60 protein-coding genes, 7 tRNA genes and 1 other RNA gene (2 of these 68 cut by a window edge) are annotated in these 53932 nt (G+C 65.4%); 29 read left to right on the top strand and 39 right to left on the bottom strand.

All coding sequences use genetic code 11. The features are described from left to right. The 7 genes from recR to ACNR9O_RS11480 all read right to left on the bottom strand — a co-directional run. Positions 1-398: the 5' portion of a recombination mediator RecR gene (gene recR, locus ACNR9O_RS11450; RefSeq protein ID WP_473680428.1), read on the bottom strand. The gene continues 196 nt to the left of window position 1, outside the view; only the first 398 of its 594 coding nucleotides appear in the window; it begins with the start codon at positions 396-398; its stop codon lies beyond the left edge, outside the window. A 49-nt stretch (positions 399-447) separates the two neighbouring features. Further along, positions 448-771 (bottom strand): YbaB/EbfC family nucleoid-associated protein, encoded by a 324-nt coding sequence (locus tag ACNR9O_RS11455; protein ID WP_473680426.1) that lies wholly within the window; start codon positions 769-771, stop codon positions 448-450. 18 nt (positions 772-789) lie between these two features. Next, complete coding sequence (dnaX, locus tag ACNR9O_RS11460; protein ID WP_473680425.1) at positions 790-2475, bottom strand: DNA polymerase III subunit gamma/tau; 1686 nt, start codon at positions 2473-2475, stop codon at positions 790-792. A 196-nt stretch (positions 2476-2671) separates the two neighbouring features. Continuing rightward, positions 2672-2768, bottom strand: an RNA gene (ffs, locus tag ACNR9O_RS11465) — signal recognition particle sRNA small type. 69 nt (positions 2769-2837) lie between these two features. Beyond that, positions 2838-2930, bottom strand: a tRNA-Ser gene (locus ACNR9O_RS11470). A 100-nt stretch (positions 2931-3030) separates the two neighbouring features. Next, entirely contained in the window at positions 3031-3789 is a 759-nt protein-coding gene (locus ACNR9O_RS11475) for an MBL fold metallo-hydrolase (protein WP_473680423.1), read from the bottom strand. 36 nt (positions 3790-3825) lie between these two features. Next, positions 3826-4569: a 3-deoxy-D-manno-octulosonic acid kinase gene (locus ACNR9O_RS11480; protein ID WP_473700729.1), complete on the bottom strand. Its 744-nt coding sequence runs from the start codon at positions 4567-4569 to the stop codon at positions 3826-3828. A 51-nt stretch (positions 4570-4620) separates the two neighbouring features. Between ACNR9O_RS11480 and ACNR9O_RS11485 the strand changes: the two genes are divergently transcribed. After that, entirely contained in the window at positions 4621-5661 is a 1041-nt protein-coding gene (locus ACNR9O_RS11485) for a glycosyltransferase family 9 protein (protein ID WP_473680422.1), read from the top strand. A gap of 25 nt (positions 5662-5686) precedes the next feature. On the opposite strand, the gene ACNR9O_RS11490 is transcribed toward ACNR9O_RS11485, so the two are convergent. Further along, positions 5687-6085 carry a DUF6165 family protein gene (locus tag ACNR9O_RS11490; protein ID WP_473680421.1) on the bottom strand — a complete coding sequence of 133 codons (399 nt, stop codon included), beginning with the start codon at positions 6083-6085 and terminating at the stop codon, positions 5687-5689. 134 nt (positions 6086-6219) lie between these two features. Between ACNR9O_RS11490 and ACNR9O_RS11495 the strand changes: the two genes are divergently transcribed. Next, positions 6220-6717 (top strand): outer membrane lipoprotein, encoded by a 498-nt coding sequence (locus tag ACNR9O_RS11495; protein WP_473680419.1) that lies wholly within the window; start codon positions 6220-6222, stop codon positions 6715-6717. Between the two features lie 51 nt (positions 6718-6768). On the opposite strand, the gene lpxK is transcribed toward ACNR9O_RS11495, so the two are convergent. The 14 genes from lpxK to ACNR9O_RS11565 form a co-directional block, all read right to left on the bottom strand. After that, on the bottom strand, positions 6769-7758 hold the full coding sequence (gene lpxK / locus ACNR9O_RS11500) for a tetraacyldisaccharide 4'-kinase (RefSeq protein WP_473680417.1): 990 nt from the start codon (positions 7756-7758) through the stop codon (positions 6769-6771). 7 nt (positions 7759-7765) lie between these two features. Beyond that, positions 7766-9538 (bottom strand): lipid A export permease/ATP-binding protein MsbA, encoded by a 1773-nt coding sequence (msbA, locus tag ACNR9O_RS11505; protein ID WP_473680415.1) that lies wholly within the window; start codon positions 9536-9538, stop codon positions 7766-7768. Next, positions 9535-9966, bottom strand: coding sequence for an ExbD/TolR family protein (locus ACNR9O_RS11510; protein ID WP_473680412.1), 432 nt, complete (start codon positions 9964-9966; stop codon positions 9535-9537). Before ACNR9O_RS11510 ends, msbA begins: the two co-directional genes overlap by 4 nt. A gap of 6 nt (positions 9967-9972) precedes the next feature. Continuing rightward, a complete protein-coding gene (locus ACNR9O_RS11515; protein WP_473680410.1) occupies positions 9973-10608 on the bottom strand; it encodes a MotA/TolQ/ExbB proton channel family protein in 636 nt (211 codons plus the stop codon). 129 nt (positions 10609-10737) lie between these two features. Further along, on the bottom strand, positions 10738-13065 hold the full coding sequence (locus ACNR9O_RS11520) for a DNA internalization-related competence protein ComEC/Rec2 (RefSeq protein WP_473680408.1): 2328 nt from the start codon (positions 13063-13065) through the stop codon (positions 10738-10740). A gap of 95 nt (positions 13066-13160) precedes the next feature. Further along, complete coding sequence (gene lolD, locus ACNR9O_RS11525; protein WP_473680406.1) at positions 13161-13853, bottom strand: lipoprotein-releasing ABC transporter ATP-binding protein LolD; 693 nt, start codon at positions 13851-13853, stop codon at positions 13161-13163. A 4-nt stretch (positions 13854-13857) separates the two neighbouring features. Then, positions 13858-15102, bottom strand: coding sequence for a lipoprotein-releasing ABC transporter permease subunit (locus ACNR9O_RS11530; protein ID WP_473680404.1), 1245 nt, complete (start codon positions 15100-15102; stop codon positions 13858-13860). 117 nt (positions 15103-15219) lie between these two features. Next, positions 15220-15645, bottom strand: a complete 426-nt coding sequence (locus ACNR9O_RS11535) for a protein YgfX (RefSeq protein WP_473680402.1) — start codon at positions 15643-15645, stop codon at positions 15220-15222. Continuing rightward, a complete protein-coding gene (locus ACNR9O_RS11540) occupies positions 15617-15865 on the bottom strand; it encodes an FAD assembly factor SdhE (protein WP_473680400.1) in 249 nt (82 codons plus the stop codon). The genes ACNR9O_RS11535 and ACNR9O_RS11540 overlap by 29 nt, the downstream gene beginning before the upstream one ends. A gap of 79 nt (positions 15866-15944) precedes the next feature. Beyond that, a complete protein-coding gene (locus ACNR9O_RS11545; protein ID WP_473680398.1) occupies positions 15945-16730 on the bottom strand; it encodes a succinate dehydrogenase iron-sulfur subunit in 786 nt (261 codons plus the stop codon). Positions 16731-16752: 22 nt separating this feature from the next. Beyond that, positions 16753-18540 carry a succinate dehydrogenase flavoprotein subunit gene (sdhA, locus tag ACNR9O_RS11550; RefSeq protein ID WP_473680396.1) on the bottom strand — a complete coding sequence of 596 codons (1788 nt, stop codon included), beginning with the start codon at positions 18538-18540 and terminating at the stop codon, positions 16753-16755. 5 nt (positions 18541-18545) lie between these two features. After that, the gene (gene sdhD / locus ACNR9O_RS11555) at positions 18546-18941 is read right to left on the bottom strand and encodes a succinate dehydrogenase, hydrophobic membrane anchor protein (protein WP_473680393.1); all 396 of its coding nucleotides are present in this window, start codon (positions 18939-18941) and stop codon (positions 18546-18548) included. Beyond that, positions 18938-19330 carry a succinate dehydrogenase, cytochrome b556 subunit gene (gene sdhC, locus ACNR9O_RS11560; protein WP_473680391.1) on the bottom strand — a complete coding sequence of 131 codons (393 nt, stop codon included), beginning with the start codon at positions 19328-19330 and terminating at the stop codon, positions 18938-18940. Before sdhC ends, sdhD begins: the two co-directional genes overlap by 4 nt. A gap of 81 nt (positions 19331-19411) precedes the next feature. Then, entirely contained in the window at positions 19412-19579 is a 168-nt protein-coding gene (locus tag ACNR9O_RS11565; protein WP_473680389.1) for a DUF1674 domain-containing protein, read from the bottom strand. A gap of 69 nt (positions 19580-19648) precedes the next feature. Here ACNR9O_RS11565 and ygfZ point away from each other — a divergent pair, with 69 nt between their 5' ends. Continuing rightward, positions 19649-20509 carry a CAF17-like 4Fe-4S cluster assembly/insertion protein YgfZ gene (gene ygfZ, locus ACNR9O_RS11570; protein WP_473680387.1) on the top strand — a complete coding sequence of 287 codons (861 nt, stop codon included), beginning with the start codon at positions 19649-19651 and terminating at the stop codon, positions 20507-20509. 467 nt (positions 20510-20976) lie between these two features. Continuing rightward, positions 20977-21411, top strand: a complete 435-nt coding sequence (locus ACNR9O_RS11575; protein ID WP_473680385.1) for a cell wall hydrolase — start codon at positions 20977-20979, stop codon at positions 21409-21411. Between the two features lie 71 nt (positions 21412-21482). On the opposite strand, the gene ACNR9O_RS11580 is transcribed toward ACNR9O_RS11575, so the two are convergent. Both ACNR9O_RS11580 and ACNR9O_RS11585 read right to left on the bottom strand, forming a co-directional pair. After that, positions 21483-21971, bottom strand: a complete 489-nt coding sequence (locus tag ACNR9O_RS11580) for an outer membrane lipoprotein (RefSeq protein ID WP_473680383.1) — start codon at positions 21969-21971, stop codon at positions 21483-21485. 22 nt (positions 21972-21993) lie between these two features. Beyond that, positions 21994-22578: a glycine zipper 2TM domain-containing protein gene (locus ACNR9O_RS11585; RefSeq protein ID WP_473680381.1), complete on the bottom strand. Its 585-nt coding sequence runs from the start codon at positions 22576-22578 to the stop codon at positions 21994-21996. 135 nt (positions 22579-22713) lie between these two features. Here ACNR9O_RS11585 and ACNR9O_RS11590 point away from each other — a divergent pair, with 135 nt between their 5' ends. The 22 genes from ACNR9O_RS11590 to ACNR9O_RS11695 all read left to right on the top strand — a co-directional run bounded on the left by ACNR9O_RS11590 (position 22714) and on the right by ACNR9O_RS11695 (position 40819). Further along, a complete protein-coding gene (locus ACNR9O_RS11590) occupies positions 22714-23481 on the top strand; it encodes a TatD family hydrolase (RefSeq protein WP_473680379.1) in 768 nt (255 codons plus the stop codon). Positions 23482-23549: 68 nt separating this feature from the next. Beyond that, positions 23550-24077, top strand: coding sequence for a MarR family winged helix-turn-helix transcriptional regulator (locus ACNR9O_RS11595; RefSeq protein WP_473680377.1), 528 nt, complete (start codon positions 23550-23552; stop codon positions 24075-24077). Next, positions 24074-25573, top strand: coding sequence for an efflux transporter outer membrane subunit (locus ACNR9O_RS11600; protein WP_473680376.1), 1500 nt, complete (start codon positions 24074-24076; stop codon positions 25571-25573). The genes ACNR9O_RS11595 and ACNR9O_RS11600 overlap by 4 nt, the downstream gene beginning before the upstream one ends. Then, positions 25560-26762: a hypothetical protein gene (locus ACNR9O_RS11605; RefSeq protein WP_473680374.1), complete on the top strand. Its 1203-nt coding sequence runs from the start codon at positions 25560-25562 to the stop codon at positions 26760-26762. Before ACNR9O_RS11600 ends, ACNR9O_RS11605 begins: the two co-directional genes overlap by 14 nt. 13 nt (positions 26763-26775) lie before the next feature. Then, positions 26776-28344 (top strand): DHA2 family efflux MFS transporter permease subunit, encoded by a 1569-nt coding sequence (locus tag ACNR9O_RS11610; protein ID WP_473680372.1) that lies wholly within the window; start codon positions 26776-26778, stop codon positions 28342-28344. 101 nt (positions 28345-28445) lie between these two features. Next, positions 28446-28928: a polyhydroxyalkanoate synthesis repressor PhaR gene (phaR, locus tag ACNR9O_RS11615; protein ID WP_473680370.1), complete on the top strand. Its 483-nt coding sequence runs from the start codon at positions 28446-28448 to the stop codon at positions 28926-28928. A gap of 109 nt (positions 28929-29037) precedes the next feature. Beyond that, entirely contained in the window at positions 29038-29781 is a 744-nt protein-coding gene (gene phbB / locus ACNR9O_RS11620; protein WP_473680368.1) for an acetoacetyl-CoA reductase, read from the top strand. Between the two features lie 76 nt (positions 29782-29857). Next, the gene (locus ACNR9O_RS11625) at positions 29858-31270 is read left to right on the top strand and encodes an FAD-dependent oxidoreductase (protein WP_473680366.1); all 1413 of its coding nucleotides are present in this window, start codon (positions 29858-29860) and stop codon (positions 31268-31270) included. Next, on the top strand, positions 31263-31706 hold the full coding sequence (locus ACNR9O_RS11630) for a DUF3293 domain-containing protein (protein WP_473680364.1): 444 nt from the start codon (positions 31263-31265) through the stop codon (positions 31704-31706). The genes ACNR9O_RS11625 and ACNR9O_RS11630 overlap by 8 nt, the downstream gene beginning before the upstream one ends. Next, positions 31703-32338, top strand: coding sequence for a cytochrome c biogenesis heme-transporting ATPase CcmA (gene ccmA / locus ACNR9O_RS11635; RefSeq protein WP_473680362.1), 636 nt, complete (start codon positions 31703-31705; stop codon positions 32336-32338). Before ACNR9O_RS11630 ends, ccmA begins: the two co-directional genes overlap by 4 nt. Continuing rightward, positions 32335-33021, top strand: coding sequence for a heme exporter protein CcmB (gene ccmB / locus ACNR9O_RS11640; protein ID WP_473680360.1), 687 nt, complete (start codon positions 32335-32337; stop codon positions 33019-33021). The genes ccmA and ccmB overlap by 4 nt, the downstream gene beginning before the upstream one ends. A 3-nt stretch (positions 33022-33024) precedes the next feature. After that, positions 33025-33783: a heme ABC transporter permease gene (locus ACNR9O_RS11645; RefSeq protein WP_473680358.1), complete on the top strand. Its 759-nt coding sequence runs from the start codon at positions 33025-33027 to the stop codon at positions 33781-33783. Continuing rightward, on the top strand, positions 33780-33968 hold the full coding sequence (gene ccmD / locus ACNR9O_RS11650; protein ID WP_473680356.1) for a heme exporter protein CcmD: 189 nt from the start codon (positions 33780-33782) through the stop codon (positions 33966-33968). The genes ACNR9O_RS11645 and ccmD overlap by 4 nt, the downstream gene beginning before the upstream one ends. Positions 33969-34005: 37 nt before the next feature. After that, positions 34006-34473 carry a cytochrome c maturation protein CcmE gene (gene ccmE / locus ACNR9O_RS11655; RefSeq protein WP_473680354.1) on the top strand — a complete coding sequence of 156 codons (468 nt, stop codon included), beginning with the start codon at positions 34006-34008 and terminating at the stop codon, positions 34471-34473. Then, the gene (locus ACNR9O_RS11660) at positions 34470-36449 is read left to right on the top strand and encodes a heme lyase CcmF/NrfE family subunit (protein ID WP_473680352.1); all 1980 of its coding nucleotides are present in this window, start codon (positions 34470-34472) and stop codon (positions 36447-36449) included. The genes ccmE and ACNR9O_RS11660 overlap by 4 nt, the downstream gene beginning before the upstream one ends. Further along, a complete protein-coding gene (locus ACNR9O_RS11665; protein ID WP_473680350.1) occupies positions 36446-36988 on the top strand; it encodes a DsbE family thiol:disulfide interchange protein in 543 nt (180 codons plus the stop codon). The genes ACNR9O_RS11660 and ACNR9O_RS11665 overlap by 4 nt, the downstream gene beginning before the upstream one ends. Further along, complete coding sequence (locus tag ACNR9O_RS11670; RefSeq protein ID WP_473680348.1) at positions 36985-37470, top strand: cytochrome c-type biogenesis protein; 486 nt, start codon at positions 36985-36987, stop codon at positions 37468-37470. Before ACNR9O_RS11665 ends, ACNR9O_RS11670 begins: the two co-directional genes overlap by 4 nt. After that, on the top strand, positions 37467-38513 hold the full coding sequence (locus ACNR9O_RS11675; RefSeq protein WP_473680346.1) for a tetratricopeptide repeat protein: 1047 nt from the start codon (positions 37467-37469) through the stop codon (positions 38511-38513). The genes ACNR9O_RS11670 and ACNR9O_RS11675 overlap by 4 nt, the downstream gene beginning before the upstream one ends. After that, on the top strand, positions 38513-39616 hold the full coding sequence (gene metX / locus ACNR9O_RS11680; protein ID WP_473680344.1) for a homoserine O-acetyltransferase MetX: 1104 nt from the start codon (positions 38513-38515) through the stop codon (positions 39614-39616). The genes ACNR9O_RS11675 and metX overlap by 1 nt, the downstream gene beginning before the upstream one ends. Before the next feature lie 74 nt (positions 39617-39690). Then, on the top strand, positions 39691-40272 hold the full coding sequence (locus ACNR9O_RS11685) for a cysteine dioxygenase family protein (RefSeq protein ID WP_473680342.1): 582 nt from the start codon (positions 39691-39693) through the stop codon (positions 40270-40272). A gap of 25 nt (positions 40273-40297) precedes the next feature. Continuing rightward, positions 40298-40383, top strand: a tRNA-Leu gene (locus ACNR9O_RS11690). Positions 40384-40567: 184 nt separating this feature from the next. Beyond that, positions 40568-40819, top strand: coding sequence for an Arm DNA-binding domain-containing protein (locus ACNR9O_RS11695; RefSeq protein ID WP_473680340.1), 252 nt, complete (start codon positions 40568-40570; stop codon positions 40817-40819). Between the two features lie 174 nt (positions 40820-40993). On the opposite strand, the gene ACNR9O_RS11700 is transcribed toward ACNR9O_RS11695, so the two are convergent. The 8 genes from ACNR9O_RS11700 to rlmE all read right to left on the bottom strand — a co-directional run bounded on the left by ACNR9O_RS11700 (position 40994) and on the right by rlmE (position 46547). After that, the gene (locus ACNR9O_RS11700) at positions 40994-42139 is read right to left on the bottom strand and encodes a hypothetical protein (protein WP_473680338.1); all 1146 of its coding nucleotides are present in this window, start codon (positions 42137-42139) and stop codon (positions 40994-40996) included. An 843-nt stretch (positions 42140-42982) separates the two neighbouring features. After that, positions 42983-43058 (bottom strand) — tRNA-Lys (locus ACNR9O_RS11705). A gap of 18 nt (positions 43059-43076) precedes the next feature. After that, positions 43077-43153: transfer RNA gene (locus tag ACNR9O_RS11710), tRNA-His, on the bottom strand. Between the two features lie 16 nt (positions 43154-43169). Further along, positions 43170-43246, bottom strand: a tRNA-Arg gene (locus ACNR9O_RS11715). A gap of 26 nt (positions 43247-43272) precedes the next feature. Next, a tRNA-Pro gene (locus ACNR9O_RS11720) sits at positions 43273-43349 on the bottom strand. Between the two features lie 175 nt (positions 43350-43524). Next, positions 43525-43601, bottom strand: a tRNA-Arg gene (locus tag ACNR9O_RS11725). A 349-nt stretch (positions 43602-43950) separates the two neighbouring features. Continuing rightward, entirely contained in the window at positions 43951-45900 is a 1950-nt protein-coding gene (gene ftsH / locus ACNR9O_RS11730) for an ATP-dependent zinc metalloprotease FtsH (RefSeq protein WP_473680336.1), read from the bottom strand. Beyond that, positions 45897-46547 (bottom strand): 23S rRNA (uridine(2552)-2'-O)-methyltransferase RlmE, encoded by a 651-nt coding sequence (rlmE, locus tag ACNR9O_RS11735; protein ID WP_473680334.1) that lies wholly within the window; start codon positions 46545-46547, stop codon positions 45897-45899. The genes ftsH and rlmE overlap by 4 nt, the downstream gene beginning before the upstream one ends. A gap of 85 nt (positions 46548-46632) precedes the next feature. On the opposite strand from rlmE, the gene yhbY reads away from it, so the two are divergent. Both yhbY and ACNR9O_RS11745 read left to right on the top strand, forming a co-directional pair. Next, the gene (yhbY, locus tag ACNR9O_RS11740) at positions 46633-46929 is read left to right on the top strand and encodes a ribosome assembly RNA-binding protein YhbY (RefSeq protein ID WP_473680332.1); all 297 of its coding nucleotides are present in this window, start codon (positions 46633-46635) and stop codon (positions 46927-46929) included. A 10-nt stretch (positions 46930-46939) separates the two neighbouring features. Next, entirely contained in the window at positions 46940-47317 is a 378-nt protein-coding gene (locus ACNR9O_RS11745) for an Mth938-like domain-containing protein (protein WP_473680330.1), read from the top strand. Positions 47318-47361: 44 nt separating this feature from the next. Here ACNR9O_RS11745 and ACNR9O_RS11750 read toward each other — a convergent pair whose 3' ends face one another. The 4 genes from ACNR9O_RS11750 to surE are packed head-to-tail and all read right to left on the bottom strand — an operon-like array spanning position 47362 to position 50569. Then, a complete protein-coding gene (locus tag ACNR9O_RS11750; protein WP_473680328.1) occupies positions 47362-48429 on the bottom strand; it encodes a peptidoglycan DD-metalloendopeptidase family protein in 1068 nt (355 codons plus the stop codon). A gap of 34 nt (positions 48430-48463) precedes the next feature. Beyond that, entirely contained in the window at positions 48464-49072 is a 609-nt protein-coding gene (locus ACNR9O_RS11755; RefSeq protein WP_473680326.1) for a YqaA family protein, read from the bottom strand. Positions 49073-49097: 25 nt separating this feature from the next. Then, positions 49098-49778: a protein-L-isoaspartate(D-aspartate) O-methyltransferase gene (locus ACNR9O_RS11760; RefSeq protein WP_473680324.1), complete on the bottom strand. Its 681-nt coding sequence runs from the start codon at positions 49776-49778 to the stop codon at positions 49098-49100. 2 nt (positions 49779-49780) lie between these two features. Then, entirely contained in the window at positions 49781-50569 is a 789-nt protein-coding gene (surE, locus tag ACNR9O_RS11765) for a 5'/3'-nucleotidase SurE (protein ID WP_473680322.1), read from the bottom strand. Between the two features lie 257 nt (positions 50570-50826). Here surE and ACNR9O_RS11770 point away from each other — a divergent pair, with 257 nt between their 5' ends. Then, positions 50827-51372 carry a Smr/MutS family protein gene (locus ACNR9O_RS11770; protein ID WP_473680320.1) on the top strand — a complete coding sequence of 182 codons (546 nt, stop codon included), beginning with the start codon at positions 50827-50829 and terminating at the stop codon, positions 51370-51372. Between the two features lie 9 nt (positions 51373-51381). Here the strand turns inward: ACNR9O_RS11770 and truD are convergent, their stop codons facing one another. The 3 genes in view from truD to ispF are tightly spaced (at most 52 nt apart) and all read right to left on the bottom strand, a layout consistent with a single transcriptional unit that may run on beyond the window. Continuing rightward, entirely contained in the window at positions 51382-52389 is a 1008-nt protein-coding gene (gene truD / locus ACNR9O_RS11775) for a tRNA pseudouridine(13) synthase TruD (RefSeq protein ID WP_473680318.1), read from the bottom strand. 52 nt (positions 52390-52441) lie between these two features. Next, positions 52442-53884: a magnesium transporter gene (gene mgtE, locus ACNR9O_RS11780; RefSeq protein ID WP_473680316.1), complete on the bottom strand. Its 1443-nt coding sequence runs from the start codon at positions 53882-53884 to the stop codon at positions 52442-52444. Next, positions 53881-53932, bottom strand: partial view of a 2-C-methyl-D-erythritol 2,4-cyclodiphosphate synthase gene (gene ispF, locus ACNR9O_RS11785; RefSeq protein WP_473700774.1) — the 3' portion only. The gene runs 422 nt beyond the window's last position; 52 of the gene's 474 nt are visible here — the last part of the coding sequence; the start codon falls outside the window, past its right edge; the stop codon is at positions 53881-53883. The genes mgtE and ispF overlap by 4 nt, the downstream gene beginning before the upstream one ends.

Consider the following 53932-nt stretch of genomic DNA (forward strand, 5'->3'; position numbering starts at 1 on the left):
TCGCCACTGCCCAGGCGCTCAGCCAGCAGATCCAGGCCCAGTTCTTCGGGGCCCAGGCCATCCAGCGGAGACAGGCGTCCCAGCAGGACGAAGTACTGCCCGCGATAACCGGTAGCCTGTTCGATGGCGGCCAGTTCCGTAGGCGACTCCACCACGCATAGCACCTGCTTGTCGCGGCTGCTGCTGGCGCAGATCGCGCAGATGGGATCCTCGCTGAAATTGCGGCAGCGCGTGCAGCTGCCCACGCGCTGCATGGCCTCTTCCAGTGCACGCGCAAGGCGCATGCCGCGCTCGCGATCGCGCTCCAGCAGATGGAAGGCCATGCGCTGCGCGCTCTTGCCGCCAACACCAGGCAGGCAGCGCAGCGCTTCGATGAGATCGGTGAGAAGTTTGCTCATACGTCATGCCAGGGCGAACCGGGGCCCTGCGCCACCGGTCGCCGGGACATCAGAAAGGCATCTTGAAACCGGGCGGCAGATTCATGCCGGAGGTCACACCGCCCAGCCTGGACTTGCTGGCCTCGGACACCTTGTTGACCGCGTCGTTGACGGCGGCCGCGACGAGGTCTTCGGCCATTTCCGGATCGTCCGCGAAGAGCTTGCGATCGATCTGCACGCGGCGGACTTCATGCGCGCCGCTCATCACCACGGTGACCAGGCCGCCACCCGAGCTGCCGGTGACTTCGAGCTTGGCGATTTCCTCCTGCGCGCGCTTCATTTCTTCCTGCATGCGCTGCGCCTGCTGCATCAGCTGGCCGAGTTGTCCTCTCATGATCCTGACTCCGGGTACTTAAGCGTTGGGTTCGAAAGGCTTGATGGATTGCGGCAGCACGCGCGCGCCGAACTCGCGCCGCAGCGACTGCACCAAAGGATCTTCCTCGATCGCCTGCTCCGCCGCCGACTGTGCTGCGGACCGCGCATTGGCCGCGCGCGCGGCGGGCGTCTCGACGCCACTGGACTGATCGCTCACGAAGCGCAGGCGAATGCGTTCGCCCAGCACCTGGCTGACGCGCTCCTCCATCTGCCCCACCATCGGTTCGACCGCCAGATGCATGTAGACCGGCTGCAGCGCGAGCACCAGAGTCTGGCCGTCGCGCTCGCGCAACGCCGCGTTCGCCGCAAGCTGCCCCATCGGTCCACGCAGCCCTGCCTGCGCAATCAGGCTGTCCCAGTGCGGCAGGCCGCGGGCATCGAGCGATACGCTCGCCTGCGCGGGTGCGGCGGATACCGGCGCCGGCTCGACGCGGGTGGGTGCCGACGGCTCCGAGGAGCGGGGCGCAGGGCGCTCTTTCGCCGGCTCCGCCATGGGCGGTGCCGAGCGCGTCGGCGGCACGGCCGCCGGACGTGCCGCCGCGGCAGGACGCTCCACGCGGGCCGGCTCGCCGCCCTCGGCCGGGCGGAACGCGAGCATGCGCAGCAGCGCCATCTCGAAACCGGTGCGGGCATCGGGCGCAAGCGCGAGATCGCGCCGGCCACCGATGGCGATCTGGTAATACAGCTGCACGTCTTCGGCGGCGAGCCGCTCGGCCAGCGAAGTCAGCGCGCTGTCGTCCGTGCTATCACCTTCGGGGCGGTAGCCAGGCACCAGCTGGATCAGCTGGATGCGGTGCAGCACGCTGGCGAGGTCATCCATCACGCCGCCGAAATCCGGCGAGAACGATGCGATGCGCGCGCATTCGGCCATCAGCTGGCCGCCGTCGCCCGCAGCCAGCGCCTCCAGCACGCCCAGCACCTGGCCGCGCGCCACGCTGCCGAGCATCGCGCGCACCTCGTCCACCTTCAGCGAGCCGCCGCCGTAGGCGATGGCCTGGTCGAGCAGCGACAGGCCGTCGCGCAGCGAACCGTCGGCCGCGCGGGAGAGCTCGGCGATGGCGGCATCCTCATAGGCGATGTTCTCGGCACCGAGGATGTGGCGCATCTGTCCGGAGATCTGTTCCGGCAGCAGGCGCTTGAGATTGAACTTCAGGCAGCGCGACAGCACCGTCACCGGCAGCTTCTGCGGGTCGGTGGTGGCAAGCAGGAATTTCACGTGCGGCGGCGGCTCTTCCAGCGTCTTCAGCAACGCGTTGAAGGCCGGCTTGGAAAGCATGTGCACCTCGTCCACCAGGTACACCTTGAAGCGGCCGCGGGCCGGCGCGTACTGCGCGTTCTCGATCACCTCGCGCACGTCGTCCACGCCGGTGTTGCTCGCCGCGTCGATCTCCAGCAGGTCGACGAAGCGGCCGGCGTCCACCGCCGTGCAGACCGAGCACTCGCCGCAGGGATCGGCCGATTCGCCACGTTCGCAATTGAGCGACTTGGCGAAGATGCGCGCGATGGTGGTCTTGCCCACGCCGCGTGTGCCGGTGAACAGGTAGGCATGGTGCATGCGCCCGGTATCGAGTGCATTGGTGAGCGCGCGCACCACGTGCTCCTGCCCGACCAGTTCGGCGAACTTGCGGGGGCGCCATTTGCGCGCGAGTACCTGATAGGACATGCGTTAGAGCCTGCTGGACGGCCGGCAGCCGGCACCGTGGACGGCGCGGGGATACCGGACAGGGACAAGAATGAGTGGCGTGGATACTAACTTGGGGCGGCACTCGATTGTGCCAAGTCGCACCTGGCAAGTCAGTACGCGCAGGCGCATGCGGCGATGAGGTCTTCGCGCCGATGGCAGGCCCAAAAGGCGGCGACCCCGCCAGCCACACCCCGGCACCCGAATCATTCGCTACCGTTGCTCCCTTCCGGGCCTGGCGGGATTTGCGAACTATCGTCGCGGGGGGACCGACGGGGTCACCATAGACGTCGGGCTATCGCCCTGGCGACGGCCCGTGCGGACCGTCATGCGATTTCACTCACTGGCGGAGAGGGCGGGATTCGAACCCGCGATACGGGTATAAGCCGTATACACACTTTCCAGGCGTGCTCCTTCAACCACTCGGACACCTCTCCGCAATGGTGAAATCGCCTTGCCGGCCATCAAGCCCGGCAAAGAGGGAAAATCATAGCGGCAGGTCCGAATCCGCACAAGCTCGGGCGAGTCGGGGGCGCCTCAGCCCGCGTCCGGCCGAGGCGCTGCCGGCGCCGGCAGCGCTACCCGCTCGCCGGCAGCCACGGTCGCATAGCCGCGCGCGGCCAGCGTCGCGCCATCGGCCGCGCTCCCGTAGTGGTAGAGCCGCAGACGCCCCCGCAGCGCCGCCGGATAGTCGCGTTCGATGTCGTCGATGCCCGTATGCGACGGATTGCCGACCAGGCCGCAGTCGTGCGCGATCAGTTCGCCATCCGCTGCATAGCGGGCCAGCATCTCCGGCACCGGGCGCGTATCGCCGGTGAACACCAGGCTGCCTCCCAGCGCCAGTCCGAATGAGGTGCCGGGCATGTGATGGCGGGTGGGAAACACGTCGAACCACAAGTCGTCCAGCCAGAAGCCGCGATGACACGGCACCAGGTGAAACGCCTCCCAGAAGTTCACGCCGCCCTCGGCCAGCACGCCGGGATAGTCGGCCACCCGTGCCTGCAGCCAAGGCACCAGGCCAGCATGCGCAAACAGGCGGGTACGCCCGCGCAGCGCTTCGTCGAACCACAGGCGGAAGAACAGCCGCTCTAGGCCGCCGACATGGTCCATGTGGGTATGCGTGATGTACAGCGCTGAAGGCAGGCGGCCATAAGCCGCCAGGTAGCGATCGAGCGTATCCGGGCCGCAGTCGATCAACAGCATCGGCTCCCCATCGCGCTCGAGCACCGCGCAGGACGAACCCAGTTCGACGGCGTGCGCGGCGCCGACACCGAGGAAATGCAGGTTCCAGTTCATGCGTTTGCCGGTCCGTTGAAAATGGGAGCGCCGCGGCTAATCGCCGTCGCCCGCGCCGAATTCGGATTCATAGTCGCGCAGCAACGGTTGCCACAGCGTTTTTTCGAAGATTTCCTCGCCCGGCGCGGCCGCCCCCAGCTTCAGCAGCGAGCGCCGCAGGCGTTGCAGGTTCGCCAGACGCCATGCCTCGGCCGGCGTGCGCCGCTCGCCACGATCGAAATCGATCAGATACAGCGTGCGCTCGGCCACCAGGATGTTGTGCGCATTGAGATCCGCATGCCAGATGCCGGCGCGGTGGAAACGCGCCACCATGGCGCCCACCTGCCCCGCCAGTTCGGCGTTCAGGCGTCCCCACGCCAGGCACTCGGCCAGCGTGCGTGCCGACGCGATCCGACGCGTAATCAGATCGGCGGTATAGAACAGGCCACGCCGTTGGTAGCGCGCCGCGATCGGCGCGGGCACCGGCAACCCCTCGCGCAGCATCTGGGCGAGCAGACGGAACTCGGCAAAGCTGCGCGTGCTTGCGGCGCCGGTCCATAGATAGCGGTCACCCATCCACTTCGCCGCGAGGCCGCCGCGGCGGAAGTGTCGCAACACGCCTTCGCCGGCTGGCGTACCGATCAACGCGACGCCGCCACGGCCACCGGTCTGCATGTGCAAGGTGCCAAGCTCCCGCCAGTGGCTGGGCGCGAACCATTCGTCGCCGACTTGTGGCGATGCTTCAGGGTCGAACAGAATCGCCCCGTTCGCGTTCTCTCGGACTTGTTCTTGCCCCATCATGTCCGGCCCGGTGCCCCGCATCCAATGACTCGCGATTCTAGCCCAAGCCCCATGCCCGCTCCCGACTCGATCTGCCTGCTGCGCACCTCCGCGATCGGCGACGTCACGCACGTCGTCCCGCTGGTGCATACCTTGCGCGCGGCGTGGCCGCACGCCCGGATCACCTGGATCGTCGGCAAGCTGGAACGCCGCCTGATAGGCGACCTGCCGGCCGTAGAGTTCGTCACTTTCGACAAAAGCGCCGGCTGGGCCGGCATGCGCGCGGTGTGGGACACGCTGCGTGGCAGGGAGTTCGATGCCCTGCTGCACATGCAGGTCGCCCTGCGTTCGAACCTGCTCAGCCTTGGCATCAAGGCCAGGCGACGCATCGGCTACGACAAGGCGCGCTCCAAAGACCTGCATGGGCTGGCCATCGGCGAGCGCATTCCCGCGCGCACCGGCGAACACGTGCTGGATGCGATCGGCAGCTTCTGCGAACCGCTGGGACTGAAGCAGACCCAGGTGCGCTGGGACATCCCGATACCCGACGAGGCACGCGTCTGGGCGGCCGAACAATTGCCGCCCGGCGCACCGGTGCTGCTGGTCAGCCCCACCTCCAGCCACGCGCTGCGCAACTGGCACCCCGAGCGCTATGCCGCCGTGATGGATCATGCCGCGCAGCGCGGCTGGCGCGCGATCCTGATCGGCGGGCCGTCGCCGGGGGAACGCCTCATGGCGGATGCCGTGCTCGCGGCCTGCCGCCAGGCGCATACCGATCTGACCGGCAAGGACACCCTCAAGCGCCTGCTGGCGATGCTCGAACGGGCCGACCTGCTACTGACGCCGGACTCCGGTCCCATGCACATGGCCAACGCCGTCGGCTGCAAGGTGCTCGGCCTGCATGCGGCCAGCAATCCCGACCGCTCCGGACCCTATTCCGACCGGCGCTGGTGCGTGAACAAATACGACGAAGCCTCGCGCAAATACCTTGGCAAGCCGGCCAGCGAGATTCCTTGGGGCACCAAGATCGAAAAGCCCGGCGTCATGGACCTGATCGGAGTGGACGATGTGATCGAACGCTTCGAAGCGTTCGCGGCGACGCGCGCGGGCTGAGCCGCGCGCGCCGGTGCCGGCAAGCTCAGCCTGCGCGGTAATCCTGGTACGACTTCTCTTCTACCAGCTGCGAGCCCAGCTTCAGATTGATCTCGCGCTTCACCGCCGCGCGTTCGTCGTTGCGGAAATACACCGAGCGTGCCAATTCGATGAACTCCTGATCGAACGCCTGCGCCTTCTCCTTCAGGCGAATGCGGTCTTCGATATCCCAGAGCACCTCGTTCACCGCCAGCAGGCGGGCGCGCTCGACGGCGATGTCGGTCCTGGACGCCGGATGCGCGGCCCAGGTGGCGTCGAGCTGCTCAAGCTCGTTGCGCACATTGGCCAGCTTCGCGGGGTCGGCGATCTGGCGCGACTTGATCTCCAGGATGGTGATCTTGTCGATCAGCTCGCCGAAGGACACCGGAACTTGGATCAGGCTCATGGGAACTCCAATGGAAACAGGCAGGGCTTTCGGACGGGCGGCCCGGGGCCGCCCATGATAAAGACATTGCCTCGCCGATGGTTCAGCTTGACTGCTTAGACTGGGCGCGCTTCACCACCACCTGGGAGAATCCAATGAACACCAAGCGTCTTCTCGCCCTGCCACTTGCGGCAGTGTTCGTTCTCGCCGCCGCGTCCGCCACCGCGCAGACGTCCTCGGCCCGCCGCCCGGCGGTCGATGCCGGCCGGCTCAATGGCAACGTGCTGATCCGTAACGACGGCATCTACCTGCGCTGCACCCAGTGCGGCACGGTCGAGTCGATCGAGCGCACGGTCACCCAGGGCAACGATCACGGCACCGCCGGCGCGATCATCGGCGCCGTCGCAGGCGGTGTGCTGGGCAACCAGATCGGCAAGGGCGACGGCCGCAAGGCGGCGACCGTACTGGGCGCGGTGGGCGGCGGCTTCGCCGGCAATCGCATCGGCCGCGGCGGCTCCAGCGAGAGCTGGACGCTGCGCCTGCGCATGGGCGGTGGCGGCTACAGCAACGTCACCGTGCCGGACGCCAGCGCCATCCGCGAAGGCGATATCGTGCAGATCGACAACGACGGCAACGTCGTGCGTATCCAGTAACGATCCTGAAGTAACGCTCTGGCTCGGCCGGCATCCGCCGGCCGAGCTTTTTTATGCCGGGCGACGCAGCGCCCGCGTCAGTTTCGTGGCGACCGCATCGAAGAAGGGTTCGGGCAACACGGCCCGTACCGGTACCGCCCAGGCTTGGCGCGGCGCGAATGCCATGCACTTCACGGCGTCCTTTTCCGTCATCAGCACCGGTGCGCCATCGGCGAATGCCAGGTCGCCGGGCGCATAGGCATGGTGATCGGGAAATGGATGCGGCATCACTTCGATGCCATGGGCACGCAAGCTCTCGAAGAAACGCGCCGGATGGCCGATACCGGCCACCGCATGCACGGACATCCCCCGAAACGTCTCCAGCGACTGCATGCTGCCATCGACCAGCGAGCGCGCCATACCACCTTCCAGCCGCATCGGCACTTCGCCAGCTTCAGCGCTGGCGCCGTTGCAGATACGGAAATCCACACCGGCGAGGCGCGCCAGCGGTTCACGCAAAGGACCGGCGGGCAACAGGCGTGCATTGCCGAAGCGGCGTGCGCCGTCGATCACGCACATTTCGATGTCCCGCTGAAGCCGATAGTGCTGCAGGCCGTCATCCGCAATGATCGCGTCGCACCCAGCATCGATCAGCAAACGCGCCGCCGCGGGGCGATCTCGCCCTACGGCCACCGGTGTGCCTGCGGCACGGATCAGGCAGGGCTCGTCGCCGAAGTCTGCGGGATCAGGGGTTTCACCCAGTAACGCAGGCCCGCGTTCGGTGCCACCGTAGCCACGGCTCACGACGCCGGGACGGAAACCGCGCGCGCGCAGCGCTTCGGCAAGCGCGATCGTCAGGGGCGTCTTGCCGGTGCCGCCCACGCTGATATTGCCGACCACCAGCACTGGCGCCGGCAGCCGTACGCTGGAAAGCCAGCCGAGCCGGTAGAGCCGGCGGCGCAGCCGTGCCACCCCGCCGTACAACATCGCCAGTGGCCCGGTCCACCAGGGCGACCTGCCCTTGCCGTACCAGGCCGCTTCGAGCGTGTCGGCCAGCGCCACGGAAACCTCAGTCGCCTGCCGTGGCGTGGAACTGCATGCGCTGCAGGGCCGCGTAATGTCCGCCCAGCGCCAGCAGTTCCGTGTGCGTGCCGCGTTCCACGATGCGTCCCTGGTCCATCACCACGATCTGGTCCGCATGCTCGATGGTGGAGAGCCGATGCGCGATGACCAGCGTCGTGCGGTCCTTCATCAGGCCTTGCAGCGCCTGCTGGATGAGACGCTCGGACTCAGTATCGAGCGCGCTGGTCGCCTCGTCCAATACCAGGATCGAGGCGTCCTTGAGGATCGCGCGCGCGATCGCCAGCCGTTGCCGCTGGCCGCCGGAAAGCAGGTTGCCTCCCTGGCCGATCGGGCTGTGGATGCCCTCGGGCATCTTCTGGATGAACTCCCACGCATTGGCGGCCTTGGCCGCCTCGACGATCTGCGCCTCGCTCGCTTCCGCCAGTTCCCCATAGGCGATGTTCTGCGCCACCGTGCCGTCGAACAGCACCACGCTCTGTCCGACCCAGGCGATCTGCCGGCGCAGCGAGGCCAGCGTAAAGCCCTCGTAATCGACACCATCGACCAGAATGCGCCCGGAGCTGGGTTCGTTGAAGCGCGGCAGCAGGCTGACCAGGCTGCTCTTGCCGCTGCCCGAGCGGCCGACCAGAGCGGTCACCGTACCCGGTGCGCAATGCAGATCGATGCCACGCAAGGCCACGAAATCGCCACGCGGATACACCAGACCCACGTTTTCGAAACGGATGTCGCCCTGCGCACGCTCCAGCACCTGCGTGCCGGCATCCACCTCGGGCGCGGTGTCGATGATCTCGAAAAGATTCTCGGCCGCCGAAATACCGCTCTGGATGTTCGACTGGATATTCGCCAGACGTTTCAGCGACGGCATCATGCCACCCATGGCGGTAAGCACGGTGACGAATACGCCGGCCGACATGTGCTCGATCTCGAACGGCCGCGTCGCCAGGAACACCATCACCGCGAGCGCGAGCGCAGCGACCGTCTGGATGGCGGTGCTCGATTGCGCGTTGGTCGACGCGATCTTCAGGTTCAGGCGCCGCGTGTTGTCGGTGACTTCCTTGAAGCGCGCCGCCGCGTGCTCCTGGCCGCCGTAGACGCGAATCTCGCGGTGTGCCTCGACCGATTCCTCCACCGTGCCCGTCACCGAACCCATCATGCCCTGGATGCGGCGGCTAATGCTGCGGTAACGACGGCTCACGACGCTGGCGATCAGCGCGATCAGCGGCACCATGACGAACAACGCCAGCGTCAGGTAAGCGCTGGTGCTGAGCATCGCGTACAGCATGCCGAGCACGGTCACGCCTTCGGTGATCAGCACTTTGATGGCATCGGTCGACGCCACCGCGACCTGTTCGCTGGTGTAGGTGATGCGCGATACCTGGTGTCCTGAATGCTCGCGCCCGAAGAACGTCGCCGGCAGCCGCAGGTAAGCGGCAAAGACATCGCGCTGCAGCGCGTTGACCACATTGCGTCCGATGTAGGCGATGCCGTAGCTGCTGGCGAAGGTGCCCACGCCTCGGACGAGGAAGATCAGGATGATCCAGATCGGCATCCAGAAGATCAGCACCGGGTCCTTCTTGGTGAAGAGCTCGTCGATCATCGGCTGGAGCGCCTTGGTGAACACCGCCAGGCCGCCGCCGTCGATGATCATGCCGGCGATGGCGATGACGCCGACCACCCAGAAACGCTTGGTATAACCCAGCAGCCGCTTGTAGATCTGGAGCGTGTGCCGATCCCAGATCTTGACCTTGCCGCTGCTCACTTGCCGGCGTCCGCCTGGCTGGGCGTGGTGGCGATGGACAGCTTGGTGAAGCCGAGCTGGCCGAGCGCGTCCATCGCGGTGACCACGTTCTGGTGCGGGGTCATCGCGTCGGCGCGGATCGTCACCTGGCGCTCGCGATCGTCGCCGGCGATGTTGGCGATGGCCTGCTTGAGCGGCGCGATGCCCTGCCCCAGCACTTCGTCGGTCCCCACGAAGTAATGGCCGTCGCGGTCCACTACCACGGTGAGAGCGGGTGCCTGCATGTCGCGCTCGTCCGCGCTCGCCTTGGGCAGCGTCACCTGCATCCGCGTGTGCTGGACGAAGGTGGTGGTGAGCACGAAAAACATCAGCAGGGTAAGCAGCACATCGATCAGCGAGATCACGTTGATCTCGAAATCGTCCTGCCGGCGGTCGCTACCGATACGCATGGCGGATCAGCCCGCGGTCGATTCGGCCGGACGGCGCGCACGCGCGGCGGACGGCGCGGCGACGGTCAGCTCGTCCAGCAGCACAGTGGCCTGCTTTTCCATCTCGACGCAGTAGCCGGCCACCTTGGAGCGGAAATAGCGGTGCAGCACATACGCCGGGATCGCGACCACCAGACCGCTGGCGGTACAGATCAGTGCCTCGCCGATGCCGCCGGCCATCTTCAGCGGATCGCCCACGCCGCCCTTCATCACGTCCATGAACATGCGGATGAGGCCGACCACGGTACCCAGCAGGCCAAGCAGCGGCCCGATCAGCGCGATGGTGCCGAGCGTGTTGAGGTAGCGCTCCATGTTGTGCACCACGTGGCGACCGGTGTCCTCGATACGCTCCTTGATGAGCTCGCGCGGACGGTTGCGCACAGCCAGTGCGGCAGCCAGCAGCTCGCCCAGCGGGGAACCGTTCGCCAGCGTGGCCAGGTGCGCCGGGTCGAGCTGGCCCGCGCGGGCCCAGTTACGCACTTCCTCGCCCAGGCCGGGCGGCAGCACCGACTTGCGGCGGAGGGTCCAGCAGCGCTCCAGCACGATCGCCAGCGCGATCGCCGAACAGATCAGGATGGGCAGCATCGCCCAACCGCCAGCCATCAGGATTTCCAGCACGACTACACCCACCCATGCGATCAAATGCAGGGGCGCATCATAGCAGTCCCATTCGGCGGTTCCGCGGCGCCGGTGGCAATTGCACGAAGCCAGGCGGAACCCGTCCGGCACAGCTCATTCGCGCCAATAGCGGGCCTGGCGGGTGCGTTCGCCGTCAGCCACATAAGGCGGTCCATCGGCCGGAAACGCCACCTCGATCGCCCCCTGTTCGGCGGTATTGAACAAGGGCACCTGCAGGGCCGCGTAGCGTTTCACCACCAGCGGATGAGGATGCCCGAACCGGTTGCGCCAGCCGGCCGATATCAGGCCCAGCACGGGCGACAAGTCGCCGATGAAGGCCTCGCCGGAGGAAGTCCGGCTGCCGTGATGAGGCACCTGCAGCACCAGCGGCGGCCCAGGCGACACTGCTTCCGCCAGGCCACGCTCGGCCTGGACGCTGATATCACCCGTCAGCAACGCCCGGCCGCCCTTTCCCTCCACCAATAGCACGCAGGAGCGATCGTTGCCCTTGCCTGCGCCTCCGCCAGGGGGTGGGCCAAGCATGCGGAAAAGCACGCCATCCCACTGCCAGGACTGACCCGCCTCGCAAGAACCGAATGGCAACGCCATGTGCGCCGGCTCGCCCGCCAGACGCTTCGCGGCGGGAAAGGCCGCCGCCACGGCTGGCGCGCCGCCGGCGTGGTCGTTGTCGGCATGGCTGATCACCAGCATGTCCAGCCGGTCGATGCCCAGCGCATGCAGCGAGGGCAGCACGGCCGCCTCGCCCAGGTCGAACTCGGAGGGAAAGCGCGCGCCGGCGTCGAACACCAGGGCGTGCTCCCGCGTACGCACCACGACCGAGAGCCCCTGACCGACGTCGAGCATCCACAGGCGGAACGCGCCCGGTTCCAGACGCGGCAGCGGCGGCGCGATCAGCGGCAGGAACAGCACGATGCCCAGCCAGCGCATTGGCACGCCCCGTGGCAGGAACATCCAGACGGCGCCGAGCATGGCCAGCAGCAGGGCCCAGAGCCTCACGTCGGGCAGATAGCTTTGCGCACCGGGCCAGCCAGCCATCCGTTCGAACAGCCACCATTGCGCTTCGGCCAGCCATCCGGCGCCGGTCAGCACCGGCGTCGCCAGCGGCGGGGCGATCAGCAGCAGCAACGTGGCAGCGAGCGTCACCGGCACCACGGCAAAACTGACGAATGGCACCGCGACCAGGTTGGACAAGGCACCGACCAGCGAGGTCTGGCCGAAAAACCATAAGCCAAGCGGCAGCAGCGACACCGTCATCACCATCTGCGCCAGCGTCAGCTCGCGCAGGAACGCGCGCCAGCCTTGCCCCTTCGCCTCCAGGCAGAGCATGAGAAACGCCACGCCCACGAACGACAGCCAGAACCCCGCCGACAGTACCGTCAGCGGATCGCAGGCCAGCATGGCGAGCAAGGCCACCGCGAGCGCCTGAGCCGGCGTGCCCTGGCGCCGCCGGCAACGGACCAGCGTGACCGCCGCGATCATCAGCAGCGTCCTCATCGTCGGCAAGCCGAAACCGGCCAGCGCGCCATACGCGATGGCAAAAGCCAGGGCCGATACGGCCTGCGCCTGAAGGCGCGGTACATAGAGGCCCAATCGCGGCCAGAGCGCATACGTCAGCCACCCCAGCCAGATGCCGGCGATCGCCGCGACACCGACGTGAAATCCCGAAATGGCGATCAGATGCGACGCGCCGTTCGCGCGCGCCACCTCCCAGTCGTGGCGACTCAAGCCTCGCGTATCCCCGACCGCGAACGCACGCAGCAACGCGGCCGCATGGGGGTTACCGACGCGACGGTCGATCTGCGCCGCGATCGATGCCCGCCATCCATCGATGCAGAAAGCAGCCGCGCCGCGTCTGCCATTGGCCGGATCGTCGCGCACATAACCGGTAGCCGCGATGCCCCGCTCCAGCAGACTTCGCTCGCTGTCGCCGCCACCCGGATTGACCAGTCCGCGCGGACGCTTCAAGCGCAAGGTCAGACGCCAGCGCTCGCACGGTGCGAGGGGCGGCACGGTGATCCTGGAGGTCGCGTACCAGGCGATTCGGAGCTTCCCCGCGAAGGGGAGCGGCTTGCCGTCAAGCCGGACCTGCTCGGCCTTCAGCAAGAAGCGGGTTGCATCCGTTCGCTGCTGAGGCAGATCGACGATGCGACCGGACACTTCGACATCCAGTCCTTCCAGGTCGTGCGGCAAGCGCGCATCCATCGCCCGCTGACCGCACCAGGCTGCCCAGGCCATGGCGAGCACGATGACAGCCGCAAGCCGCACACGGGGAAAGCGCAAGGTGATGAAAGCTGCGCTCGCGAAAGCGACCGACGACAGCCATGCCGCCGGCAATACGGGCAGGCGCTGCACGACCACCACACCGAACAAGAAAGCCAACGCCAGCCAGATCGCTCCCGATCTACGCAAAACCCGCTCCATCCATGAGGAGGGATCAGCCTAGCGTTGCCTGGCTCGCAGCGTGGCCGAACTTTGCGTAGGCGCCGGCCGATGCCTTTGTCAGCCGGCGCTGTCGATCAGTGCGTGTGCTCGCGCAATACGCCGTTATGCAGTTCCAGCGTGCGGTCCATGCGTGCCGCGAGACGAGTGTCGTGCGTGACGAGGATGAAGCTGGTGCCGATCTCGCGATTGAGTTCCAGCATCAACTGGTACACGTGATCCGCGTTGCCCTCGTCGAGATTGCCGGTCGGCTCGTCGCCCAGCACGCAGGCGGGGCGAGTTACCAGGGCGCGCGCCACCGCACAGCGCTGCCGCTCGCCGCCGGACAGTTCGGCGGGCTTATGCTCCATGCGCTGGCCCAGGCCTACACGCTGCAACAGCTCGCTGGCGCGCTTCTGCGCCTCCGGAACCGGCATGCCGCGAATCAGCAGCGGCATGCATACGTTCTCCAGCGCGGTGAATTCCGGCAGCAGATGGTGGAACTGATAGATGAAACCGAGCGAACGATTGCGCACGCGCCCACGCTCGGCGTCGGAAAGCTCGGACAGCAGATGCCCATCCACTTCGACCTGCCCTTTCGTCAATGTGTCCAGGCCGCCGAGGATGTGCAGCAGCGTGCTCTTGCCGGAGCCCGATGCGCCCACGATAGCCAGCGTCTGCCCACGCTTCAGCTCGAAGCTCACGTCGGTAAGCACGTCGGTGTGCAAGCCACCTTCTTCGTAGGTCTTGGCGATGTGGCTGGCGCGCAGCACGAAAGCGTTGTCGATCATGGTTTCACTCATAACGCAGGGCCTGGGCCGGCTGCGTGCGCGAGGCGCGCCACGCGGGATACAGCGTGGCCAGCAAAGAGAACAGGAAGGTCACCAGCGCCACCTTCATCACGTCGTCCGCCTGCAGTTTGCTGGGCAGTTCGCTGATGTAATAAACGTCCGGCGACAGGAAGGTGGTGTGGAACGTGCGCTCGATCCATTTGACGATCTGCGGCAGTCGCCATGACAGCAGCGAACCCAGCGTCACGCCGAAGCCGATGCCCACGAAACCCACCAGCACGCCTTGCACCATGAACATGCCCATGATGCTGCGCGGCGTGGAGCCGAGCGTGCGGAGGATGGCGATGTCCGCCTGCTTGTCGGTCACCAGCATCATCAGCATGGAAATCAGGTTGATCACCGCGACCAGGATGATCAGCGAGAGGATGATGAACATCACTTTCTTCTCCATCGAGATCGCGGAGAAGAAATTCGCGTGACTGTCCATCCACGTATCGACGCGGTAGACCTGACCCAGGTTGTTGGCCAGCTCGTGCGCCACCGGCCGCGCATTGAACATGTCGTCCAGGCGCAGGCGGATGCCGCTGGGGCCATCGGTGCTATTGAGCCGCTCGGCATCCTGCAGATTGATCAGGGCCAGATTGGAATCGAACTCCTGCATGCCCAGCTCGAACACGCCGGTGACAGTGAAGCTGCGCAGCCGCGGCACGCTGCCCATCGGCGTGGCGCGGAATTCCGGCACGGCCATGGTCACGTGATCGCCGACGGCTACGCCGAGCGTCATGGCCAGCTCGCGGCCCAGCACGATGTTCCACTTGCCGGGCTGCAACGCATCCAGTTTGCCTTCGACCATGTGCTTGTCGATGTCGGACACCTTCGGCTCCTGCGCCGGGTCGATGCCACGCACCAGCGCACCACTGGAACGGCGCGCCTGCAGGAAGGCCTGGGTTTCCATGTAGGGAGCGGCGCCACGCACGTGCGGATTGGCCTCGGCGATCTGGATCGCGCGCTCCCAGCTCTGCACGCTCTCTCCGCCGACGCCCGCGACGGTCGCGTGCGAGATGGCACCGAGAATGCGCGTGCGCAGTTCATTGTCGAAGCCGTTCATGACCGACATCACGGTGATCAGCGCCGTCACGCTGATCGCAATGCACACGATCGACACCGTCGAGATGAAGGAAATGAACTGATTGCGGCGCTTGGCGCGCGTATAGCGCAGGCCGATGAAGAGCTCTAGCGGTCGGAACATGGACGGGTCGCTGGTGGATTCGGTGGGCTCGCCGCCCGGACGAGCGCGGTGGTCGGCGGATTGAGACCGCGGCGCCGCGGCAGAGTGCCCCAAGCCCTGCGGTTCGGCAAGCTGGGATCAGGCCTCGGGTGGAGTGCCGGCGGCCAGGCGCATGCGCAGACGGCGCCGGAGGTCCGCATCGCTGTTGTCCGGTGCCAGCAGCAGCGCTACACGGCCCCGCCCGACCAGCCGCAGCCTCAGCACGATGCATGCGCCGAGCACGCGGAAGCCTTCCATCTGCGCCACGGCGTCGTCCGCGCCGGCCCGGTGCAGGCTCCAGCTGCCATCCGAACTCCATCCCGCCGCGTGGATGCCGGGATGTCGCCAGCGCCGCCACGCCCTCGCGAAAGCAATGCTAAGCGCGAGCCAGAGCACCGTCTTGAGCCACCATGGCCATCCGCATAGCAGAATGGCCATGGAGGCCAGTGCGGCCATGCACGACAGGATCCGCCCGATCAGCCGGGACGGGCGGTATTCAAAGCCGATGGCGGGTGCGGATGTCATCGATGATCGCCTGCCAGTCGGCGCGCGGCGCCCGCGCATGCCCCATCACCCAGTCCCACAGGTCTGGATCCTGCACGTCGAGCAGCTCGTCGAACGCCATGCGCAGCGCCTCGTCCACCTGCGCGAAACGCTCATCCAGCCAGCCGCCGAACAGGGCATCGAGCTCGCGCGTGCCGCGGCGGGTGCGCCAGCGCAGGCGTTTGATGCGGGCTTCGTCCATGGGCGGGTACCGGATTGGCGGTTCGAAAACGACATGGCCCGCGACGGGCGCGGGCCATGGGGTCGGGCGGACGCCGCCGTCAGGGCGAGCGGCGCTCCACGATCAGCTTCTTGATCTCGGCGATCGCCTTGGCCGGATTCAGGCCCTTCGGGCAGGTGCGCGCGCAGTTCATGATCGTGTGGCAACGGTACAGCTTGAACGGATCTTCCAGATCGTCCAGGCGGGCGCCGGTGTCCTCGTCGCGCGAGTCGACGATCCAGCGATAGGCCTGCAGCAGAATGGCCGGGCCGAGGTACTTGTCGCCGTTCCACCAGTAACTCGGACAACTGGTCGAGCAGCAGGCGCACAGGATGCACTCGTACAGGCCATCGAGCTTCTTGCGGTCTTCCGGCGACTGCAGGCGCTCCTTATCGGCCGGCGCCGGGCTCTGCGTGCGCAGCCACGGACGGATCGAAGCGAACTGAGCATAGAAATGCGTCAGGTCCGGCACGAGGTCCTTCACCACCGGCATGTGCGGCAGCGGGTAGATCTTGACGTCGCCGGAGGCGCAGTCGGAGATCGCCTTGGTGCAGGCCAGCGTGTTGGTCCCGTCGATATTCATCGCGCACGAACCGCAAATGCCTTCGCGGCAGGAGCGGCGCAGCGTGAGCGTCGGGTCGATCTCGTTCTTGATCTTCAGCAGGGCATCCAGAACCATCGGGCCGCACGCGGCCAGGTCGACCTCGTAGGTATCGATGCGCGGGTTCTGGCCATCTTCCGGCGTCCAGCGATAGATGCGGAAAGTGCGGGGCTTCTTTGCATCCTTCGCCGGATAGTGCTTGCCCGGCTGGACCTTGGAATTCTTGGGTAGCGAAAACTCTGCCACGGTAATCTCTCCAGTCCGGTTCTCAGTACACGCGCTTCTTCGGTGGCACCACGTCGACGTCCGAGGTCATCGTGTACATATGCACCGGGCGGTAATCGAAGTTCGTCTTGCCGCTGTCGTCCACCGACACCAGCGTGTGCTTCTGCCAGTTGGCGTCGTCGCGATCCGGGAAGTCTTCGCGGGCATGCGCGCCACGGCTCTCGGGGCGCTGCTCGGCCGAGTACATGGTGGCCACGGCCTGGCCCAGCAGGTTGGACAGCTCCAGCGTCTCGATCAAGTCGGAGTTCCACACCAGCGAACGGTCGCTGACGCCGACGTCCTTGAACGATTCATAGACCTTGGAAATCTTCTCGCAGCCTTCCTTCAGCGACTCGCCGGTGCGGAACACCGCGGCGTCGGACTGCATGGTACGCTGCATTTCCGCGCGGATCTTCGCGGTCGGCAAGCTGCCCTTGGCGTAGCGCAAGCTGTCGAAACGACCCAGCGCCTTGTCCAGCGCGCTGGCGGGCAGATCCTTGTGCGGGGCGCCCGGCTTGACGATCTCGGCGCAACGATGCGCCACGGCGCGACCAAACACCACCAGATCGAGCAGCGAGTTCGAACCCAGGCGATTGGCGCCGTGCACGGATACGCAGGCGGCCTCGCCGATGGCGAACAGGCCCGGCACCACCGCATCCACGTCATCGCCGCGCTTCTGCACGACTTCGCCGTGATAGTTGGTGGGAATGCCGCCCATGTTGTAGTGCACGGTCGGGATGACCGGAATCGGCTCCTTGGTCACGTCCACGCCGGCGAAGATGCGCGCCGACTCGGCGATGCCCGGCAGGCGCTCGTGAATCACTTCCGCGCCCAGGTGCATCAGGTTGATGTGGATATGGTCCTTGTGCTCGCCGACGCCGCGGCCTTCGCGGATCTCCATGGTCATCGCGCGGCTGACCACGTCGCGCGATGCCAGGTCCTTCGCGTTCGGCGCATAGCGCTCCATGAAGCGCTCGCCGTTGGAGTTGGTGAGGTAGCCGCCCTCGCCACGCACGCCTTCGGTGATCAGGCAGCCCGAACCGTAAATGCCGGTGGGATGGAACTGCACGAACTCCATGTCCTGCAGCGCCAGGCCGGCGCGCAACACCATGCCGCCACCGTCGCCCGTGCAGGTATGCGCCGAGGTGGCGCTGAAGTAGGCGCGGCCGTAACCGCCCGTAGCCAGCACGATGGCATGGCCGCGGAACACGTGCAGGGTGCCTTCGTTCATATCCAGCGCGAGCACGCCGCGGCAGACTCCCTCTTCATCGAAGATGAGGTCAGTGGCGAAGTACTCGATGAAGAAGGTCGCATCGTGCGCCAGCGCCTGCTGGTACAACGTGTGCAGAATGGCGTGGCCGGTGCGGTCCGCCGCGGCGCACGTACGCTGCGCGGTGCCCTTGCCGTAATGCGTGGTCATGCCGCCGAACGGGCGCTGATAGATCTTGCCCTCCTCCGTACGGGAGAACGGCACGCCGTAGTGCTCCAGCTCGATGATCGAAGGAATGGCCTCGCGGCACATGTACTCGATCGCGTCCTGGTCACCCAGCCAGTCCGAGCCCTTGATGGTGTCGTAGAAGTGGAAGCGCCAGTCGTCCTCGCCCATGTTGCCGAGCGCGGCCGAAATACCACCCTGCGCCGCCACGGTGTGCGAGCGGGTCGGGAACACCTTGGTGAGGCACGCGGCCTTCAGGCCCTTCTCGGCCAGGCCGAAGGTGGCGCGCAGGCCCGCGCCACCGGCGCCGACCACGATCACGTCGTACTTATGCTGTTGAACCTTGTAGGCTTCCATCGAACTTAGACTCCCAGGGCCACGCGCACCACCGCCAGCACGCTGGCGAGCGCGCCCAGCACGGCGATGAACTTGATCAACACCAGCGACACCACTTCCAGCCAGCGGGTGTGCACGTAGTCTTCGATCACCACCTGCAGGCCCAGCACGGCATGCCAGAACGCGGTGATGGAAAAAGCGATCAGCAACAGCGCGTTCCACGGCTTGGCGACGGCCGCCTTGGCGGTGGCGTAGTCGGCATGCAGCAGGCCGAGCACGAAGATCACGAACCAGATGCCCAGGAAGACCAGGCCGGCGGCCGTGACGCGCTGGGTCCACCAATGGCCGACGCCGGACTGGGCCGAGCCGAGGCCACGCGCGCGCTTGAGCGGATTGCGCAGATCCTTCACGTTGGCGCTCATGCCGCACCCCCGGTCATCACGTAGGCCCAGACGAGCACGGTGAGCACCAGGCTGCCGATCACCGACAGCCAGCTCGAGCGGACGAACTGGGAAATCGCATAGCCAGCGCCGGCGTCCTGCACCAGATGACGAATGCCGTTGCACAGGTGGTAGAACAGCGCCCAGCTCCAGCCGAACAGAAGGACGAGGCCCACCGAGCTGCCTACGCAGGTCTTGAACTGGCTGAAGCTGGCTTCGCCGCCGGCCAGGGCCAGCAGGCCCCACATCACCAGCAGAGTACCGACCGCGAGCGCGATGCCGGTGGCACGATGCAGGATGGAGGTCACCATCTGCACTTGCCACTTGTATACCTGTATATGTGGAGAGAGCGGTCGTTGCGTGTTTGCCATGGCGGCTATCCTGTGTGGAATCGCTGATGCCCGAGCCGTCCCCTGGATCGCCACGTCGACGCCACGCGCCGACGCGGCGGATCAGAAGTCGATACAGCGCCCGTTCTTTTCCCAATCGCCGTAGCGCGTGGGATCGGGAGCCGGCCGCTCCGTCGGCACCTTGCCCTCCTCCTTGCCTGCAGGCGCGGAAGAACCCTCCGCCGGAGCGGAAGCGGGCTTGGATTCGGTTTGGGAGGACGTATCGGACATGGTTTCAGTTAGCCGCCGAAGGTTAATACTTGCGTAAAGTCGGCACAACCTTGACGACTGCCGTCCAGCTTGACCAAGGCCGCCAGCCTGGCCGACTTGCAGACGCCTCCCGCCGCCCCCATCCCGCCCCTCATGCCTGACCTATACCAAGCCGAAACCCTGCTCATCGACGGTCCCGACGCGGTCGCTTTCGCGCAGTCCCAGTTCAGCGGCAACGTCTCCGAACTCGCCATCGGCCACTGGCAGTTCAACGCCTGGCTGGATGCCCAGGGGCGCGTGCGTGCCCTCTTCCATCTTGCGCGACTGGACGAGCAGCGTCTTCTGCTGATGCTGCGCGGCGGCCGTGCCGCGCCGCTTGCCGATGCACTGCGTCGATTCGTGTTTCGCTCGAAACTGACGCTGCAGGCACTGCCTTCGCGCACGCTCGCCCGCGCAGCAGCACTGGAGTTGCATGCCGTCCATATCGACAGCGATTCCGTCGTGCTCGGTTGCGGCACGCACGGACTTGCGATAGACGCGCATGAAGACGATGCATGGCGCGCCGAGCAGATACACATGGGCTGGCCATGGCTTCCCGATAGCGCGATCGATGCACTCCTGCCACCTGCGCTTTCGCTCGAGCGGCTCAACGCTGTCGCTTTCGACAAAGGCTGCTTTCCCGGGCAGGAAATCGCGGCGCGCCTGCACTATCGCGGTGGCCATAAGAGGCATATGCATTGCGTCGTATTGTCGCGAGCAATTGTTCCCGGCAGCGTGCTGAGCGACGGTGTGCAGGACGTGGCGATCGTGCTCGATAACGTGCCGCGCGATGGAAGAAGCATCGGGCTGGCGATCATCACCGATACGCTCGCCGAACATGGAAAACAGCACACGCTTCAATGCGACGGACAAGATATCGATATCGAATTGAGTGAACGCTGGCCGGCATGAAAACCCGTGCATGCGCGCGTGCTTCGCGCGAGATATCGCGATGTTCTTGCGAGTGTGAGCAGAATGTGAACTTAGCGTGCACGGCACTTGCCATAACCCAGACCTGCCACTAGGCTCCGCCGGTCAAATCTCAAAGACACCTCACTGAAGGTGTCGGCATACGCGACGAACCGGAGGGGTCCGGATCGGCGCGACCCGGCAAAAAAGCCGGAGGAAACAACCGCCAGCGAGCGGCACAGAGTTGCAGGCCATCGGGTTCGCCATACCGCCCGAGCAACGCCAAGCAGCAGTAACGAGCGGCATCGGATCAGTCGCTCAACGCCACATCCCGTGGCAAACCGCACCAGCCACAAGTTTCGGCAGGCGCGTGTTCAATCCAGGTGGAACGGCCTGCCCGCCCGTCCACCGCAACGGCGCACTGGTTCAGCAGTATCGGACTGACGCGTACAGCACGTTGGAGGCAGACAATGAAACTTTCGATGCTGTTGTGGCTTGCGTCCGTGCTGCCCCAACCCCTCGCCGACCAGACCTGCCTGGCGACGACGGTTTATCTCGAAGCCCGCAGCGAGTCGACCATCGGCCAGTTCGCCGTGGCCGAAGTAGCCCTTCGCCGCCGCGATCGCGGTACCTGGGGCAAGAACGTGTGCGAAGTGGTTACCGCGCCGCGACAGTTCGCCATCACCACCACGGCCAGCAATTTCGAAGTGACCGACCTCGGCGCCTGGAGCAAGGCCTGGAAAGTCGCCGGCGACTCCATCCTCAACTGGAGCCTGCCGATGAACGAACGCATGGTCTATGTGCCGCATGCCGATCATTTCGCAACGACGTCGGTATCGCCCGCATGGAGTTCCAGCCGCGTCGTGCGTACGATCGGCGAGCATGCGTTCTACGCGGTCAACTGACCCCTCGCAAAACCCATAAAAAAAGGCCCTCGTTTCCGAGGGCCTTTTTTATTTGGACGTCCAGACGTCTATCAACGGCGATAGTAGATTCGGTTGTTGCGAATCTCGACGTAATCTCCCTGGCGCACCTGCGGATCATCCGCCTGGGTCACCGTAGCGTAGCGACCGTCATCAAGCCGCACCGTGATCTGATAGGCCTGGTCCGGACCGCTGTTGCGCTTGCCCACCTCGTTGCCAACGGCGCCACCGGCAACGGCGCCGACCACCGTCGCCGCAGTACGGCCGTTGCCCTTGCCCACCGTATTGCCAAGCAGACCGCCGGCCACCGCACCGATCACCATACCCAGTGGCGATGCGCTCTTATCGACATTGACGACGCGAATGTCTTCCACCGTGCCGCATTGCGCACAGCGGCTGGAACCGTAGCCGCCGTTGTCATATCCGCCACCACCGTAATAGCCACCACCCGAGCGGGGTGGCGGCGTGGCACATGCAGCCAGCAGCGCGAAGCAGCCGGCAAGAGCTGCGGTAGCCAGACGTTTGCCTATGGAAGTGCTCATGGCGTGCTCCTCGTTAGAAAGGTCAATGTGCGTCAGAGACGGCAACTACACCTTCCTGCACCTGCACGCGGTCACCCGGATCGTGGTCCATGCGAATCGTACGGGTCACACCGTTGTATTCGTACGCCACGTCGTAGCCGATGACTTTATCGCCGGCCTTGTCGGTCACGGTGCTGCAATGGCGCTCGGTCGAGGAGACGACATTGTTCTCCTGACGGTTCTTCTGGATCTCATGGCCCGCATAGCCACCACCAACGGCACCGGCAACCGTCGCCAGCGTACGGCCCTTGCCGCCACCGATCTGGTTGCCGAGCAGGCCGCCCGCGACCGCGCCAATGGCGGTACCGGCGATCTGGTGCTGATCCTTGACCGGCGCGCGGTGAGTCACCACTTCGTCACGGCAGACCTGGCGAGGAGCGCTCGCCTGCTCGCGAACCGGCGTGACGCTGACCACGCGGGCGTACTTCGGACCCGCAGCCGCTTGCGACTGCGCAGCCATGCCACCCACGCCGCCATCGGCATTCGCGTCGCGGTTACAGGCCGTGAGGCCGACCGCAAGCACGGCGCCAAGTCCCAGATTCAGCGCGGAAATGACCAACCTGCTCATAATGTTCTCCTGTAGGGACCACTGACGCACCTTGCGCCATTTCAGAGCGATCCGTGGTGAAATTGAACGCTCGGTCAACTGAATAGCGGCTTAGACCGAGCCGACTCATCCTAGCCCCTTCAGCGCCCCTTTCCTGTGATCGATCTAACCGATAGCCACGCGCACCTGGACGACCGCAGCTTCGACGCCGACCGCCCCGACGTGCTGGACCGCGCACGCAAGGCAGGCGTCAGACACGTCGTCGTTCCAGCCATTCATAAAGACTCATGGGCGGAGATCGAGCACCTGTGCACCAGGCACCCTGAAGCGCTGCCCGCCTACGGCATGCATCCGATCTACCTGGATCGCCACCAGCCGGAACACGTGGAAGAACTGCGTGCCTGGCTGGCAGAACATCGCGCGGTGGCGGTAGGCGAGATCGGCCTGGACTTCTTTCTGGAAGAACTCGATCGAGTTCGCCAACAGCACTATTTCGAGCAGCAGCTACGCGTCGCTCGCGACTTCGACCTTCCGGTCATCATCCATGCGCGACGCGCGGTCGATGAAGTCACAGCCACGCTTCGACGCATCGGCGGCCTGCGCGGCGTCGTGCACAGCTTCTCCGGCAGCGAGCAACAGGCAGAGCAGCTGTTACGGCTCGGCTTTTGCCTGGGCATCGGTGGCCCGGTGACTTACGAGCGCGCACAACGCCTTCGCCGCATCGTCGCCAACATGCCGCTCGAACACCTGTTGCTGGAAACCGATGCCCCCGACCAGCCCGGCGCGGGCCATCGCGGGGAGCGCAACGAACCGGCCCACATTACCGAGGTGCTGCGCATCGTGGCCGAGCTACGCGGCGACAGCGAAGCGAATATCGCGGCCGCAACCACGTCCAACGCATCGAAGCTGTTTCGCCTGTCCTGAACTCACTTGCGGCCCCACATGGGCGACTGCTAACTTAATAGTTCACTGAAGAAATATTTCCTGGTGAAATGTCAGGCCTGATCAACCGCATCGATCACATGAACGCAGGCATCCATCGCGCCAGCGAGAGCGTGCCCGGCCTGCCCGTGCGCGAGGCCGTGCTGTTGCGCATGCTGCTGATGACAGGCAATGCGGTGATCGAAGAGATCGAGCGCATCCTCAAACCCTACGGCCTTAGCGACAGCGATTTCCGCACGCTGATGATGGTCTACACGGCACCGGATGGCCGCACTTCGCCCAGCGAGCTGTGCGGCTTCGCCCAGCAGAGCCCGACCAACATGACGCGCATCACCAACGTACTGGTGAAGCAGGGCTTCATCACGCGCGCATCGAGCGACGAGGATCGCCGCCGCGTCGAGCTGAGCATCACCGCGGCGGGTCGACGCTTCGTGCGCAAGCTGCTGCCGACGCTTTTTCCCCGCGTTCACGGCGCTTTCGCGAGCCTGAGCACCGCCGAACAGAAGACTCTCGATCACCTTCTGCGCAAGGTGGCCGCCAACATCGATCAACTCGTCGGATCGGACAGCCATCCATGATCGCCTTATCTTCTCTGCGCCGCTCCCTCGGCCCGCGCGCGACCTTGCTTGCCACGGTCGCCGCAGCCCTCGCCGGCTGCGCGATTCCCTCGAAAGTGCAGCATCCGACCCTGCGTGATGAAGTCCCCCTGGCCGGCCTCGAAGCCCCGGCACGCGCAGGCTGGCCCGAAGCTGAATGGTGGCGCCAGTACCAGGATTCACAACTGGACGACTTGATCGCCCGCGCCATGAGGGGATCGCCCGACCTGGCCCAGGCGCGGTCGCGCCTGGAATCCGCACAGCAGTCGATCCGCATCGCCGCTGCTCAGGCCGGACTCAGCGTCAACGGCAGCGCGCAGGTGACGCGCCAGCGCATGAGCGAGAACGGCCTGATTCCCTCCAAGTTCCTCGGTTTCACCTGGTACAACCAGGGCGACCTCGGCGTACAGGCCCAGTACGACTTCGACTGGTGGGGCAAGCAGCGCGCGACGATAGAAGCCGCCGTCGACCAGGCCCGTGCCGCCGAAGCGCAGCACAGCGCCGCCGCGCTGGCGATCCAGAACGCGGTAGCGGACACCTACTTCGGCTGGCTGGCCGACGAGGCTCGCATCGAGGTTGCCCGCCGGCAGGTCGCCACCCAGGACCAGTTGGTGCGCGTGGCCGAACTGCGCGTGCGCCAGGGCGTGGACCTGCCGGACGAGGCGCAGAAGGCCCGGATCCAGCAGGCCTCGGCGCGCGAACTGCAGGTCGCGCTGGAAAGCTCGGCGAAGATCCGCCAGACCGCGCTGGCCAGCCTGCTCGGTGTCGCGCCCGCCGAACTGCCGCCGCTCACGCCACGGGCGCTGCCGGCGATCGACGGCGGCCTGCCCGCCAATGTCGGCGTCGACCTGATCGCACGCCGCCCGGATATCGCCGCCAGCCGCTGGCAGGTCGAGGCCGCACTCAAGCAGACCGATGTAGCTCGCGCCGAGTTCTTTCCCGACCTCAGTTTGTCGGCCATGGCTGGCCTGTCCAGCATCGACCTGGACAAGATGTTCCATGCTTCAAGCCGCGTGTTCGCGCTGACGCCTGCTCTGCACCTGCCGATCTTCAACAGCGGCCTGTTGCAGGCGAACTTCCGCGCCAGCAAGGCGCAACTGGATGCCGCGGTAGCGCAGTACAACGGCACCGTACTGTCCGCCGCGCGCGATGTTTCGCTGCAGAGCCTGACCGCGCAGCAACTGGCCGCTCGACGCAAGGAACAGGCGGCGCAGATCGCCGCCAACGACCGCCTGCTGGCCAGCGCGCAGGCACGCGCGCGCCAGGGCGTGCGCGACATCCGCGAATCGCTGGGCGCACAAGGGCAACTGCTGCAGGCCCGCGACGATGCGCTCAGCCTGCAGGCCCAGGCGCTATCCACCGATCTGTCGCTAATCAAAGCGCTGGGCGGCGGCTACCGCGTCACCGACGAGCAGGCCGCACCGACCTCTTCCACATTGAACCCCATCGCCGGAGACGCCGATCATGAGCGCCACTGATTCCGCTACGAAGAAGGACGAGAACGACAGCGGCCTGGCCGCGAAGAACCCGGCCAAGCGGCGCCGCGCTTTGCTCATCGTCGCGCTGATCTTTGTGGTACTTGGCCTGGGCTGGTTCCTGCTATGGCTGCTGGTCTTTTCCAAGCGCGAAACCACCGATAACGCCTACGTGGGCGGCAACCAGGTGGCAATTTCCGCGCAGGTTCCCGGCACGGTGGTCGCGATCCTCGCCGACGATACCCAGCGCGTGGACGCAGGCCAGGTGCTGGTCCGCCTGGACAGCACCGATGCGGACGTGCGCCTGCGCCAGGCCAGCAGCGCCTTGGCCCAGGCCGTGCGGCAGGTGCGCCAGCAGACCGATTCGGCAACCAGCGCTGATGCGGCCGTGGCCGCCCGGCGCGTGGACCTGAAGAAGGCCCAGGCCGATCTGCAGCGCCACCTTCCTCTGCTGGCCGAGCACGCCGAAGCGCCGGAAGTCGTGCAGCATCTGCGCGACGGCGTGGAACAGGCGCAAACCGCGCTCGATGCCGCCATCGCTCAGGCCAGCGCCTCGCACGCCGCGATCGAAGGCACCGATATCGCGCAGAATCCGGCCGTCGAACAGGCACGCGCCAATTTCCGCGCGGCCTGGGTCGCCGCCCAGCGCAACGCGATTTATGCGCCAGTCTCCGGCTATGTCGCCCAGCGCAGCGTGCAGGTCGGCAACAGCGTACAGCCGGGCCAGCAGCTGATGACCGTGGTGCCGCTGCATGACCTGTGGATCGACGCCAACTTCAAAGAAAGCCAGCTCCGCCACATCCGCATTGGCCAACCCGCCCGCTTCTCCGCCGACGTGTACGGCGGCGGCGTGGCATTCCACGGCAAGGTGATCGGCCTGGGTGCTGGCACCGGCAGCGTGTTCTCCCTGCTGCCCGCGCAGAATGCGACCGGCAACTGGATCAAGGTCGTGCAGCGCGTCCCCGTGCGCATCGCCATCGACAACAAGGATCTCGACGAGCATCCGCTGCGTATCGGCCTCTCCACCGAAGTGACCGTGGACATCACCGACGACCGCGGCGCGGTGCTGGCGCAGACCCCGGCGCAGACGCCGACGGCCGAAACCAAGGTGTACGAGCAGATGGCCGCCAAGGCCGACGCGGAAGCCGAAAAGATCATCGGCGACAACCTCAGCCGCGGCGAGAGCCGCTGAGCCCTGACGCCCCATGGCCGCCACGCCCAACGACGCCGCACCCGGCGAAGCCGCGCCCCTGAAGCCGCTGCAAGGCGGCGCCCTGGTCCTGCTGACCATCGCGGTCGCGTTCAGCACCTTCATGGAAGTGCTGGACATGACTATCGTCAATGTCGCCGTGCCACATATCGCCGGCAGCCTGGGCGTAAGCGCCAGCGAAGGCACCTGGACGATCAGTTCCTACGCGCTGGCCAGCGCGATCATGCAGCCGCTTACCGGATGGCTGGCGCGGCGCTTCGGCGAAGTAAAGACCTTCATCGGCTCGGTCGGCCTGTTCGTGGTGTTCTCGATGCTGTGCGGCCTGGCCACCAGCATGCCGATGCTGGTGATCGCCCGCCTGCTGCAAGGCGCCGGCTCCGGCCCCATGGTCGCGCTATCACTTACCCTGCTGCTATCGAGCTACCCGAAGGCCAAGCAAGGTATTGCGCTGGCGATGTGGGCGATGACCGTCGTGGTGGCGCCGATCTTCGGCCCGATTCTGGGCGGCTGGCTCACCGACAACTTCTCCTGGCCATGGATCTTCTACATCAATGTGCCAGTGGGCGCGCTGGCGGCGGTGATCACCTGGGGGCTGCTGCACAAGCGCGAGACCAAGACCTACAAGACGCCGATCGACATCGTCGGCCTGACCTTGCTGGTGGTCGGCGTGGGCTGTCTGCAGTTCATGCTCGACAATGGCAACGATAACGACTGGTTCGCCTCCACCATGATCACGGTGCTGGGCATCACCGCGCTGGTGTGCATCGTGTTCCTGATCGTGTGGGAGATGCACGCCAAGCACCCTGTGGTCGACCTGTCGCTGTTCAAGCGGCGCAATTTCACCGTGGGCGTGACGGCGCTGTCACTGGGCATGATGGCGTTCTTCGGCATCAACGTGGTGTTCCCGCTGTGGCTCCAGACCACGCTGGGCTACACCGCGACCTGGGCGGGCCTGGCTACCGCGCCGGTGGGCGTGCTGGCTTTCCTGATGTCGCCGGTGATCGGCGCCAACATCAACCGCCTGGACCTGCGCGCGGTGGTGACGGTGGCCTTCCTGATCTTCGCCGGCACCTCATGGTGGTTCTCCAGTTTCGATAGCTCGGCCTCGTTCTCCACCCTGGTGCTGCCGCGCTTCGTGATGGGCGCGGGCATCGCCTGCTTTTTCATTCCTTTGAATCAGATCTACCTGTCGGGCCTGCCGGGTGAGCAGATCGCCAGTGCCTCAGGCCTGGCGAACTTCTGCCGCACGATGGGCTCGAGCGTGTCCACTGCGGTGACGGTGACGATCTGGCAGCATCGCGGCGATTTTCATCACGCGATCCTCACCGAAAGCGTGTCGCCAGGCCATCCGGCAGCCACCCAGTATCTGCAGGGGCTCGCTCAGGGCGGCCTGTCCGGCATGCGAGGCCTGGGCGTGGTAGATCAGGTCCTTACCCGGGAGGCGCTCACCCTGGCGGTGAACGACGTGTTCTGGCTGTGTGCCGTGCTGTTCGTGGCATTGATCCCCGTGCTCTGGTTCGCCAGGCCCCCCTTCGGGAGTGCGGGTGGCGCCGTAGGCCATTGATCAACAAGATCGATTTAAATTTTTGCTGCACCTCCCGAGGTGCAGCATGATGTGCCCTTGGCGACTGGTGCGGCGCAATACGTTCTGGTAGTTTCCGCCGCATGGCACAAACGATCCGCATCATCAAGAAGTATCCGAACCGTCGCTTGTACGACACGGAGATCTCCAGCTACATCACGCTGGAAGAGGTCCGTCAGCTCGTCCTGGACGGCGAAACCTTCGAAGTCCGCGATGCCAAGTCCGGCGAGGACCTGACCCGCTCCGTGCTGCTGCAGATCATTTCCGAGCACGAAGAAAAGGGGCAGCCGATGCTGTCGCCGCAGCTGCTGAGCCAGATCATCCGGTTCTACGGCGACTCGCTGCAGGGCTTCATGGGTCCCTATCTGGAGCGCAGCCTGCAGGTCTTCCTGGATCAGCAGCAGCAATTCCGCAACCAGTTGAACAGCCTGCTCGGCCAGACGCCGTGGTCGATGCTCAATGAGCTCACCCAGCGCAACATGGACGCGTGGAAGTCCATGCAGAGCGGCCTGCTCGACGCCGCCAGCCAGGCGTCCAGCGCGACCAAGCCCGGCACCAAGAAGTAGGCCCTTTCGATCTTCCGCGCCGGCGCCCCATGGGCGCCGGCGTTTTCCTGCGCAATAGCCGCTGCGGCACAACACGTGCTGCCTTGCGGCATGAACGAGTAATCGCCCCATGACTCGTATCGCCATCGTTACAGGCGGCATCGGCGGCCTCGGCACGGAAATCTGCCGTCACTTGGCCCTTGCCGGCCGCCAGGTGATCGCCGCCGACCTGCCCTCCCGCAGCGAACGCGTCGAAGCCTTTCAGGCAGACATGGCTGCGTTCGGTGGCGCGATACGCTTCGAGCCCGTGGACGTCAGCAGCTTCGCCAGCTGCGGCGAGCTGATCGCCCGCGTCGAAGCGGCCCACGGCAGCGTCGACGTGCTGGTCAATGCCGCCGGCATCACCCGCGACACCACGCTGCGCAAGATGGAACCGCAGCAATGGCAGGAGCTGATGCGAGTGAACCTCGACGGTGTATTCAACATGTGCCGCCACGTGGTCGAGGGTATGAGCGCGCGCGGTTTCGGCCGCATCGTCAACCTCAGCTCGGTGAACGGCCAGACTGGCCAGTTCGGCCAGACCAACTACGCCGCCGCCAAAGCCGGGGTGCATGGCTTCGGCATGGCGCTGGCACGGGAAACGGCGCGCAAAGGCGTCACCGTGAACACCGTCTCGCCGGGTTACTGCGATACGCCCCTGGTCGCCGCGGTACCGGCCGAGATACGCGCACAGATCATCGAGGACATCCCCGTAGGCCGGCTCGGTTCGCCCGCCGATATCGCCCGCGCCGTGTGCTTCCTTGCGGCCGACGATGCCGGCTACATCACTGGCGCCAATCTGCCGGTCAATGGCGGCTACTTCATGAGCTTCTGAAGCGCGGGTCGGCGACGGCTCGCTGACGCGCGTGGCCGCCTGATAAAGTGCCGCGATCCGATCGGCGGAACGCACCATGGCGCAAGCGACGCAGCCCTCCATCACCCTTATCGGCGGCGGCCTGGTGGGCGCCCTGCTTGCCCAGCAACTGGCTCGGCGCGGCTTTCCCGTCGATGTCTACGAAAAGCGCCCGGATCCACGGCTCGCCGGCTTCGTCGGTGGCCGCTCGATCAATCTGGCCCTTGCCGAACGCGGCCTGCAGGCGTTGCGCACGGCAGGACTGGCGGATGACGTACTGCAGCGCGCGGTGATGATGCGCGGACGCATGGTGCATACGCGCGATGGCCGTTCCGGCCTGCAGCGCTACGGCGTGGACGATAGCGAAGTGATCTGGTCGGTATCGCGCGGCGCGCTCAACATGCTGCTGCTGGACGCCGCCGAAGCAGCGGGCGCGCGCTTCCATTTCGGCCAATCGCTGGTCGCTGCGGATTTCGACGCGCGGCGCATCCGTCTGACCGACGAACACGGCCGCGAGCGCGACATCGATGCCGGCGTACTGATTGGCGCCGACGGTGCGGGCTCTGCGCTGCGTACCGCCATGCACGCCTATCGTCCACTCGGCGAGCGAGTGGAAGCGCTCGGGCACGGCTACAAGGAGTTGGAAATTCCACCGGCTGGCCGCCTTCCGGCGGCCCTGCTGGGCGGCAGCGGCGGGCACGACCAGTTCGCCATCGAGCCGCACGCGCTGCATATCTGGCCGCGCGGCGGCTACATGTGCATTGCCTTGCCCAATACCGAGGGCAGCTTCACGGTGACGCTGTTCCTGCCAGCCCAGGGCGCCCATCCGAGTTTCGCCACGCTGCCGGATGCAAAGGCCGCCGAAGCGTTCTTCCGCGACGACTTCCCGGACCTGCTGCCGCTGATCCCCGACTTCGCCGAGGACTATGCCGGTCACCCGGTCGGCACGCTTTCCACCCTCTACCTCGATCACTGGCACCTGGATGGCCGCGCATTGCTGATCGGCGACGCGGCGCACGCAATCGTGCCGTTCCACGGCCAGGGCATGAACTGCGGCTTCGAGGATACGGTGGCGCTGGCGCAACTCCTCAGCGAAACGCCGGGCGACACCGCCGCGGTATTCGCCGCCTTCCAGCGCATCCGCCAACCCAACGCCAACGCCATCGCCGCGATGGCGCTGGAGAACTACGTGGAGATGCGCGATTCCGTGGCCGATCCGCACTACCTGGCCAAGCGCGAACTGGGGCTGCTGCTGGCCGAACGCGCACCGGCGCATTTCATGCCGCGCTATCGCATGGTGACCTTCACCCACCTGCCCTATGCCTACGCTTATGAGCGCGGCCGCGCCCAGGATCAGCTGCTGCAGCAATTGCTGCGAGGCTCGGCCGATCCGCGCACGGTGGAACTCGACGCTGCCGTCGCGACGCTCAAGGCCACGCTGCCTCCGCTTCCCAGCCTGCGACATGGATGAACACCTGCTCGCCGCCTACCGCACCACCGACTATCGGGTGCGTCTGCGGCGGGGCGGCTGGGCCGCGATCCAGATCGGAGACAGCCTGCCGCCGGCTCTTGCGGCCCTGGCAGGCGAGCGACATTGGGGCTTTATCACCGCCTGGAATCCGCGCTCCGAAGCGCATCCGCGCGCGCTGAACCGGCAAGCCCAGCGCGAGCTGCTGGCGGCGCTGCGCGACCTGCCCGAAACCATATCGATCCGCGTGGGCGTTGGCGTCGGCCAGCACTGGCACGAGGCCAGCCTGTTCGCGGTCGGGCCAGAGGCCGAAGCGCTCGATGCGCTGGCCAGGCACTTCGGGCAGAACGCTTACGTCCATGGCCAAGGGGCTCACGGCGAGGCGGCACTGCGCCTCATGGACAAGCCCGACGGCCATTGCGGACAATCGCCCGGATGACCGCTTCGCCCGCTCAGCCACCGCTCCTGGAAGCCAGAGCGCTCGCCTTCCTGCGACAGGACGAGCCGGTGTTCGGCCCGCTCGATTTTCGCCTCGACGCAGGCGAGGTGAGCTTGGTGGAAGGCGACAACGGCAGCGGCAAGACCACCCTGCTGCGCATTCTGGCCGGCCTGCTGCACGTGGACGAAGGCGAGCTGTACTGGCAAGGCCAACCTTGGCGTCGCGACGCGCACCTGGGGGACGTCCTGTTCCTCGGCCACCACCTGGGCTTGAAGGCCGATCTTTCCCCACGCGAAAACCTCGCTGTCGCCGCAGGACTGTATGGCCGGCGGGAAGACCTGGGCATCGACCATGTTCTGCGCGACATCGGCTTGCAGGGCTATGAGGACGAACCCGTGCGGCGCCTTTCCGCCGGCCAGAAGAAACGCGCGGCGCTGGCACGGTTGCTGTTGCTGCCGGCGACGCTATGGCTGCTCGACGAACCCTACGCCAACCTGGACCGCACCGGCATCGAGCTGGTCAATACCCTGCTCGCGCGACATGCGGCGCGCGGCGGTGCGGCGCTGGTTACCAGCCACGGCGCGGTGAGCTTCCTCGGCGGCGAGCCGCGGCGCATCCGGATGCACGCATGAGCAGGCCTTCACTCACCACGGCTTGTGCCGCACTGCTGCGACGCGACCTCACCCTGGCTTGGCGCCGCCGTGGCGACATCGCCATGCCGGTGCTCTACGCACTGATCGTGGCCACGCTGTTCCCGTTCGCGCTCGGTCCCGAGGAGGCGCTGCTGCAGCGTATCGCCGGTGGCGTGGTGCTGGTGACGGTGCTGCTGGCCATGCTGCTGGCGCTGGACGCGATGTTCCGCGGCGACATCGAGGACGGTTCGCTGGAACAGCTGATGCTGGCGCCGCAGCCGCTGGCGCTGATGCTCGGCATGAAGATCCTGGCTCACTGGATCACGACCGCACTGCCGCTGATCGTGATCGCGCCCCTGCTCGCCGGCATGCTGCATCTACCGGGCGCCGCGATGCCGGCCCTGCTGCTCGCGCTAGTGCTCGCCACGCCCCTGCTCAGCCTGCTCGGCGCCATCCTGGTGGCGCTGACGGCCGGCACGCGGCGCTCTGGTATGCTCCTGGCGCTGATGCTGCTGCCGCTGTGCGTGCCGGTGGTCATCTTCGCCGCCGGCGCGGTCGCCGCGGCCCAACAGGGGTTGCCCTGGCTGGCTCCGGTGCTGTGGCTGGGCGCGGCCCTGGCCCTGGCTCTGGTGCTCGCGCCACTGGCCTGCGCCGCCGCTCTCCGTATCGCCCTGGATGCCTGACACATGGCCAACTGGATCCCGCTCTGGCTGCACAAGCTCGGCTCTCCGCCGATCTTCTACCGCTTTGCCGGCACGCTGCGGCCCTGGGCCATGGCGCTGGCGCTGCTGCTGGGTGCGACAGCACTTTACGGCGGCCTGGTGCTCGCGCCGGCCGACTACCAGCAGGGGGACGCCTACCGCATCATCTTTATCCACGTGCCCAGCGCCTGGATGAGCCTGTTCATCTACGGCGTGATGGCGTTGGCCTCATTCATCGCCCTGGTCTGGCGCATCAAGCTGGCTGAAGTGGTGGCGATGGAATCGGCGCCGATCGGCGCCGCCTTCACCTTCATCACCCTGGTAACCGGTTCGCTGTGGGGCAAGCCGATGTGGGGCACGTGGTGGACCTGGGACGCCCGCCTTACCTCCGAGCTGGTACTGCTGTTCCTCTACCTGGGCGTGATCGGCCTCTATCACGCCTTCGAGGACCGGCGGCAAGGTGCGCGCGCCGCGGCCTTCCTCGCCATCATCGGCATCGTCAACGTGCCGATCGTGCATTTCTCGGTGAACTGGTGGAATACCCTGCACCAGGGCTCCACCGTGCGCATCCTCGGCCCCTCGAAGATGAGCGGCGACATGCTGTGGCCGCTGCTGACCATGATGGCCGCCACCAAGTTCTATTACATCGCCAGCCTGTTCGGTCGCGTGCGCGCCGACCTTCTGGCGATGGAGAGCGGCAAGGATTGGGTGCGGCAGATCGCCGAACGTGAGGCGCGCCCATGAGCCAGTTTTTCGCCATGGGCGGTTATGCGGCCTATGTGTGGCCGGCGTACGCAGTGTTCTTCATCGTGCTGATCGCCGATTACCTCGCGCCGGGCATCCGCCGCCGGCGCCAGCTGCGCGAACTGCGCGCCCGCCTGGCGCGACAGAGCGCGCGCCAGCAACGCAACCCGACGCCCTCGTCCTGACACTTACCCCGACGGGGCGACGACGCAGAGTGACTCCATGAATCCCACCCGCAAACGCCGGCTCACCATCGTGCTTCTCGTTCTGGCCGCGGCCGCCGTGGCTATCGGCCTGACGGTGTTCGCGCTGCAGCAGAACATGAACTACCTGTTCACCCCGAGCCAGGTGCAGACCGGTGAGGCGAGCGCATACAAGACCTTCCGCCTCGGCGGCATGGTGAAGGCCGGCTCCATCCAGCGCAGCGCCGATTCGCTCAAGGTGACCTTCACCGTGGTCGACGCCAATGGCGCGATGCCGGTGGAATACACCGGCATCCTTCCGGACCTGTTCCGCGACAACCAGTCGGTGATCGCCACCGGTCATATGGATAACGCCCGCTTCATCGCCACCGAAGTGCTGGCCAAGCATGACGAGACCTACATGCCGAAGGAACTGAAGGACGCCATGGCCAAAGCGCACCAGGGCAAACAGGTGAACGAGGCCGCCGCGCAGGACAAACCGCAATGACGCCGGAACTGGGACAACTCGCGCTGATCCTGGCCCTGCTGCTCGCGCTGGCGCAGGGCGTGCTGCCGCTGCTGGGTGCCTGGCGCGGCAACGGTGCGCTGATGGCGGTGGCGCGCCCGGCCGCGGCCGGTCAGGCCGTGTTCGTGACGCTATCGTTCGCGCTGTTGAGCTGGGCCTTCCTGCATTTCGATTTCTCGGTGCGCTACGTCGCCGACAACTCCAACCTCGCCCTGCCCTGGTACTACCGGCTGGCCGCAGTGTGGGGTGCACACGAAGGTTCGCTGCTGCTGTGGATCTTCATCCTCAACCTGTGGACCGTCGCGCTGGCCGCACTCAGCCGCAACCTGCCCGACGTATTCGTCGCGCGCGTGCTGGGCGTGCTGGGCCTGATCGCGGTGGGCTTCCTCGCCTTCATCCTGTTTACTTCCAATCCGTTCGAACGCCTGCTGCCGATGCCGCCGGATGGCGGCGACCTCAATCCGGTGTTGCAGGATCCAGGCATGACCTTCCACCCGCCCGTGCTGTACATGGGCTACGTGGGCTTCTCGGTGGCGTTCGCCTTCTCCATCGCGGCCTTGCTCGGCGGCGAGCTCGAACAGGCATGGGTCCGCTGGGCGCGCCCATGGACCAATGTTGCATGGGGCTTCCTTTCCGCCGGCATCGTCGCAGGCAGCTGGTGGGCCTATGCGGAACTCGGCTGGGGCGGCTGGTGGTTCTGGGACCCGGTGGAGAACGCCAGCTTCATGCCCTGGCTGGTGGGCGCCGCGTTGATCCATGCGCAAGCGGTGACCGAGAAGCGCGGCTCGCTGCGCGCCTGGACCATCCTGCTGTCGATCTTCGCCTTCTCGCTGTCGCTGCTGGGCACCTTCCTGGTCCGCTCGGGCGTACTCACGTCGGTGCACGCCTTCGCCTCGGACCCGCGGCGCGGCCTGTTCATTCTGTGCTTCCTGGCCGTGGTGGTGGGCGGATCGCTGCTGCTGTACGCGCTGCGCGCGCCGAAAGTGGCCGGCGGCAAGCCGTTCGGCGTGGTTTCGCGCGAGACGGCCATCCTCATCGGCAATCTGATGCTGACGGTCGCGGCGGCCATGGTGCTGCTGGGCACGCTGTTCCCGTTGCTGGGTGACGCGCTCAACCTGGGCAAGATTTCGGTGGGGCCGCCCTACTTCGGCTTCCTGTTCACTCTGCTGATGATTCCCGTGGTACTGCTGCTGCCGTTTGGTCCGTACCTGCGCTGGGGCGACAAGGGCGGGCTTGCGCTGCTCAAGAACGTAGCCATGCGTGCAGGGCTTGCGGCCGTGGCCTGTGCGATTGCGGCGGCTTTCGCCACCGGCTGGCAGCTCAAGGCCGTCGCCGGCACGGCCGCTGCGGTGTGGTGCGGCGTCGGTACCTTGCTCTATGTGATCAAGCGCTGGCGCGATATGCCGGCCGGCCGCCGTTATCCGGCGGAAATGGCCGGCATGCTGCTGGCGCACCTCGGCGTAGGCGTCTTCCTTGCCGGCGTATTGCTTACCGAAGCATTGAGCGTGGAACGCGACGTACGCATGGCACCGGGCCAGACGCAGAGCATCGGCGGCTACGATTTCCGCTTCGATGGCGTGCGCGTCGCCGACGGCCCCAACTGGCAGGGCGATCAGGGCACGGTCACGGTGATGCGCGACGGTCGCGAGATCGCCGTCATGCATCCGCAGAAACGCACCTACACGCGTGGGCAGGTGCAGACCGAATCGGCGATCGATCCAGGCGTCACCCGCGATCTGTACGTCGCCCTCGGCGAGCCGATGGACCACAACGATCCGGAAGGCGCGTGGGCGCTGCGCCTCTACCACAAGCCGTTCGTACGCTGGATCTGGGCTGGCGGCTTGCTGATGATGCTGGGCGGCTTTTTCAGCGCGGCGGACCGGCGCTTTCGCACGCGCCGTGCGGAAGCCGCTGAACCTGCCCTCACCCGTCCCGCCGCGCAGGAGTCGCACGCGTGAGTCGCTTGATTCCTTTCTTCGGCTTTCTGTTGCTGGTGGCGCTGTTCGGTTTCGGCATCTGGTGGAACACACGGCACGATCAACGCGAAGTACCCTCGCCGCTGATCAACAAGCCCGCCCCCGAGTACGCGCTGCCGAAGCTCGACGATCCGGCGCAGACGGTCACCCGCGAGGCCATGCTCGGCAAGCCTTACCTGATCAACGTGTTCGCCAGCTGGTGCGTGGCTTGTGGCGAAGAGCACCCGGTGTTGATGAGCGAAGGCCAGCGCATTGGCTTGCCGCTGGTGGGCTACAACTACAAAGATGAGCCGGACGAGGCCAAGGCCTGGCTGGCCAAGCATGGCAACCCCTACAGCCTGGTCATCGCCGATCGCGAAGGGCGTACCGCCATCGATTTCGGCGTGTACGGCGCGCCGGAGACGTTTCTCGTCGATGCCAAGGGCGTGATCCGTTACAAGCGCATCGGCCCGCTCACGCCACAGGCCATCGAGAAAGAACTGAAGCCCGCCATCGCTGCCCTGCAAAAGGAGGCGCCATGAACGGCGCTATCCGCGCACACCGCGAGCATGGCCTGCTTCGCCGCCTGCTGCTTGCGCTGGTCTTGGCTGTGTTTTCCGGTGCACTCGCCGCGCAGGCGATCGACCCCCTGCCTTTCAAGGACCGCGCCGAGGAGGCGCGCTTCCAGCAGCTGACCCGCCAATTGCGCTGCCTGGTCTGTCAGAACGAAAACCTCGCCGACTCCAACGCCGATCTCGCGCGCGATCTGCGCCACCAGGTGTTCGAACTGATGCAGCAAGGCAAGAGCGACGACGAGATCAAGCAATACCTGGTCGACCGCTATTCCAAGTTCGTGCTGTACGACCCGCCGATCGACGGCAGCACGCTGCTGCTGTGGTTTGGTCCGCTGCTGATCCTGCTCGCCGGCGCGGCGGTGGTGGTGGTCACGGTCCGCAAGCGCAACCGCGCAACGGCCACGGCCGCCAGCGGCCAAGGCACGATCGACGAAGGGGACGATTGGTGAAGATCGCTTTCTACCTCGCCGCCGCGGCAATGATCGCTGCGGCACTGGCCTTGCTGTTGGTCCCGCTGATCAGGCATGGCCGCCGGCAAGGCCGTCCGCGCGGCATCTTCGCGCTCGCACTGATAGTCGCTTTCGTGCTGCCGTTGGGCACGGTGGGTCTGTATCTCGCGATCGGAACACCTGTCGCGCTGAATGGCGTTGAGAAGCAGGCTGACCAGGCGCTATCGATCGACGAAGCGGTGGCCCAGCTGCGCACGCACCTCGTACAGCAACCGGACGATACGCAAGGCTGGCTGCTGCTCGCACAGACCTACGCCACGATGCGCAAGCCTGGTGAGGCGCGCGACGCCTATGACCAGGCGCTGCGGCTGGATTCGGCCAACACCACCGCCATGGTCGGCTGGGCGGAAGCTGACTCCATCGCGCGCACCGATCACCGTATCGAAGGGCGTTCGCTCGAACTGCTGGAACGTGCCGTGCAACAGGAGCCGGATAACCAGCGCGGCCTGTGGCTGCTCGGCATCAGCCAGTTCCAGCACGACCGCTACGCCGAAGCTGCCACGACCTGGCGCAAGCTGCAGCCTCTGCTCGAACCCGGCTCGACGGTGGCCAAGGCCGTGGCCGAGCAGATTGCCGTGGCGGATACCCGGGCCGGCGGTACTCCGGTCGCCAGCGAGGCGGCCACGGCGAAGGCCAGCGGCCCAGCCATCCAGGTGCAGGTCTCTCTCGCGCCGTCCCTGAAGGACAAACTCGCGCCTGGCGATACGCTCTTCGTCTATGCACGCGCCGAACAGGGTCCGCCCATGCCGTTGGCGGTAGCCAGGCTCGATGCGGCGACACTGCCTGCGTCCGTTACGCTGACCGATGCCATGGGCATGACACCACAGCTCAAGCTGTCGTCCGCCTCCCGCGTCTTCGTCGGCGCGCGCGTCAGCAAAAGCGGCCAGGCTGTCGCCCAGAGCGGCGATCTGGAAGGTGATGCGGGCGTGATCGATGTCGATGCCAAAAGGCCCGTGAAAATCGAGATCGACAAGGTCCATTGATGAGCCACGACGCGCGCCATTATTTCGACCTGCCTTCGCCCTTTCCCATGAAGCGGGGCGGCGAGCTGCGCGGCGCCCGCGTAGCTTATGAAACCTGGGGTCGGCTGAGCGAAGCGCGCGACAACGCGGTGCTGATCCTTACCGGCCTGTCGCCTAGCGCGCATGCCGCCTCGAACGAACAGGATCCGTCGCCAGGCTGGTGGCAAGACATGATCGGCCCCGGCAAGGCGATCGATACCGACCGCTGGTACGTCATCTGCGTGAATTCGCTGGGCAGCGATAAAGGCTCCACCTGCCCCGCTTCGGTCGATCCGGCCACCGGCGAGCCCTACCGCTTGAGCTTTCCCGAATTGGCACTGGAGGATGTCGCCAATGCCGCGCACGCGGCCGTCCGCGGCCTGGGCATCAAGCGCCTTGCCTGCCTCATCGGCTGCTCGATGGGCGGCATGAGCGCACTCGCCTATATGTTGCTGCACCCCGACAGCGTGCGTACGCACATCAGCGTGGACACCGCGCCGCAGGCCCAGCCGTTCGCCATCGCCATCCGTTCGCTGCAACGTGAGGCGATCCGCCTCGATCCCCACTGGAACAACGGCCGCTACGACGACGCGCATTACCCGGAAACAGGCATGAGCATCGCGCGCAAGCTCGGTGTGATCACTTATCGCTCGGCGATGGAATGGAATGGCCGCTTCGCACGCATCCGCCTGGAGGCAGAGCAGCGCGACGATGATCCATTCGGCTTCGAGTTCCAGGTGGAATCCTACTTGCAGGGACATGCGCAGCGTTTCGTGCGCGGCTTCGACCCCAACTGCTACCTCTACCTTTCGCGTGCCAGCGACTGGTTCGACATATCCGAATACGGCGATGGCAGCATCCAGGAAGGCCTGAAACGCATCCGTATCGAGCAGGCGCTGGTGATAGGCGTGAGCACCGACATCCTGTTTCCGCTCGAGCAGCAGGAACAGATCGCCGAAGGCCTGGGCGCGGCCGGCGCCGCGGTCGAGTTCGTGGCGCTGGATTCCCCTCAGGGGCACGACGCCTTCCTGGTAGACATTGAGAACTATAGCCGGGCCATCGGGGGCTTCCTGAGCCGACTGTAACCCTCCTGGGCGCCGTCCCTGCCCTGGGCTGATAAGATCTGTCCCTATCGTAAAGTCGCCTTTTCGAGAACCGCATGCTTACCGTGGAATTCCCCGGCTGTCGCAAGCTCATCGATGCCATCGACACCGCCGTCACCAAGCCAACCACGCCCGAGATCACCGACAGCCTCCGCAATAGCCTTTGCCAGCTGATCCGCGGTCAGGAGGTCAAGCTGCCCGACTGCGTCTTCGAGACCGCCGAAGGCCGCTACGCGCGACGCGAGCTGTACCGCAGCGAGGACCACGGGTACTGCGTGGTTGCCATGACCTGGGGCCCGGGCCAAGGCACTCCGATCCACGACCACTGCGGCATGTGGTGCGTGGAAGGCGTCTGGAGCGGCGCACTGGAAGTGGTGCAGTACGAGCGCCTGAGCGACAACGACGGCCAGTGGCGCTTCCAGCCCGTAGGCTCGATCCAGGCCGGTCCCGGCTCCGCCGGCAGCCTGATCCCGCCCCACGAGTACCACACCATCCGCAATCCCAGCGACGACGCAGTGGCCGTCAGCCTGCATATCTATTCCGGCCAGATGACCCATTGCGCCATCTTCAAGCCCGTCGGCGCCAGCCAGTGTTACGAGCGCACCGATCGCCAACTGGGTCTCGACCCCGTCCACTGAACCCGGCATAATGTTTCGCTGCAATGCCGGTGTGGCGGAATGGTAGACGCGGCGGACTCAAAATCCGCTTCTGGCGACAGAGTGTAGGTTCGAGTCCTATCACCGGTACCAAGAGAGTCCAAGGACGTCCCATAGAGTCCACGGAACACAAGAAAAACCCGCAAATATGCGGGTTTTTTTATGCCTGCCGTCCAGGCACGTCCAGGGGTGTCTCCCAGAATCTCGCCCCTTTTGGGGGTATATCTGGGGGTACGTGGGGATATCGCCCCCAGACCCGTCAACTGGATACCCCCAGATGTCGATGCTCATCACCGACGTTGCACTACGCAAGGCGAAGCCACAGGACAAGCCCTACGAGATCGCTGTAGGCAATGGCCTTTACCTGCTCGTGAACCCCATCGGCTCGAAGCTGTGGCGATGGAAGTACCGCGTCGCCGGCAAAGAGAAGTTGCTGGCACTTGGCTCCTACCCCATCGTGTCACTCCAGGACGCGCGCCAGCGTCACGAGGAGGCCAGGAGGCCTAGCCCAAGGCCAAGATCCGAGTGAGCTGCGGAGGGCCGAGAAGGCAGCCAGGAATCCAAGCAGAGGCTATCGCCTCGGACACCTTTGAACGCGCTGCCCGGGACTGGATGGCGTTCGCCGCCCCCCCCCAGTCCGACAAACTCTCGGCAGCTCGACGTCAGAGCTTTCGCTTATGCGAGAAGACACATCCGGGCTTGATCAGGGAAGTTGGCGGGGCGATGTTTGCAATGCGCGCACGTCGCGCCAAGGCAAGATGAATCCTTCACCACGGCAATTTCTCGCCATTTCGGGATACATATTGAAGGCAGTGAACAGACCTTGCGGCCGCGGGGAAAATTGGATGTCATTTTTCCAGCCGTTGCCGAAATGCCCCCAATTAGTACACACGCTACCTTTGCAATCGAAACTCTCCAATGCCTGGGCCTGACAGTCATCCTCTTCGCGCTTATCTGCTGCGTGACGCAAGGCCAGCGACACGATGTCATTACCCTTGGCGTAGTCGAAAGTCTTGTCATTGGTGGTGGGAAAACGCAGTTCCGTAGTCCAGTCGATGTCGTCACCCGTCGCCAGATCGTAGGACACCGTTCCCCACCCGCTTGACGGATGCACGGCGCCGGGCCAATCCGATTCGCAGTTCTCATCGATAACAAAAAGACGCTCGTTCGCAAATGCCACGGTCGGCGTGCAGCTCGACTCGCCTTGAGGAAGCGATTGCAGGGCAGCGCTAACCTCGTTCCTGAAGATCTTCTGTCGAGCCTCGTTAATCCGACGCATAGCCTCCGCGTTGGGCGCCTTGACCAGCTGCGGCATGATGGCGCCACTTCGCTTGTCTCTAACGAACTGCCAGGTCACCCCACCGTTGGCGGCGGTGCCTTTCTTCGGAAGCACCTCTTGCTCGCCCTCGCTGCGTAGGCACTCGTAGGTATGCCCGCTCAGGGATGTATCGGCCGGACCCATATCGCAGGGCAAAGTGGTGCGCTTGAGATCGATGGCAAGTGCGTGAGCCACCTGCGGTGTTTTACGCCACTCGCCCGTCACCGCGTCGGCGCCGAACGATAGCGTCCAATAACCGGTGGGATGTTCGCATGCGGGAGGCTCCGCATCGCCGCCAGATAGCGGGCACTCGATGAACTCACCGCCCCTTTTACCAGGCAGCAAGCTGATATCCACACCCTGAGAGCGATAGAAGTAACGGCCGATCGTTTGCTGCTCGTTCTTTTCGAGCCGTAGTGCGATAGCCGACTTGCCGATCGTGCCGACGTACACGATCCCCTGCTTCTCGTCTGCGTGGCAAAGGCCGACTAGGCCGAGCATGACGATTGAGCCAGCCATCAGTAAACGCATGAACTTAACTCCGGCAATCGACAGGCTTGCCTCGGCGAGCCAGTCTGCAACACCCCTATAAGCGCTTGTAAGCCCGGGGTATTTTTTGGGGCATTTTCCAGAAACCTACCTTCAAGTCGCACCAAATTGTTCTTTTCGATCCCTATCACCTACCGAGAGGGTCCAAGGACGTCCCATAGAGTCAACGGAACACGAGAAGAGCCCACGAATATGTGGCTTTTTAAATGCCTGTCGTCCAAGGGGGATACCCAGCGCCTCTTTTCTGGGGCGTATATCTGAGATGCCTAACGTTCTATTGCGCATGCAAAGCGAAAGGCCTGCAAGATCCCCGTGGACGCGCTGCGCTAGTTGATGGGGAGCGGCGAAGTATCGCGAGACGATACGAGGGGAGTTTCCAACACGGTAGCGTCGCTACGAGGACGTGGTCAACATGACCATCTAGTTTCGCTGGAACCTCTCTACACCCGTTCCCAAACGCGGGGCAAAGAAAAAGCCCCATCCTTGGGGCTTGCAGCCATCCTTAGCCGCTATGTCCTAGTCCAGGTCGTCGGCAAAGGTGCCTGACTTGCCGGACAGAGATAGTTTGGCGTTTACGGATCGGAGGCTGTAGAGGTGAAGCACGCGTCAACATGTAGGGGAATTCCTACAGAACGATCCCTGTCTCTTGAACGCCCGTGGCGAGCAAGCCGACCGACCGTCGATTCCACAGATGCAATCCATGCCACCGCGAACCTCTAACCTTCACAGCCTTATCGAATAGACGTATAGCCATCCATTTCGTGGATATCGTTTGAAAAGCTCAAAAAAGAAAAACGCCCAGGTTTCCCTGGGCGTTTCTTACATTGGTGGGCCGTGTAGGATTCGAACCTACGACCAATTGATTAAGAGTCAACTGCTCTACCAGCTGAGCTAACGGCCCTGAACTTCTCGATTTGTTTGGGGTGGACGATGGGACTCGAACCCACGACAACCGGAATCACAATCCGGTACTCTAACCAACTGAGCTACGCCCACCATAACCTTGATGTACTGGCGCGCCCGACAGGAATCGAACCTGCAACCGTCGGCTTAGAAGGCCGATGCTCTATCCGGTTGAGCTACAGGCGCAATGCACTTTGGTGCAGAGCAACTGCTGGTCGGGGCAGAGGGATTCGAACCCACGACTTCCAGCTCCCAAAGCTGGCGCTCTACCAGGCTGAGCTATACCCCGATTTCGAACCCTCGGTCGCTTTCGCCGTACCGAAGCTTTGAAATGCTACGGGTGCCGCTTCGCCCAGTCAATCCGTATCGAAGCACACCGAACACATCTTTCGTCCGGTCCGCACGACGATGCTTTGTCGAGCGGCTGCAAGCCATGATGCGGACACCATACCTCGCGTTTTAATTGGCGCGCCCGGAGAGATTCGAACTCCCGACCACCAAGTTCGTAGCCTGGTACTCTATCCAACTGAGCTACGGGCGCATTTGAAACATTTGCCTTGCCGCTTAACCACCGGAGTGGAAAGCGCCGAAGCGAGAAGCGGAATTATTCAGATTCGGGCGGCGGTCGTCAATACTTTTTTCAGTTTTTTTTCACCGAGTGCCGAAACATTCACAACTCGATGAAACGACCGCGTTTCGAAGCCGCACATTCTAACTGTCTGAGACCAGATCGCCTAGAGGGTCCGTGATGCGCATAGAAACATTCCACGCACCACCAGGAATACGGTCAGAAAGCCGGCAACGCTATTCGCATACGTGCCACTCACTCCACAAACAAAAGGGGCGGCCAATGGGCCGCCCTTCTCGTCTTGCGTGTGCCTTGGCGGCACTCAACCAAGCGGGTGTCGACTCTGCGTCGCCGGATCGCCTACCTTGGCGCCAGCGTCGCCACGCGGCGGCGGCGGAGGCGGCGTAGGTCCAGGCGATGCGGTCTTGGTCCAATCGGCCGGAGGACCGGGCACGCGACCCGCCATGATCTCGTCGATCTGATGCGCATCGATGGTTTCGTACTGCAGCAGCGCTTCCGCCATGACGTGCAGCTTGTCGATGTTGTCGGTCAGCAGTTGATTGGTGCGCGCATACGCGCGATCCAGGATCGCACGGACCTCCTCGTCGATCTTGCGCGCCGTCTCGTTCGAGACGTTCTTGTGCTGAGTGACGGCGCGACCAAGGAAGACCTCGTCTTCTTCCTCACCATAGGTCACCGGGCCCAGCTTGTCTGAAAGGCCCCATTTGGTCGCCATGTTGCGCGCCATCTTGGTGGCGCGTTCGATGTCGTTGGACGCGCCGGTCGTAACCTTGTCCTCGCCGAAGATCAACGCTTCGGCGACGCGGCCGCCATAAAGCGAGCACAGCTGCGATTCGATCGCCACGCGGTTCATGCTGTACTTGTCGCCTTCCGGCAGGTACATGGTCACGCCAAGAGCGCGGCCGCGCGGAATGATCGTGACCTTGTAGACCGGGTCGTGCTCGGGCACCAGGCGGCCGACAATGGCGTGGCCCGCCTCGTGGTAGGCTGTGAGCTTCTTCTCGTCCTCGCTCATGGCCATCGAGCGGCGCTCCGTACCCATCAGGATCTTGTCGCGCGCCTTGTCCAGGTGGCTCATGCGTACGTCGCGCGCATTTTCGCGGGCGGCGAACAGCGCGGCTTCATTGACCAGATTCGCCAGGTCGGCACCGGAGAAGCCAGGGGTACCGCGCGCGATCGTCATCGGATCGACGTCAGCGGCGACCGGCACCTTGCGCAGATGCACTTTCAGGATCTGCTCGCGCCCCTTCACATCCGGGAGCCCCACGACGACCTGGCGGTCGAAGCGGCCCGGACGCAGCAACGCAGGGTCCAGCACATCCGGACGGTTGGTCGCGGCAATCACGATCACGCCCTCGGTGCCCTCGAAACCATCCATCTCCACCAGCAACTGGTTGAGAGTCTGCTCGCGCTCGTCATGACCGCCGCCCAGGCCAGCGCCACGGTGGCGACCCACCGCATCGATCTCATCGATAAAGATGATGCATGGCGCGTGCTTCTTGGCCTGGTCGAACATATCGCGCACGCGGCTGGCGCCGACACCCACGAACATCTCGACGAAGTCGGAACCTGAGATGGAGAAGAACGGCACCTTCGCCTCGCCGGCGATCGCCTTGGCGAGCAAGGTCTTGCCGGTGCCCGGCGGGCCCACCATCAGCACGCCGCGCGGAATCTTGCCACCCAGCTTCTGGAACTTGCCCGGGTCGCGCAGGAACTCGACCAGTTCGCCGACTTCTTCCTTGGCTTCGTCGCAACCCGCAACGTCGCTGAAATTGACCTTGATCTGGTCCTCGCCCTGCAACTTGGCGCGCGAGCGCCCGAAGCTCATGGCACCGCGACCACCTGCACCGGCCTGCATCTGGCGCATGAACCAGATGAAGACACCGACGATCAGGATGATCGGCAGCCAGTTGAGCAACAGGCCCAGCAGGGAGAAGCCGTTGTTCGCCGGCTCCTGGCGTACCTCCACGCCCTTGTCCTGCATCTGCTTGACGACGGTGCTGTTGGAGAAACCGAGCACCGGTGCCACGGTCCGGAACGCGCTGCCGTCTTTCAGCTTGCCGCTGATAGTGGCCGGCTGGTCGGCACCGATCGTCGCGGTGGCCACGTTGCCGTTGTCCACGCTCTGCACAAAGCTGCTGTAGGGCAGATCGGACGACGACGCGCCATGCGGATTGAAGCTCTGGAACACCGTCAGCAACACCACGGCGATAATCAGCCAGAGCAACAGATTTTTAGCCATCTCATTCATGCACGGTTCTCGCCCGGTTGAGCGCCACTGGCCTTCTTTCCTGTGGCCAGCGCATATACCTCGCGCGAACGGGCGCGGGAGGCCTTTGGTTTACGCATAGTTACGCGCGAAAACTCCGTGCGCAAGCTACGCAGGTAATCGTCGAAGCCAGCGCCCTGGAATAACTTGATCAGGAACGAACCGCCCGGCTTCAGCCAGTGCCGGCTGAAGTCCAGCGCCAGCTCGGCCAGATCCATCGCCCGGATCTGGTCGGCCAGCGCGACACCACTCATATTGGGGGCCATGTCGGACAGCACAAGATCGACTTTCTGGCCGCCAAGCCGGCTTTCCAGCTCGCGCAGCACGGACTCCTCCCGGAAGTCGCCCTGCAGGAAATCCACTCCCCCTATGCCCTGCATGGGCAGGATGTCCAGGGCCACCACCATGCCTGTGTCGCCCAGGCGCTGCCGCACCAGCTGGGACCAGCCGCCGGGGGCGGCGCCGAGATCGACAACCCGCATGCCCGGCTTGAGCAAGCGATCTCGGTCGATCAGCTCCTCCAGCTTGAACACGGCACGGGACCGCAGGCCCTCGGCCTGGGCCTTCTTTACATAGACGTCGTCGAAATGCTCCCGCAGCCAGCGGGAACTGCTTTTGCTGCGAGACATGGGTCGGCAACGGCCACAGATACGGGGTAATGGGCGCCCATGATACCCTTGACGGTCCATCTGCCGCGAATCCGAGACTGAACGCATGTCGCTCTCCCCGTCACAGCGCCGCTACCTGCGCAGCCTGGCCCATGACCTGAAGCCAGTGATCCTGCTGGGCGCCAAAGGCGCGACCGAGGCCGTGGTCAAGGAACTGGACCTCGCCCTGACGCACCACGAGCTGGTCAAGGTGAAGCTGTCCGGCGGCGACAAGGATGAGCGCCAGGAACAGATCGACTTCCTCGCCGGGGGCACCGGTGCCGAGAGCATCCAGCAGATCGGCCACATCGTGGTGCTGTTTCGTCGCAACGAAGACGAGCCCAAGCTCGCTCTGCCCCGCTGAGCCGCAGGCCATGGACCTCTCGCTCGACCGCCCAGGCGACTATCTTTTCGTGCGTCGCATCGGCGCACGCAGTATCACAGTAGTCGACCGGGAGTTCACCCGCAGCCTGGTGCTTTCCCCAGAGCGGGCCATCGAGGACTGGCCGGTATCGCACGCCGGTCAACTGGACGCCAGCCATGTCGACGCGATCCTGGAACTGCAACCCGAAGTGGTGATCCTCGGCACCGGCGAGCGCCAGGTGTTCCCCACGGCGGCCTTCATGGCTGGGTTCCTGAGCCGCGGCGTGGGCGTGGAAGTCATGGACAACGCCGCCGCTGCACGTACCTACGACCTGCTTGCCGGCGAGAACCGGCGCGTGGTCGTCGCCTTCATCCTGCCGGAAGGCTGAGCCGCCTCGTTCGGCCAGTCCCTATCGGACTGGCCACCCCCTAGTCAGCGCGACGGCAGATATCCCATCGGATCGACCGGATTGCCGTCGCGGCGGATCTGGAACTGCAATTCGTCGCGGGTGGCACCGGTGGATCCCATTTCCGCGATCTGCTGGCCGGCGCTGACGTGCTGTCCTTCCTTTACCAGACGCTTGCTGTTGTGCCCATAAGCCGACAGGAAGCTGTCGTTGTGCTTGATGATCACCAGCTCGCCGTAGCCCACCAGTCCATTGCCGCTGTACACGACCACGCCATCCGCAGCGGCGCGTATCGGATCGCCGGATTTGCCGAGAATCTCAATGCCCGGGATCGCGTCGCCTGATTGGAAGCGTTTCCCCATTGCGCCATCGGCCGGCCAGCGCCAGGTGACGCCGCCACTGGAGCGGGTCCCACCAGCTGCGACCGGCTGAGCGGGCGCCGGGGGAGGCGTTGTGGGCGCGGTGGCCGTATGGGCTGTGGCGGGTACGCCGGCGACGGGTACGACCGTCGCGGCCGTGGTGGCAGGCGCGGGTATCGAGGGCGGAACAGCAACCACTGGTGTCGCGGAAGCGGCGGATGCCGCCGCCGTCGCGGTAGCCGCTGGCTGGGCTGCCGCAGGAGGCGTATTCGCTACAGGCTGGAAACCGCCGGCACTCGGCGCCGCGCCGGCCTGAGGCGTAGATGCAGGCGTGGCGCTCGCCGGCCGCGACGGGGTAGCCGCATGCCCGGCCGCCGCGACAGCGGAACTGGAAGCCGCCGCACCGCCGCCGGACGACAGCTTCAATACCTGCCCCGGCCAGATCGTGTATGGCGCGGCAATGCCGTTCCACGACGCCAGGTCGCGGAAATCCACGCCGTTACGGAAGGCGATCGAATACAACGTGTCGCCCTTCACCACGCGGTAGCTGCCGCCCGGCGCTGCGGCGCGGGCGCTCGGCGCCACCGTGCGCCCTTGCGAACCGGCGGGTTCGACGACAACCGAGCTGCGCGGGGACACGCAGGCGGCCAGCAACAGGGAAAGCGCGGCGGGGGCGAGGTAGCGGCTGGGTCCTTTCATGCGTTTGAGCATACCGAGCCGTAACGTCATTTTCATGCGGGCTTCCTTGTCCATGGGAGATTCCCGAACCTCAGCGGCGCAACAGCCACCACGCCAGGAGGCCGGCGAGGATGACGATCGCCGCCCAGCCAATGCGCTCGATGTGCTTGTGCAGGAGTCGCTCGGCGCGCTCGCCGAACAGGCGGATCAGCAAGGCCAGCAGCCACACGCGCTTGCCACGCCCGACCGCCATGCAGACCAGGAACGGGATCAGCGGCACGCCGACGATGCCCGCGGCCCAGGTCACGAATTTCATCGGCACGACCGGCTGCAGCGCGGCCAGCGCCAGCACCACCAGCAGGCCGAGCCAATGCGTGTTCATCTGCGTGCGCAGGCTCTCCACGCCTTGCTCGATCGGTGCCAGCAGATGCAGCGCCTCGAGCACCGGATGCAGGGCCTGGAACGCCCAGTGACCCAGCGCGTAGCCGACCAGCGAGCCGAGCAAGGAGAACAGCAGGCTGATATTGGCGTAGAAGAACGCCTTGTGCCGCTTGCCCAGCATCATGGGCGCCAGCATCACTTCCGGCATGATCGGAAAGATGAAGGCCTCGACGAAGCTCAACCCGCACAAGTAATAGACCGCCTTGGGGTGGCGCGCCCAGGTCAGGGCACGGGCATAGAGCGTTCCGAACAGGCGCATCAGGCGTCCTTGTTGAAGAGAGGGATCATCCGATGCCGCCCAGCAGCGGCACGAAGCTCACGGGCCCGAGTTCTTCCTGGACGAAGTCGCCCTCCCCGTCGCCGCGCATGCGGATCAGGGTCTGGTGGCTGGGCGAACCGACCGGAGCCACCAGCACGCCGGTGGGCGTGAGCTGGTCGAGCAGCTGCGTAGGGATAGTGTCGCCGGCGGCAGTAAGGATGATTGCGTCGAACGGCGCCTCATCGCTCCAGCCCAGCTTGCCGTCATCATGGCGGGAGCGGATGTTGGCCAGCCCCAGCTGGCGGAAGCGGCGGCGCGCCTGGCGCAACAGCTCCTCGATGCGCTCGACCGTGTAGATCTGCGGTACCAGCGAAGCCAGCACCACCGCCTGGTAACCCGAGCCGGTACCGATCTCCAGCACCTTCTGCGGCATGCCGAACTCGAGCAGCGCCTCGGTCATGCGCGCCACCACCCACGGCTGCGAAATGGTCTGGCCATGCCCGATGGGCAGCGCGGTGTTCTCGTAGGCGCGCGAATGCAGTGCCTGGTCGATGAAATGGTGGCGCGGCAGATTGCGGATCACCTCGATCACACGCGGATCGCGGATCCCCTCTTCCTTAAGCTTGGCGGCCAAACGGTCGCGTGCGCGCTGCGACGTCATGCCTTCGCCCTTGAGCGCGGATGGCGGAAGCGGATGCACGTTCATGGTCACGCCGCCCTCTCCCCGCACCCATCCATGCGGCTGCTGAGCCCGCTCATCCAGCTGCTGACCTTTTCCAGCGCCTGGAAGCGCGTGAGGTCCACATGAATCGGCGTGACCGAGATATAGCCGCGCTGCACGGCGTTGAAGTCGGTGCCAGGACCGGCGTCGTCAACATCGCCCGCAGGACCGATCCACCAGATCGGCCGGCCGCGCGGGTCGGCCTGCTGGATGCAAGGCGCCGAACGATGACGCTTGCCGAGCCGGGTCACTTCGAAACCGTGGATTTCCTCCCATGGACGGTCCGGCACGTTGACATTGAGAATGGTGTCGGCCGGCAGCGGGTCGACCAGCAGGCGCTCCATCAGCATCAGCACGGCACGCGCGGCGGACTCGTAGTGCTCACCCTTGTGATCGGTGCTCACCAACGACACGGCAATCGCCGGCAGGCCAAGGAAGCGGCCTTCCATCGCGGCCGACACCGTGCCGGAATAGATCACGTCGTCGCCGAGATTGGCGGAGTTGTTGATGCCGGAGACGACGATGTCGGGCTCGTGATCCAGCAGCCCGGCCAGCGCCAGATGGACGCAATCGGTCGGTGTGCCCGCCACGCGGTAATAGCCGTTGTCCATCCGCAGCGCGCGGATCGGTGCATCCAGGGTAAGTGAATTGCTCGCGCCGGAGCGGTCGCGATCGGGGGCCACTACCGTGACCTCGCCAACCCTGCCGAGGCGCTCGGCGAGCACGCGGATACCGGGGGCATCCACGCCGTCGTCGTTGCTTACGAGTACTCGCATCGTCATCCGTTCAAAGCCAGGCTCCGGCATGCGCCCGAGTCCCCCGCACGCCAGTGATAGGCCCGAAGTCTACCCGAGCGGGCCCCGGGTTTCACGGCTGCTCACGCACGAAAGCGCGTGAACGCATGTCCTCGCAGGCAACGCCGGAACCCGGGCAGGCATCACCTCGCGCTGCAGGGTTCATGCCTCCTTTCCAGGGGCATCCGTCGCTCGCCATCCTTATGCGAAGGACGCGAATTCTTGGTTAGGATGGCACCATGAAACGCCGCCCTCCAGCCACCGTCAGCGACGACGACGCGCGTCTGTTCCGCGATGCGATCGGCGACATCCGCCGCCTCGAACCGGCCGAAGCACCGCCTGCGGCGCCGCGGCCGGAACCGAGGGCCCACATGCTCGAAGCCGACGAGGCGGCGGTACCCGGAGAACTGCTGGACATGGCCTTCGATCCCGGCCTGATGGAAGTCGGCGAGGAGCTTAGCTACCTGCGCGACGGCTATCCGCCCAAGCTGCTCAAGCAACTCAAGCGCGGGCAGTTCAGCGTGCAGGACGACATCGACCTGCACCAGATGAATGCCGCGGCCGCCCAGGCTTGCATTGCCGATTTCCTCGCCGAAGCGCATCGGCGCGGCATGCGCTGTGTGCGCATCGTGCACGGCAAAGGTTTGCGCTCCAAGGCCAGTGGCCCGGTCCTGAAAGTGCTGACCGATCGTCTCCTGCGCCGCCGCGACGACGTGATCGCCTTTGCCTCGGCACGCCCCATGCAGGGCGGCACCGGCGCGGTGGTCGTCCTGCTGAAAGACTGACCGGCCGGCTCAGGCCAAGGCTACTTCCCGCACGACCACGGTGGCGTAGGCGCCGGCGGGCAGTTCGAAGGAAAGCTCCAGCGCATCATCTTCCAGCCAGCGCCAGCGCAATTGACCAGGCAGCAGACGCAGCGGACGACGCTCCTGGTCCATGCGGGCCGCCACCAGGCCGTCGGCCAGCTCCGCGTTCGCGGCGGCGATCTGGTTTTCCAGCGCGCCGGCAACGTCGCCAGCCGGCGTTTCGCCCTGCCCCCACAGGGGGCCGGAGGGGTGGATGTCGCCGCGAGCGAGGCGATCGGCCAGCGTGGCGTCGAACGCTTCCGGCCCGAACCACGAGCGGCTGCCGGCCAGCGCCCAGATTTCGCCATCCAGCGGCGAGTCCCAGGCGCCGCGCTCCACGCGGGCGGCCAATACCTCGTTGAAGATATGCGAGCGCGCCGCCGACAACAGGAAAGATCGCTTGTCGCGATCGACACGACGCCCGGCGAACATCGCCCTGGCTTGTTCCACGTTGCTTCCGCCCCGGCCGAAGCGCTGTTCGCCGAAATAGTTGGGCACGCCGCGCAGCGCGATCCGCTCCAGCACTTCTTCGGCACGCCCGCGGTCGCCCTGCACCTCCCGCAGCACCAGCACGAACCGGTTGCCGCGCAGCGCGCCTCGCTTGAGCTTGCGCTGGTGGCGTGCCGCCGACAGTACGCGCACCTCCGCATGCGGGAAGGCCGACCAGTCTGGATCGGGCTTGCCGGCCAACTGTACGGAGAACATCTGGCGCGTCACCGCATGGCGATCCTTCAGGCCTGCATAACCGACCGCGACCGGCGGTACGCCGGCGAAACGCGCCAGCTCACGCGCCACCCAATCGGTGTTGGCGCCGAGCTTCTCCACCCACAGCAAGGCGTGCTCGCCCGCACCGTCGGCCTCGTAACCGAGCATTTCCTCGACCTGGAAATCCTCCGGCGCACTGCGCAGCCGGGCGGTCAACGGCGGCGCGCCGTAGGCAAAAGGAAGTTCGCTCATATCGATGAAAACCAGGAAAAGGAGATGGCCGACCATCGGCCGGAGGTGGGCATTACATCAGGAACAGCGTCGCCAGCCCGAGAAAGATGAAGAAGCCGCCGCTGTCCGTCATGGCCGTGATCATGACGCTGGAACCCAGCGCAGGGTCGCGCCCCAGGCGCGCCATCAGCATCGGTATGCCCACGCCGCAGAACGCGGCGAGCAGGAGATTCAGCGTCATCGCGCCAGTCATCACCAGGCCCAGCGCCACGTTGCCGTACAGCAACCAGGCCACCACGCCGATCACGCCGCCCCAGACCAGTCCATTGACCAGCGCCACGCCCATCTCCTTGTGCCACAGGCGCTTGGCGCTGGCCGGCGTGATCTGGTCCAGCGCCAGGGCGCGCACGATCATGGTGATGGTCTGGTTGCCGGAGTTGCCGCCGATGCCGGCGACGATCGGCATCAGCGCGGCCAGCGCCACCAGTTTCTGGATCGACCCTTCGAACAGGCCGATCACGCGCGACGCGATAAAGGCGGTAATCAGATTGATCGCCAGCCACGCCCAGCGGTTGCGCAGCGACTTCCACACCGAGGCGAAGATGTCCTCCTCTTCGCGCAGGCCGCCGCGGCTGAGCGCTTCGCTCTCGCCCTCCTCGCGGATCACATCGACCATCGCGTCGATGGTGATGCGGCCGATCAGATGGCTGCTGTCGTCCACCACCGGCGCGGTCACCAGGTCGTAGCGTTCGAACGCCTGCGCCACCTCGTAAGCGTCGTCGGCAGGATGGAAAGTGTTGACGTCTGGCGCCATCACCTCGCTGACCATCTTCTCGGGCGAGTTCACCAACAGCCAATGCAACGGAAGCACGCCGGTCAGCACATTGTCCTGGTTGACCACGAACAGTTTGTCGGTCTGCGCAGGCAGCTCGTCGAAACGACGCAGATAACGCAGTACCACCTCGAGGCTAACGTCCTCGCGGATGGTGACCATCTCGAAGTCCATCAGCGCGCCGACCTGATCGTCCTTCCAGGACAACGCCGATTGCAACTGCTCGCGCTGCTGCGCGTCGAGGCTCGCCATCAGCTCGGGCAGCACCTCGGTCGGCAGATCCTCGACCAGGTCGGCCAGCTCGTCGGCCTCCAGCGGCTCGACCGCGGCAAGGATCTCGCGTCGGTCCATGTCCGCGATCAGCGATTCGCGCACCGCGTCGGAGACTTCGAGCAGGATCTCGCCGTCGCGGTCGGCCTTCACCAGCTGCCAGACGGTGAGGCGATCCTCCAGCGGCAGCGCTTCGAGGATGTAAGCGATATCTGCCGGGTGCAGTCCGTCGAGCTGCCGCTGCAGTTCGGCCAGGTGCTGGCGGTGCAACAGATTGTCGACCAGCTCCTGGTGCGGCCCGTGCTGCGCATGCGCAACTTGCTCAACCAGCTTGTGCCGGCGCAGCAGTTCGTTGATGTGCTCCAGCTGTTCGTGCAGCCGGTTGGCGGAGCCGCGGACCTCCGCCTCGCTCATGCCAGGACCAGCAGCACGCAGGCCTGCGCGGCGATGCCCTCACCCCGG

The organism is Dyella sp. CR10 (assembly GCF_055814425.1).

Coding starts and splice junctions, on each gene's coding strand:
- truD (WP_473680318.1), bottom strand. CDS start 52,389: ATGAGCGAACTTCCTTTTGCCTACGGCGCGCCGCCGTTGACCGCCCGG.
- ACNR9O_RS11565 (WP_473680389.1), bottom strand. CDS start 19,579: ATGTCCGATACGTCCTCCCAAACCGAATCCAAGCCCGCTTCCGCTCCG.
- ACNR9O_RS11685 (WP_473680342.1), top strand. CDS start 39,691: ATGCTTACCGTGGAATTCCCCGGCTGTCGCAAGCTCATCGATGCCATC.
- yhbY (WP_473680332.1), top strand. CDS start 46,633: ATGTCGCTCTCCCCGTCACAGCGCCGCTACCTGCGCAGCCTGGCCCAT.
- ACNR9O_RS11490 (WP_473680421.1), bottom strand. CDS start 6,085: ATGAGCCTGATCCAAGTTCCGGTGTCCTTCGGCGAGCTGATCGACAAG.
- ACNR9O_RS11770 (WP_473680320.1), top strand. CDS start 50,827: ATGAAACGCCGCCCTCCAGCCACCGTCAGCGACGACGACGCGCGTCTG.
- ACNR9O_RS11535 (WP_473680402.1), bottom strand. CDS start 15,645: ATGACATCCGCACCCGCCATCGGCTTTGAATACCGCCCGTCCCGGCTG.
- ACNR9O_RS11530 (WP_473680404.1), bottom strand. CDS start 15,102: ATGTTCCGACCGCTAGAGCTCTTCATCGGCCTGCGCTATACGCGCGCC.
- ccmA (WP_473680362.1), top strand. CDS start 31,703: ATGACCGCTTCGCCCGCTCAGCCACCGCTCCTGGAAGCCAGAGCGCTC.
- ACNR9O_RS11670 (WP_473680348.1), top strand. CDS start 36,985: ATGAACGGCGCTATCCGCGCACACCGCGAGCATGGCCTGCTTCGCCGC.
- ACNR9O_RS11605 (WP_473680374.1), top strand. CDS start 25,560: ATGAGCGCCACTGATTCCGCTACGAAGAAGGACGAGAACGACAGCGGC.
- ccmB (WP_473680360.1), top strand. CDS start 32,335: ATGAGCAGGCCTTCACTCACCACGGCTTGTGCCGCACTGCTGCGACGC.
- ccmE (WP_473680354.1), top strand. CDS start 34,006: ATGAATCCCACCCGCAAACGCCGGCTCACCATCGTGCTTCTCGTTCTG.
- ACNR9O_RS11750 (WP_473680328.1), bottom strand. CDS start 48,429: ATGAAAATGACGTTACGGCTCGGTATGCTCAAACGCATGAAAGGACCC.
- sdhD (WP_473680393.1), bottom strand. CDS start 18,941: ATGAGCGCCAACGTGAAGGATCTGCGCAATCCGCTCAAGCGCGCGCGT.
- ACNR9O_RS11495 (WP_473680419.1), top strand. CDS start 6,220: ATGAACACCAAGCGTCTTCTCGCCCTGCCACTTGCGGCAGTGTTCGTT.
- ACNR9O_RS11760 (WP_473680324.1), bottom strand. CDS start 49,778: ATGAACGTGCATCCGCTTCCGCCATCCGCGCTCAAGGGCGAAGGCATG.
- ACNR9O_RS11755 (WP_473680326.1), bottom strand. CDS start 49,072: ATGCGCCTGTTCGGAACGCTCTATGCCCGTGCCCTGACCTGGGCGCGC.
- ACNR9O_RS11745 (WP_473680330.1), top strand. CDS start 46,940: ATGGACCTCTCGCTCGACCGCCCAGGCGACTATCTTTTCGTGCGTCGC.
- ACNR9O_RS11575 (WP_473680385.1), top strand. CDS start 20,977: ATGAAACTTTCGATGCTGTTGTGGCTTGCGTCCGTGCTGCCCCAACCC.
- ACNR9O_RS11585 (WP_473680381.1), bottom strand. CDS start 22,578: ATGAGCAGGTTGGTCATTTCCGCGCTGAATCTGGGACTTGGCGCCGTG.
- ACNR9O_RS11610 (WP_473680372.1), top strand. CDS start 26,776: ATGGCCGCCACGCCCAACGACGCCGCACCCGGCGAAGCCGCGCCCCTG.
- ACNR9O_RS11515 (WP_473680410.1), bottom strand. CDS start 10,608: ATGGCTGGCGGTTGGGCGATGCTGCCCATCCTGATCTGTTCGGCGATC.
- ACNR9O_RS11630 (WP_473680364.1), top strand. CDS start 31,263: ATGGATGAACACCTGCTCGCCGCCTACCGCACCACCGACTATCGGGTG.
- ACNR9O_RS11540 (WP_473680400.1), bottom strand. CDS start 15,865: ATGGACGAAGCCCGCATCAAACGCCTGCGCTGGCGCACCCGCCGCGGC.
- metX (WP_473680344.1), top strand. CDS start 38,513: ATGAGCCACGACGCGCGCCATTATTTCGACCTGCCTTCGCCCTTTCCC.
- sdhC (WP_473680391.1), bottom strand. CDS start 19,330: ATGGCAAACACGCAACGACCGCTCTCTCCACATATACAGGTATACAAG.
- dnaX (WP_473680425.1), bottom strand. CDS start 2,475: ATGTCCTATCAGGTACTCGCGCGCAAATGGCGCCCCCGCAAGTTCGCC.
- ACNR9O_RS11475 (WP_473680423.1), bottom strand. CDS start 3,789: ATGAACTGGAACCTGCATTTCCTCGGTGTCGGCGCCGCGCACGCCGTC.
- ACNR9O_RS11520 (WP_473680408.1), bottom strand. CDS start 13,065: ATGGAGCGGGTTTTGCGTAGATCGGGAGCGATCTGGCTGGCGTTGGCT.
- ACNR9O_RS11595 (WP_473680377.1), top strand. CDS start 23,550: ATGTCAGGCCTGATCAACCGCATCGATCACATGAACGCAGGCATCCAT.
- ACNR9O_RS11645 (WP_473680358.1), top strand. CDS start 33,025: ATGGCCAACTGGATCCCGCTCTGGCTGCACAAGCTCGGCTCTCCGCCG.
- ACNR9O_RS11485 (WP_473680422.1), top strand. CDS start 4,621: ATGCCCGCTCCCGACTCGATCTGCCTGCTGCGCACCTCCGCGATCGGC.
- ACNR9O_RS11625 (WP_473680366.1), top strand. CDS start 29,858: ATGGCGCAAGCGACGCAGCCCTCCATCACCCTTATCGGCGGCGGCCTG.
- ACNR9O_RS11480 (WP_473700729.1), bottom strand. CDS start 4,569: ATGATGGGGCAAGAACAAGTCCGAGAGAACGCGAACGGGGCGATTCTG.
- mgtE (WP_473680316.1), bottom strand. CDS start 53,884: ATGAGCGAGGCGGAGGTCCGCGGCTCCGCCAACCGGCTGCACGAACAG.
- ACNR9O_RS11660 (WP_473680352.1), top strand. CDS start 34,470: ATGACGCCGGAACTGGGACAACTCGCGCTGATCCTGGCCCTGCTGCTC.
- lolD (WP_473680406.1), bottom strand. CDS start 13,853: ATGATCGACAACGCTTTCGTGCTGCGCGCCAGCCACATCGCCAAGACC.
- phbB (WP_473680368.1), top strand. CDS start 29,038: ATGACTCGTATCGCCATCGTTACAGGCGGCATCGGCGGCCTCGGCACG.
- phaR (WP_473680370.1), top strand. CDS start 28,446: ATGGCACAAACGATCCGCATCATCAAGAAGTATCCGAACCGTCGCTTG.
- ACNR9O_RS11700 (WP_473680338.1), bottom strand. CDS start 42,139: ATGCGTTTACTGATGGCTGGCTCAATCGTCATGCTCGGCCTAGTCGGC.
- ccmD (WP_473680356.1), top strand. CDS start 33,780: ATGAGCCAGTTTTTCGCCATGGGCGGTTATGCGGCCTATGTGTGGCCG.
- sdhA (WP_473680396.1), bottom strand. CDS start 18,540: ATGGAAGCCTACAAGGTTCAACAGCATAAGTACGACGTGATCGTGGTC.
- ACNR9O_RS11510 (WP_473680412.1), bottom strand. CDS start 9,966: ATGCGTATCGGTAGCGACCGCCGGCAGGACGATTTCGAGATCAACGTG.
- ftsH (WP_473680336.1), bottom strand. CDS start 45,900: ATGAATGAGATGGCTAAAAATCTGTTGCTCTGGCTGATTATCGCCGTG.
- ACNR9O_RS11600 (WP_473680376.1), top strand. CDS start 24,074: ATGATCGCCTTATCTTCTCTGCGCCGCTCCCTCGGCCCGCGCGCGACC.
- ACNR9O_RS11580 (WP_473680383.1), bottom strand. CDS start 21,971: ATGAGCACTTCCATAGGCAAACGTCTGGCTACCGCAGCTCTTGCCGGC.
- ACNR9O_RS11455 (WP_473680426.1), bottom strand. CDS start 771: ATGAGAGGACAACTCGGCCAGCTGATGCAGCAGGCGCAGCGCATGCAG.
- rlmE (WP_473680334.1), bottom strand. CDS start 46,547: ATGTCTCGCAGCAAAAGCAGTTCCCGCTGGCTGCGGGAGCATTTCGAC.
- ACNR9O_RS11695 (WP_473680340.1), top strand. CDS start 40,568: ATGTCGATGCTCATCACCGACGTTGCACTACGCAAGGCGAAGCCACAG.
- surE (WP_473680322.1), bottom strand. CDS start 50,569: ATGCGAGTACTCGTAAGCAACGACGACGGCGTGGATGCCCCCGGTATC.